The organism is Pleurocapsa minor HA4230-MV1 (assembly GCA_019359095.1).
Lineage (GTDB): Bacteria > Cyanobacteriota > Cyanobacteriia > Cyanobacteriales > Xenococcaceae > Waterburya > Waterburya minor.
Map to the genome: position 1 here is coordinate 1 of JAHHHZ010000022.1, position 57671 is coordinate 57671.

54 protein-coding genes and 1 pseudogene (1 of these 55 running past the window's edge) are annotated in these 57671 nt (G+C 39.8%); 34 read left to right on the forward strand and 21 right to left on the reverse strand.

The window, feature by feature from the left end:
* Positions 1 to 115 precede the first annotated feature (115 nt).
* Together KME09_13770 and KME09_13775 are read left to right on the forward strand one after the other, a co-directional pair.
* Positions 116 to 337, forward strand: a complete 222-nt coding sequence (locus tag KME09_13770; protein MBW4534999.1) for a BrnT family toxin — start codon at positions 116 to 118, stop codon at positions 335 to 337.
* Between the two features lie 3 nt (positions 338 to 340).
* Positions 341 to 598 (forward strand): BrnA antitoxin family protein, encoded by a 258-nt coding sequence (locus KME09_13775; GenBank protein MBW4535000.1) that lies wholly within the window; start codon positions 341 to 343, stop codon positions 596 to 598.
* Between the two features lie 59 nt (positions 599 to 657).
* Here KME09_13775 and KME09_13780 read toward each other — a convergent pair whose 3' ends face one another.
* Together KME09_13780 and bchL are read right to left on the reverse strand one after the other, a co-directional pair.
* Positions 658 to 2061, reverse strand: coding sequence for a ferredoxin:protochlorophyllide reductase (ATP-dependent) subunit N (locus KME09_13780; protein ID MBW4535001.1), 1404 nt, complete (start codon positions 2059 to 2061; stop codon positions 658 to 660).
* A gap of 158 nt (positions 2062 to 2219) precedes the next feature.
* Entirely contained in the window at positions 2220 to 3092 is an 873-nt protein-coding gene (gene bchL / locus KME09_13785; GenBank protein MBW4535002.1) for a ferredoxin:protochlorophyllide reductase (ATP-dependent) iron-sulfur ATP-binding protein, read from the reverse strand.
* A gap of 833 nt (positions 3093 to 3925) precedes the next feature.
* Between bchL and KME09_13790 the strand changes: the two genes are divergently transcribed.
* A complete protein-coding gene (locus KME09_13790; protein MBW4535003.1) occupies positions 3926 to 4093 on the forward strand; it encodes a hypothetical protein in 168 nt (55 codons plus the stop codon).
* Positions 4094 to 5347, forward strand: a complete 1254-nt coding sequence (locus tag KME09_13795; GenBank protein ID MBW4535004.1) for an NAD(P)/FAD-dependent oxidoreductase — start codon at positions 4094 to 4096, stop codon at positions 5345 to 5347. It begins immediately after the preceding gene.
* A gap of 106 nt (positions 5348 to 5453) precedes the next feature.
* On the opposite strand, the gene KME09_13800 is transcribed toward KME09_13795, so the two are convergent.
* The 4 genes from KME09_13800 to KME09_13815 all read right to left on the reverse strand — a co-directional run bounded on the left by KME09_13800 (position 5454) and on the right by KME09_13815 (position 6726).
* Positions 5454 to 5723 (reverse strand): type II toxin-antitoxin system YafQ family toxin, encoded by a 270-nt coding sequence (locus KME09_13800; protein MBW4535005.1) that lies wholly within the window; start codon positions 5721 to 5723, stop codon positions 5454 to 5456.
* Complete coding sequence (locus KME09_13805; GenBank protein ID MBW4535006.1) at positions 5723 to 5929, reverse strand: hypothetical protein; 207 nt, start codon at positions 5927 to 5929, stop codon at positions 5723 to 5725. Before KME09_13805 ends, KME09_13800 begins: the two co-directional genes overlap by 1 nt.
* Before the next feature lie 186 nt (positions 5930 to 6115).
* Positions 6116 to 6406, reverse strand: coding sequence for a DUF3288 family protein (locus KME09_13810; GenBank protein ID MBW4535007.1), 291 nt, complete (start codon positions 6404 to 6406; stop codon positions 6116 to 6118).
* A gap of 29 nt (positions 6407 to 6435) precedes the next feature.
* The gene (locus tag KME09_13815) at positions 6436 to 6726 is read right to left on the reverse strand and encodes a hypothetical protein (protein ID MBW4535008.1); all 291 of its coding nucleotides are present in this window, start codon (positions 6724 to 6726) and stop codon (positions 6436 to 6438) included.
* 127 nt (positions 6727 to 6853) lie between these two features.
* On the opposite strand from KME09_13815, the gene KME09_13820 reads away from it, so the two are divergent.
* The 6 genes from KME09_13820 (at position 6854) to KME09_13845 (ending at position 13342) form a co-directional block, all read left to right on the forward strand.
* On the forward strand, positions 6854 to 8956 hold the full coding sequence (locus KME09_13820) for a right-handed parallel beta-helix repeat-containing protein (GenBank protein MBW4535009.1): 2103 nt from the start codon (positions 6854 to 6856) through the stop codon (positions 8954 to 8956).
* Between the two features lie 289 nt (positions 8957 to 9245).
* Entirely contained in the window at positions 9246 to 9638 is a 393-nt protein-coding gene (locus KME09_13825; GenBank protein MBW4535010.1) for a hypothetical protein, read from the forward strand.
* Positions 9639 to 9682: 44 nt separating this feature from the next.
* Positions 9683 to 10111, forward strand: coding sequence for a hypothetical protein (locus KME09_13830; GenBank protein MBW4535011.1), 429 nt, complete (start codon positions 9683 to 9685; stop codon positions 10109 to 10111).
* 231 nt (positions 10112 to 10342) lie between these two features.
* The gene (locus KME09_13835) at positions 10343 to 10720 is read left to right on the forward strand and encodes a DoxX family protein (GenBank protein ID MBW4535012.1); all 378 of its coding nucleotides are present in this window, start codon (positions 10343 to 10345) and stop codon (positions 10718 to 10720) included.
* A 44-nt stretch (positions 10721 to 10764) separates the two neighbouring features.
* On the forward strand, positions 10765 to 11997 hold the full coding sequence (locus KME09_13840) for an NAD(P)/FAD-dependent oxidoreductase (GenBank protein MBW4535013.1): 1233 nt from the start codon (positions 10765 to 10767) through the stop codon (positions 11995 to 11997).
* A gap of 214 nt (positions 11998 to 12211) precedes the next feature.
* On the forward strand, positions 12212 to 13342 hold the full coding sequence (locus KME09_13845) for a geranylgeranyl reductase family protein (GenBank protein MBW4535014.1): 1131 nt from the start codon (positions 12212 to 12214) through the stop codon (positions 13340 to 13342).
* Between the two features lie 167 nt (positions 13343 to 13509).
* Here the strand turns inward: KME09_13845 and KME09_13850 are convergent, their stop codons facing one another.
* Both KME09_13850 and lpxD read right to left on the reverse strand, forming a co-directional pair.
* Positions 13510 to 14376 carry a shikimate dehydrogenase gene (locus tag KME09_13850; protein MBW4535015.1) on the reverse strand — a complete coding sequence of 289 codons (867 nt, stop codon included), beginning with the start codon at positions 14374 to 14376 and terminating at the stop codon, positions 13510 to 13512.
* A gap of 222 nt (positions 14377 to 14598) precedes the next feature.
* Complete coding sequence (lpxD, locus tag KME09_13855; protein ID MBW4535016.1) at positions 14599 to 15633, reverse strand: UDP-3-O-(3-hydroxymyristoyl)glucosamine N-acyltransferase; 1035 nt, start codon at positions 15631 to 15633, stop codon at positions 14599 to 14601.
* Positions 15634 to 15872: 239 nt separating this feature from the next.
* Between lpxD and KME09_13860 the strand changes: the two genes are divergently transcribed.
* From KME09_13860 to KME09_13870, 3 genes are all read left to right on the forward strand, one after another.
* Entirely contained in the window at positions 15873 to 16520 is a 648-nt protein-coding gene (locus KME09_13860; GenBank protein MBW4535017.1) for a DUF1232 domain-containing protein, read from the forward strand.
* Positions 16521 to 16648: 128 nt separating this feature from the next.
* Positions 16649 to 17554, forward strand: a complete 906-nt coding sequence (locus KME09_13865) for a pentapeptide repeat-containing protein (protein MBW4535018.1) — start codon at positions 16649 to 16651, stop codon at positions 17552 to 17554.
* 105 nt (positions 17555 to 17659) lie between these two features.
* Positions 17660 to 18961, forward strand: a complete 1302-nt coding sequence (locus KME09_13870; GenBank protein MBW4535019.1) for a Glu/Leu/Phe/Val dehydrogenase — start codon at positions 17660 to 17662, stop codon at positions 18959 to 18961.
* 6 nt (positions 18962 to 18967) lie between these two features.
* On the opposite strand, the gene KME09_13875 is transcribed toward KME09_13870, so the two are convergent.
* Complete coding sequence (locus tag KME09_13875) at positions 18968 to 20614, reverse strand: mechanosensitive ion channel family protein (protein ID MBW4535020.1); 1647 nt, start codon at positions 20612 to 20614, stop codon at positions 18968 to 18970.
* 285 nt (positions 20615 to 20899) lie between these two features.
* On the opposite strand from KME09_13875, the gene KME09_13880 reads away from it, so the two are divergent.
* The 6 genes from KME09_13880 to KME09_13905 all read left to right on the forward strand — a co-directional run bounded on the left by KME09_13880 (position 20900) and on the right by KME09_13905 (position 24427).
* The gene (locus KME09_13880; protein ID MBW4535021.1) at positions 20900 to 21610 is read left to right on the forward strand and encodes an SEC59/DGK1/VTE5 family protein; all 711 of its coding nucleotides are present in this window, start codon (positions 20900 to 20902) and stop codon (positions 21608 to 21610) included.
* A 48-nt stretch (positions 21611 to 21658) separates the two neighbouring features.
* Positions 21659 to 21895: a DUF3285 domain-containing protein gene (locus KME09_13885; GenBank protein ID MBW4535022.1), complete on the forward strand. Its 237-nt coding sequence runs from the start codon at positions 21659 to 21661 to the stop codon at positions 21893 to 21895.
* Between the two features lie 7 nt (positions 21896 to 21902).
* Complete coding sequence (ybeY, locus tag KME09_13890) at positions 21903 to 22427, forward strand: rRNA maturation RNase YbeY (protein ID MBW4535023.1); 525 nt, start codon at positions 21903 to 21905, stop codon at positions 22425 to 22427.
* Between the two features lie 107 nt (positions 22428 to 22534).
* On the forward strand, positions 22535 to 23041 hold the full coding sequence (locus KME09_13895; protein MBW4535024.1) for a diacylglycerol kinase family protein: 507 nt from the start codon (positions 22535 to 22537) through the stop codon (positions 23039 to 23041).
* Positions 23042 to 23054: 13 nt separating this feature from the next.
* The gene (locus KME09_13900; GenBank protein MBW4535025.1) at positions 23055 to 23657 is read left to right on the forward strand and encodes an aminodeoxychorismate/anthranilate synthase component II; all 603 of its coding nucleotides are present in this window, start codon (positions 23055 to 23057) and stop codon (positions 23655 to 23657) included.
* A complete protein-coding gene (locus KME09_13905; GenBank protein MBW4535026.1) occupies positions 23654 to 24427 on the forward strand; it encodes an MBL fold metallo-hydrolase in 774 nt (257 codons plus the stop codon). The genes KME09_13900 and KME09_13905 overlap by 4 nt, the downstream gene beginning before the upstream one ends.
* A gap of 64 nt (positions 24428 to 24491) precedes the next feature.
* On the opposite strand, the gene KME09_13910 is transcribed toward KME09_13905, so the two are convergent.
* Entirely contained in the window at positions 24492 to 24743 is a 252-nt protein-coding gene (locus tag KME09_13910; protein ID MBW4535027.1) for a hypothetical protein, read from the reverse strand.
* A gap of 157 nt (positions 24744 to 24900) precedes the next feature.
* Complete coding sequence (locus tag KME09_13915) at positions 24901 to 25491, reverse strand: hypothetical protein (GenBank protein MBW4535028.1); 591 nt, start codon at positions 25489 to 25491, stop codon at positions 24901 to 24903.
* Between the two features lie 77 nt (positions 25492 to 25568).
* Between KME09_13915 and KME09_13920 the strand changes: the two genes are divergently transcribed.
* Complete coding sequence (locus tag KME09_13920) at positions 25569 to 27377, forward strand: ABC transporter ATP-binding protein/permease (GenBank protein ID MBW4535029.1); 1809 nt, start codon at positions 25569 to 25571, stop codon at positions 27375 to 27377.
* A 40-nt stretch (positions 27378 to 27417) separates the two neighbouring features.
* On the opposite strand, the gene holA is transcribed toward KME09_13920, so the two are convergent.
* Positions 27418 to 28398 carry a DNA polymerase III subunit delta gene (holA, locus tag KME09_13925; GenBank protein ID MBW4535030.1) on the reverse strand — a complete coding sequence of 327 codons (981 nt, stop codon included), beginning with the start codon at positions 28396 to 28398 and terminating at the stop codon, positions 27418 to 27420.
* Positions 28399 to 28535: 137 nt separating this feature from the next.
* Here holA and KME09_13930 point away from each other — a divergent pair, with 137 nt between their 5' ends.
* Together KME09_13930 and KME09_13935 are read left to right on the forward strand one after the other, a co-directional pair.
* A complete protein-coding gene (locus KME09_13930; protein ID MBW4535031.1) occupies positions 28536 to 29549 on the forward strand; it encodes a diguanylate cyclase in 1014 nt (337 codons plus the stop codon).
* 343 nt (positions 29550 to 29892) lie between these two features.
* A complete protein-coding gene (locus tag KME09_13935; protein MBW4535032.1) occupies positions 29893 to 31461 on the forward strand; it encodes a pentapeptide repeat-containing protein in 1569 nt (522 codons plus the stop codon).
* A 23-nt stretch (positions 31462 to 31484) separates the two neighbouring features.
* On the opposite strand, the gene KME09_13940 is transcribed toward KME09_13935, so the two are convergent.
* The 3 genes from KME09_13940 to KME09_13950 all read right to left on the reverse strand — a co-directional run bounded on the left by KME09_13940 (position 31485) and on the right by KME09_13950 (position 34473).
* Positions 31485 to 32252, reverse strand: a complete 768-nt coding sequence (locus KME09_13940; protein ID MBW4535033.1) for an AhpC/TSA family protein — start codon at positions 32250 to 32252, stop codon at positions 31485 to 31487.
* A gap of 210 nt (positions 32253 to 32462) precedes the next feature.
* On the reverse strand, positions 32463 to 32921 hold the full coding sequence (locus KME09_13945; GenBank protein ID MBW4535034.1) for an ankyrin repeat domain-containing protein: 459 nt from the start codon (positions 32919 to 32921) through the stop codon (positions 32463 to 32465).
* Positions 32922 to 33009: 88 nt separating this feature from the next.
* Positions 33010 to 34473 carry a catalase gene (locus KME09_13950; GenBank protein ID MBW4535035.1) on the reverse strand — a complete coding sequence of 488 codons (1464 nt, stop codon included), beginning with the start codon at positions 34471 to 34473 and terminating at the stop codon, positions 33010 to 33012.
* Between the two features lie 610 nt (positions 34474 to 35083).
* Between KME09_13950 and KME09_13955 the strand changes: the two genes are divergently transcribed.
* A complete protein-coding gene (locus KME09_13955) occupies positions 35084 to 36439 on the forward strand; it encodes an FAD-dependent oxidoreductase (GenBank protein MBW4535036.1) in 1356 nt (451 codons plus the stop codon).
* 18 nt (positions 36440 to 36457) lie between these two features.
* Here KME09_13955 and KME09_13960 read toward each other — a convergent pair whose 3' ends face one another.
* Both KME09_13960 and KME09_13965 read right to left on the reverse strand, forming a co-directional pair.
* Positions 36458 to 38164 (reverse strand): ABC transporter ATP-binding protein/permease, encoded by a 1707-nt coding sequence (locus KME09_13960; GenBank protein MBW4535037.1) that lies wholly within the window; start codon positions 38162 to 38164, stop codon positions 36458 to 36460.
* A 60-nt stretch (positions 38165 to 38224) separates the two neighbouring features.
* The gene (locus KME09_13965; protein ID MBW4535038.1) at positions 38225 to 38716 is read right to left on the reverse strand and encodes a low molecular weight phosphotyrosine protein phosphatase; all 492 of its coding nucleotides are present in this window, start codon (positions 38714 to 38716) and stop codon (positions 38225 to 38227) included.
* 391 nt (positions 38717 to 39107) lie between these two features.
* On the opposite strand from KME09_13965, the gene KME09_13970 reads away from it, so the two are divergent.
* From KME09_13970 to KME09_13985, 4 genes are all read left to right on the forward strand, one after another.
* Complete coding sequence (locus KME09_13970) at positions 39108 to 40550, forward strand: SGNH/GDSL hydrolase family protein (GenBank protein MBW4535039.1); 1443 nt, start codon at positions 39108 to 39110, stop codon at positions 40548 to 40550.
* A 178-nt stretch (positions 40551 to 40728) separates the two neighbouring features.
* The gene (locus KME09_13975; GenBank protein ID MBW4535040.1) at positions 40729 to 43140 is read left to right on the forward strand and encodes a dynamin family protein; all 2412 of its coding nucleotides are present in this window, start codon (positions 40729 to 40731) and stop codon (positions 43138 to 43140) included.
* A 13-nt stretch (positions 43141 to 43153) separates the two neighbouring features.
* Positions 43154 to 44041 (forward strand): hypothetical protein, encoded by an 888-nt coding sequence (locus KME09_13980; GenBank protein ID MBW4535041.1) that lies wholly within the window; start codon positions 43154 to 43156, stop codon positions 44039 to 44041.
* Positions 44042 to 44056: 15 nt separating this feature from the next.
* Positions 44057 to 45289, forward strand: coding sequence for a hypothetical protein (locus KME09_13985; protein MBW4535042.1), 1233 nt, complete (start codon positions 44057 to 44059; stop codon positions 45287 to 45289).
* A 180-nt stretch (positions 45290 to 45469) separates the two neighbouring features.
* Here KME09_13985 and KME09_13990 read toward each other — a convergent pair.
* Positions 45470 to 46401, reverse strand: a pseudogene (locus tag KME09_13990) (cation diffusion facilitator family transporter).
* Positions 46402 to 46695: 294 nt separating this feature from the next.
* Between KME09_13990 and KME09_13995 the strand changes: the two are divergent.
* On the forward strand, positions 46696 to 46926 hold the full coding sequence (locus KME09_13995) for a photosystem I reaction center subunit IV (protein ID MBW4535043.1): 231 nt from the start codon (positions 46696 to 46698) through the stop codon (positions 46924 to 46926).
* 202 nt (positions 46927 to 47128) lie between these two features.
* Here the strand turns inward: KME09_13995 and KME09_14000 are convergent, their stop codons facing one another.
* On the reverse strand, positions 47129 to 48166 hold the full coding sequence (locus KME09_14000; protein ID MBW4535044.1) for a folate-binding protein: 1038 nt from the start codon (positions 48164 to 48166) through the stop codon (positions 47129 to 47131).
* A 475-nt stretch (positions 48167 to 48641) separates the two neighbouring features.
* On the opposite strand from KME09_14000, the gene ribA reads away from it, so the two are divergent.
* On the forward strand, positions 48642 to 50321 hold the full coding sequence (gene ribA / locus KME09_14005; protein ID MBW4535045.1) for a bifunctional 3,4-dihydroxy-2-butanone-4-phosphate synthase RibB/GTP cyclohydrolase II RibA: 1680 nt from the start codon (positions 48642 to 48644) through the stop codon (positions 50319 to 50321).
* A 518-nt stretch (positions 50322 to 50839) separates the two neighbouring features.
* Positions 50840 to 51742 (forward strand): ACP S-malonyltransferase, encoded by a 903-nt coding sequence (gene fabD, locus KME09_14010; GenBank protein MBW4535046.1) that lies wholly within the window; start codon positions 50840 to 50842, stop codon positions 51740 to 51742.
* Between the two features lie 134 nt (positions 51743 to 51876).
* On the opposite strand, the gene folP is transcribed toward fabD, so the two are convergent.
* Positions 51877 to 52713, reverse strand: a complete 837-nt coding sequence (gene folP / locus KME09_14015; protein ID MBW4535047.1) for a dihydropteroate synthase — start codon at positions 52711 to 52713, stop codon at positions 51877 to 51879.
* Between the two features lie 196 nt (positions 52714 to 52909).
* Here folP and KME09_14020 point away from each other — a divergent pair, with 196 nt between their 5' ends.
* A complete protein-coding gene (locus KME09_14020) occupies positions 52910 to 54496 on the forward strand; it encodes an FAD-dependent oxidoreductase (protein MBW4535048.1) in 1587 nt (528 codons plus the stop codon).
* 51 nt (positions 54497 to 54547) lie between these two features.
* Complete coding sequence (locus tag KME09_14025; protein ID MBW4535049.1) at positions 54548 to 56062, forward strand: GMC family oxidoreductase; 1515 nt, start codon at positions 54548 to 54550, stop codon at positions 56060 to 56062.
* Between the two features lie 106 nt (positions 56063 to 56168).
* Here KME09_14025 and KME09_14030 read toward each other — a convergent pair whose 3' ends face one another.
* A complete protein-coding gene (locus KME09_14030) occupies positions 56169 to 56726 on the reverse strand; it encodes a sugar O-acetyltransferase (GenBank protein ID MBW4535050.1) in 558 nt (185 codons plus the stop codon).
* 35 nt (positions 56727 to 56761) lie between these two features.
* Between KME09_14030 and KME09_14035 the strand changes: the two genes are divergently transcribed.
* Complete coding sequence (locus KME09_14035; GenBank protein ID MBW4535051.1) at positions 56762 to 57316, forward strand: DUF1349 domain-containing protein; 555 nt, start codon at positions 56762 to 56764, stop codon at positions 57314 to 57316.
* A gap of 129 nt (positions 57317 to 57445) precedes the next feature.
* Positions 57446 to 57671: the start of a glycogen synthase GlgA gene (glgA, locus tag KME09_14040; protein MBW4535052.1), read on the forward strand. 1199 nt of this gene lie beyond the right edge of the window; the window shows 226 of its 1425 coding nt (coding positions 1–226); it begins with the start codon at positions 57446 to 57448; its stop codon lies beyond the right edge, outside the window.

Consider the following 57671-nt stretch of genomic DNA (forward strand, 5'->3'; position numbering starts at 1 on the left):
TTTGGTGACAACTGATTGAGTTTTTCTAGTTCGTTTAACTTAGGTTCTTGGTTCATCTTACCGTTACATTACCCAGTTTTCTTAACGAGTGCAACCTTATCTCTCTTTTTAATACCTGAATCCTTACGATTTTGCTGATGCTGTATCAGTCTTTTCTGACGAATTAGCAATCACTATTTTTGATGATCGCTTTGAGGAAGAAAGATTTATTACCATTGGAATAGATCTTTTTAATAGGATTTTAGTTGTGGTTTACACTATGCGAGATGATGAAATTCGTCTAGTTTCTGCCCGTAAAGCCAGTAAAAACGAGCGATTACAATATGAGGAAGGATAAAAGATGAACTCTGAATATGATTTTAGCCAAGGTTCGCGGGGCGCTGTTGAACCAATTCCACCAGGCAAAAGCCGTATTACAATTCGCCTAGATGATGATGTTTTGGCTTGGTTTCGGGCGGAAGTCCACGAAAAAGGCGGTGGCAGTTACCAAGCATTAATGAACGAGGCACTGCGACAACATATCCAACAAAAACGTGAACCGTTAGAAGATACATTACGGCGAGTTTTGCGAGAAGAACTAAAGCAAGTAGAAAAATAGTTAAAAGGGTCTAGCATTGCTAAACCCTTGGATGAAATATTTGATTTGAGATTATATTTTTAAACTTTTGCTTCTTCTTTCACCAACTTATCCCAACCCAATTCCTTCAAATTATTATTTCTCCGCATCGGACGAGTTGCCAACTCTAAAATATCCCGTGCATTAGTAAAGCCGTGAATTTGAGCAAAGGTAAATTCAACTGACCACTTGGTATTAATTCCTCTGGCTTCTAGTGGGTTAGCATGTGCCATCCCCGTAATTACTAAGTCGGGTTTGAGGTCATAAATGCGCTGAATTTGGTTATAGTTATCAGGCTTTTCGACGATGGTGGGTAAAGGAACACCCATATCATTACAGGTTTTTTCTAGTAATTCTAGTTCTGCTTTTTGATAACGTTTATCCATGTAAGGAATACCAATTTCAGAACAGGTCATCCCACAACGGATCAAGAAACGCGCCAAAGAAACTTCTAAAAGATTATCCCCCATAAAGAAGACAGACTTACCACGAATTAGCTGGATGTAGTCTTCTAGACCTTCCCAAATCTTAGCTTCTCTTTCTTCTAGTCCTTGAGGTTCAATATTTAATACCGAGCAGATCTTTTCAATCCAGGCTCTTGTACCATCTGGGCCAATAGGGAAAGGTGCGCCGATTAGCTTAGTTTTACGACGACGCATGAGGGTAGTAGCAGTGCGACTAAGGAAAGGATTAACTCCTGATACATAGTAACCTTCCTCAATTACAGGTAGTTCTGTAAAGCGTTTGGAGGGTAGCCAACCTGATACCTTAACTCCTTGTTTTTTGAGTTCTAAGGTAAGATTCGTCACTACAGGATCGGGTAATGAACCAAATAATACTAGAGGCTGGTGGTCTTTGTACTCTGATTCTTGTTGCGTGACATCTTCTTTTTTGCGTCCAAAGTTTAGTAGGCTAGAAACCGCATTGCGTTCTTTTTTCTCGGCTTCTAACTTAGGTGGTTTAGTCGGACATTTATGCGCCATTGAAGCAAGGACAGTATCCTCCCCTTGGGTAAAGGCGTAGTCTAAACCATTAGCACGAGCCGTAACAATGGGAATACCAATTTCTGCTTCCAATCTTGGTGCTAAACCTTCCAAGTCCATTTTAATAATCTCGGTGGTACAAGTACCAATCCAGACAATTACAGAAGGATTGCGATCGCGTTTTATTTGTAAACACAATCTCTTTAATTCTTCATAGTCATTTAATTTAGCAGAAATATCTCCCTCTTCTAATTCTGCCATCGCATAACGAGGTTCAGCGAAAATCATCACCCCCATTGCATTTTGGAGGAAGTAGCCACAGGTTTTAGTGCCAATTACGAGAAAGAAACTATCTTCAATCTTTTGATATAGCCAAGCTACACAGCTAATCGGGCAAAAGGTATGATAATTACCTGTTTCACACTCAAAATTTAGTGCTGAAGGTTCTTGAGCAACGGTCATATTTTATATATCCTTTGATAACTAAATTAATTCTTTTAAAAAAGCTATCAGCCATCAGCTATCAGCTATTAGCCAAAATATTTTCTACTGTTAGCGTAAAAATACAGCACAAATCTATAAAAGCTAAAAGCTAAGAGCTAAGAGCTAAAAGCTTTTATTCAAACCATCATCATGTCTAATTCTTCTTCTTTATCTGGTTTACCCGCTTTATCTGCGGGAGGATTTAAGTAGTAATCAGACAACAAGGAGAATAAATCTCTGTCCTGTGCTTCATTGGGGACAACTCCTTCTGGTGCCGCTAAGATCTGATCGGCGATGTTGAGATAGTAGTCACAAACAAAGTTGAGAGAAGGATCGCTTTCTGCCATTTCAAACAGAGTTTTGCCTTTAACGCGAGAAACACGAATATCTTCAATCAAGGGCAAGATCTCTAAAACAGGCATTGGTACATGCTCGATATACTTGTCAATCAAGTCACGTTTGGAAGTACGATTACCAATTAAACCTGCTAGACGAAGGGAATGAGTACGAGCTTTCTCTCTAACAGAAGCTGCAATCCGATTCGCTGCAAACAGAGCATCAAAACCGTTGTCGGTAACAATCATGCAGTAGTCGGCATAATTTAGCGGTGCAGCAAAACCACCACATACTACGTCACCGAGAACATCAAACAAGATGACATCGTATTCATCAAAAGCATTTAATTCTTTAAGTAGCTTGACGGTTTCGCCCACAACGTAGCCACCACAACCAGCACCCGCAGGAGGGCCACCTGCTTCTACACAGCTAACTCCACCATAGCCTTCGTAGATTACATCTTCGGGCCAAATATCTTCGTAGTGAAAGTCTTTTTCCTGAAGTGTATCGATAATTGTGGGAATGAGAAATCCTGTCAGGGTAAAAGTACTATCGTGTTTAGGATCGCAACCAATTTGTAAAACTTTTTTGCCTCTTTTTGCCAAAGCTGCGGAAATGTTGCAGCTAGTTGTGGACTTACCGATTCCACCTTTGCCATAAACTGCTAATCTAATCTGCCCCACGTTATTTTCCTCTGCGTTTGTATATGAGAATTTATTTGAGATTAATAATGGCGACGCTGATTGTAGTTTTTTACTTTGCGTCTATATTGGCAATTATCAAGCAATTGATGGCGAAAACAAAGTTGTTTCGTCTTATAAAGTAGGCAATATTCCAAGTATTATCTGGTTAAAAGCTGTTGAAGCTTATATATTTTCTTTTAAGCTCAAAAATATCAATTTTACCCATAATAATATATTTTAGGTATTTTAAATATATAAATGTGGACAAAACACAAAAATTGTTTTGCGCCAATAGATTAAGAAAATCTTAGTCAAATTGATGATTCATCAGGGTTTATGCGTTAATGCTGTTTAAAGCTATCTTTGACAAGAGGTTGCAAGCTCAAGTCAAAGCACAAAGCGAGTAGAAAGACTCCTGGCGATCGCAAAATTGCTTAAATACATCCCTAGATAGGTTTGTCGTTCTTGTCATCAATCGTCAGGATCTAACATCAAGACTTTTGTTTAGTAAAGAAGAGTTAATTTTTTGTCTAGACGTTGAAAATGTCAACATTTATAAAGCTATAGAGCATCAAAACTATTTATGTATCAAGCTCGTAGTCGAAAAGGAGCGAGTTCAAAAATCCATTTGCGACTTAATATTTCAAATGGCATAACATTTATAGCCGTACAAAATTAGTTTAGGACAATTAGGGTTATCGGCTCGTAGGTAGTAGGTAGTAGGTAGTAGATTTTAGTTAAAAAACGTCCTAACATTGTCTAGTATTGCTATAACAAGTAGATCGAGTAGATATTATCAGTTAAAGCAAAAAAATATAGCATCTATGTTACTCAATATATTTATTATTTCCCTCTTAGGTTTTGTGACTCTATATGTCCTGCGGGGGATCGGTATGATTACTTTTATCTCGGGAGGAGTAATTACAATATTATTAATGACTACGGTGATCTCAGGTTTAACCTGGGGGATTTTAAAAACCAGAAGATATTAGATATTTAGCGAAAAAAAATTGAACGTAATTGTTATTGGTGGGGGTGCTGCGGGGTTTTTCGGCGCGATCGCTTGTGCTGAAGCCAATCCTCAACTTAAAGTCACCTTAATTGAAGCTGGAAATAAACCTCTAGCTAAAGTGCGCATCTCTGGGGGTGGCAGGTGCAACGTAACCCATCACTGTTTTGAACCTGCTCGTTTAGTAGCCAACTATCCCCGTGGTGGTAAAGCTTTGCGCGGTGCATTTTCCCGCTTTCAGCCACAAGATACGGTGCAGTGGTATGAATCCCGTGGGGTTAAGCTCAAAACCGAAGCCGATGGCAGAATGTTCCCCATTACCGATAGCTCAGAGACGATTATCAATTGCTTAATGCGAGCAGCCGATCGAGCAGGAGTGGAGCTATGTACAGGGGTAGGAGTAAAGACGGTTAAACATTACCAGGATGAGGGCCAGCAAAACTATTTCCAGGTTGAATTAAAAAATGAGCGAGTAATGAAATGCGATCGCCTGTTAATTGCTACAGGCAGCAATCCATTAGGCTACCGTTGGGCAAAAAACTTAGGACACAAAATAGAGCCTGCTGTACCTTCTTTGTTCACCTTTAATGTTCGAGATTCACGTTTAGAGGGTTTAGCTGGGGTTAGTGTAAGTAATGCCCAAGTTAAGCTTGGAACAGGTAAAAATAAGCTCGAACAAACAGGCGCGTTGCTAATTACCCATTGGGGTGTAAGTGGCCCAGCGATTCTCAAATTATCAGCCTGGGGCGCAAGATCTTTATTTGATTTTAAGTATAATTCTCCATTACAAATTAATTGGCTACCTGAATCTAACCAGGAAGACTTAAGCCAGCTACTAACCGCCTTAAAACAAACCAATCCCCAGAAAAAAATCGTCAACTATTGTCCTGTGGAATTGCCCAAGCGACTTTGGCAGAGCCTAATTAAATATGTAGAGATTAACCCGAATAAAGTGTGGTCGGAAATTAGTAAAAAAGAGCTAAATAAATTAGTGGCAGAAATTGTGCAGGGACAATACGAAATTAAAGGAAAAGGCGTGTTTAAAGACGAATTTGTCACCTGTGGCGGAGTAAGCCTCAAAGAAGTCAACTTTAAAACCATGGAAAGCAAAAAATGTCCTGGACTCTACTTTGCAGGAGAAATACTCGATATCGATGGAGTAACAGGAGGATTTAACTTTCAAAGCGCCTGGACAACATCTTGGCTGGCGGGTCAAGCGATCGCCTTTTCAAATTAAATTTGTGTGTTCTATATAGCTTATGCGATCGCGTTTTTGGACTGCTTTAACAATCTCATATTATTTAGGTTGAATAGATTGCAATATCTGGCGATCAACATATTAACTAATACACTTCATCGTGATTACCAATATCAATAAAAACGGCATTTCCATCATCTGTAAAGTAAAATAGAACTCGCTCGTCGTACTCTAAGCTGAAGCTCCATAAATCTTTCAGTTTTCCCGATAATTTATGAGTTCTGAGGCTTGGGTCAAAAGGATTATTGGTAAATACTTCTACTTTTGTCCAAAATCTAGATTCTAACTTTGTATTACCTTTAATTCTTTTTTTGAATACTCGAAGAAAAGATGAACTAAAGCTAATTTTAATCATTAATCTTCAATTAGTTGTTTTAATTCATCAAGATTTGAGGAGAAGTTTAATTCACCTTTTTGCTCTTCACTGATGCTTTTTTGATAATTGTTATATATTTCTTCTCGTCGTTCTTCACGCAGGTATTGAGCCAATAAAGTTTGGATTTCCTGCTTTTCATCAAATGAAAGGTTTTTAATTGTTTCAACTACATCGCTAAAGCTCATAATTTGATGTTTAAATCTTTGATTTTGCTAAATTATAGCTTTGTTGTGGTATGCGTGGATTTTGGTTATTGAGACAACAGCGAGCGCAATTTTAACTCCTTTACAAAACTCAGGCGATCGCCTTGAATAATTACTGATTACTATTCACTGCTCACTGCTCATTGTTCATTGCTCATTGCTCATTGTTCAAGTCCAATCCTGGGTTTCTCCTGTTGCGGTGCGCCGATATACCGTTCCCTCGGCATGAATGGCACGGGTTTTTTGGTAAAGCTCTTCTTCAGTTAATTGCCAGTTATGCAAGGCTACTACTAAATCTCGCTGAATATCCCGTGCGCCAGGAAAATCACGATAGCGAATAATCAGACGCGCCAATTCTACTAATTCGCGATCGCCAGGATTTGATGATGCTTTCAACAAATGATCGACTGTCAGCCGATCCTTCTGATTTTGAGGATGCTGCTGATCGATGTTTTCCATCGCTATATAATGTTAGCTATCTTGTCTGCTTACTTAGATGAGCGTTTGCTGGGAGTCAAAAGGGGTAATGGTTGGCGGGTTGAACCTGGAGGAAGATAATATCTGACGGGTTCAGTGGCGATCGCTTTTGGTTTCTTTTCTCCTTGTCGCCAACGCATCACAGCGCCTAATAGGGCAATTAATAGACCAATAGATAATAAACTTTCACGTCCTCCCAGTCCACCAATGAGGGCGTCGGTTGCTCCTAAAATAAGAATAAAGCCAGAGACAGGTTCTTTGCGATACACTGATCTCAAAAATCTGGCGAATAAGAGATTCACTATTTTTTGCTTACTTACAACTAAATGATGTCCAATAGGTTATCTCACAGATTAGCATAATTGCCAGATTATTATAATCCTGCTTTAGTTTTAAGAGGGCAAACCCAGATTAAAGAGTAAAATTTCGATGAATCGTCGTACTTTTTTAAATTGGCTCGGATTAGGCTGCTTAGTTAGTGTTTCGCCGACAATAATTGCCTTAATTATGACAAATACAAAAAATAGTCTCGCCACTAATCAAAATCCAGCAATTGTTTTTTATGTCTCTCCTGACGGTAACGATGCCTGGAGTGGAAAACAACCAGCTGATCAAGCAGGAGATGGAGCATTTGCCACCATTGCTAGGGCGCGGGATGCGATTCGAGAACTAAAACAGCAACAGGGTGGTATTCTCAAACAACCAGTAACGGTTTTCTTGCGCGGGGGAACATATTTTTTGCCAGACACCCTCAGTTTTACAGCAGAAGATTCTGGGAGCAAAGATTTTCTGATTACCTATAAAGCTTATCAACAAGAGAAACCCATTATCAGTGGCGGACGTATTATTAAAGATTGGAAAGAAGTCACTCTCAATAGCAAAACTGTCTGGACGACTAATATTGCCACAGTAAAGTCAAAAACATGGTCGTTTCATCAACTTTGGGTGAATGGCGATCGCGCTCAACGTTGTCGCTATCCAACCACGGGGTATCTAAAAGTAGATCAAGCACCAGATGTTACTCCAGATACGCCTTGGCAGGAAGGGCAAACTAGGTTTAAATTTCGAGCGGGAGATTTACAACCATGGCAGGAAGTAGAGTCAGGAGAGGCAATTGTCATGACTCGTTGGTTAGAGTCTCGCTTGCCCATCGAGGCGATCGACCCAGCTAGTCGCATCATCTCTTTTGACTATCCCAGCGCCTATCGGATCGATCCAGGCGATTCTGATTCTTCAGGCGCAGGGATTTATTATCTAGAAAACATTCGCGAATTTCTCACCGAGCCTGGCGAATGGTATTTAGAGCAAAAATCAGGTCAAATCTACTATCTTCCTTTACCTGGAGAGGATATTTCTCAAGCAGAGATAATTGCGCCTGTTCTAGCTAAACTCGTCGATCTCTCGGGTGATAAGCAAGCAAAACAATTTGTGGAATATCTCTGGTTTGAAAACTTGACCTTTGCTCATGGGGAATGGTACTACTCCCAAGATCAGCGACGAAGTTTGGGACAAGCTGCTGTCAAGGGGCTTTCTGGAGCTATTTATGCCAAGCAGGTTCGTTTTTGCACTTGGAAACAATGCGCGATCGCTCATATCAGCAACTATGCGATCGATTTTGCAGATGTCTGTCTCAATAATAAAATCCTGGAATGTCAATTTTTCGACTTGGGCGCGGGAGCAATCAAAATTACTAATTATGGCAATCATCAAATTATCGGTTGTCATATCTACAATGGCGGACTAATTTTTCACGCTGCTGTGGCAATTTGGATCGGCAGTGCAGCAAATAATCTCGTCGCCCATAATCACATTCATCATTTTCACTACTCTGGTATTTCGGTGGGTTGGACTTGGGGTAGTGCCAATAATCCCACAGCTAACAATTTAATTGAATTCAATCACATTCACGATCTGGGTAAGCTTGCCGATGGTGAGCCTCTACTCAACGATAATGGAGGCATCTATACCTTGGGAGTTCAACCAGGAACAAAAATTCGTTCTAATCTGATCCACGATATTCAAGCTCACAACTTTGGTGGTTGGGGAATCTATCTCGATGAAGGGAGTTCGCAAATTACGGTCGAAAATAACCTGGTTTACCGCACTAGAACTGGAGGATTCCACTTACACATGGGCAAAGATAATATCGTGCGCAATAACATTTTTGCTTTCGGTCAATTATCTCAGCTTGAGCGTACTTTAAAAGAAAATTCTTGGGATGATGAAGGGTATGAAAGTTTTACCTTAGAAAATAATATTATTTATTGGCAGGAGGGCAATCTGCTGGCAGGTAAATGGGCAGATGGACATTATGTCTCTAATCGTAATCTTTATTGGTATGATAGCGATCGCCCAATTCGTTTCGGCGGATTATCTTGGGAGCAGTGGCAACGAAGAGGCAGAGATACTGATTCCATAGTTGCCGATCCACTGTTTATTGCCCCAGAACGAGGAGATTTTCGACTCCAACCCAATTCTCCCGCCCTGAAAATGGGTTTTAAACCTTTGATAATAAGTACGGAAAACAGTTGAATTAAAACTCGCGCCCTAAAGGACTAGCTTCGCGTCGCAAAGACGCAGAGGCGTTTATCCCGCTTAGTTTGGGGCAAAGATTTTATTAGAAGTACTCAAGCGGACTTTATATGAGACAGCAATGTTAAAAATATTTTTTATTTTGCTCGATCGATAGTTTCTGAAGGACTTGAATTATTGAGCCTCGGCAGATATTAAAGCGGGAATTCCACACTTTAGACCGTAATTTATCAATTTTTCAGATGATATACACTATGAGTAGACCCTAGTGAAATCGGAATTAAGACCAATGGCCAATTTTGAAGATATTGCCAAAAAAGCTTTTTATATGGGGGTTGGTTTTGCCTCCTATGCCCAGGAAAAAGCCAGCGACACACTTAAGGATTTAAGAGTTCAAGCCCAAAAGCTAGCAGAAGAAATGGCTGAACGGGGTGAGATGAGTACAGAAGAGGCACGTAAGTTTGTAGACGATATGATGGAACAGGCACAGCAGCAAACTGTACCAAGTCCGAAGAATTCAAGCGAAAGAGAGCCTCGTCGGATCGAAATTGTGGATGAAGTATCTACTTCACAACCAAATGAAACGGCAAAATCTTCTCGCTCAAATCCTAATGGAGATGATCTACGTCAGCAGGTGCAGTTTCTGCAAGAAGAGTTACGTCGGCTCAAAAAAGACATGTAAGATAACTATTTAGACTAAATGACATCTGTTAACAGGGTTAATTTATGAATAATTGGCAAGACGAATGGTGGAAACAGATTGAAAAAACCGCAGCAGACATGGAAAAGTTTTTTGCTGAAGCGGGAGAGACTACCGAGTTGTTGGTAGACGAAATGACTGAAAATGTTGGTTCTTTTTTAGCACAGTTTTCGGCAGACTGGGCCGAAGAAGTTGAAGACTTTATTCACAACTTTGTGGATGTAATTGTTACCACCAGCGATGAAATAGATGCCGCTCTCTCGAATGAGTGGGACAATTTTGTGGATGAGGATTTTACCAGTGTTAGCTATCATGCTCCATCTGCTAAAAATAATCCTGCTTGCGTTAATTGTGCTAACTATCATGGACAAAGTTACAATGGCAATCTTTTAGTTTGTGCCATGCATCCCAATGGTTATGACGATAGCACTTGTCCCGATTGGACGCAAGAATAAACAATGAGTCCTAAAGGATTCACTAAAGTACTAGCTTCGCGTCGCCCTAAAGGGTACACCTTCGGATAAGCTTCGCGTCACAATGAATAGTAATTCAGTAATCATTTAAAGCGATCGCACTTAACCAACTAGCAAAATTGATTGCTGTAATCTTTTTTGCATTCCTGTTTACCAATCAAGCATGAGTGATTACTATAGTTATTTTATTTGATTTCTGAAGGAATTATTCTGATGGAATATATAGCTTTAGCAGCTCGGATCTGCCTCTGTCTAATTTTTTTTAAAGCGGGAATTAGCCACATCACAGGTTTTAGTGGGTTAGTAGAAACGATCAGCAGTCAGGGATTACCTTTAGCTAGCCTATTAGCAGCAGGAACAGTATTTTTCCAACTATTAGGCTCGGTTTCTTTACTATTAGGTTACAAGACTAATATTGGTGCAATTTTACTGATCATTTTCTTGATACCTGCTACTTTACTATTTCATAATCCGATCGCCGATCCCAGTCAAATCAACGACTTTCTTAAAAACATTGGTTTGATTGGTGGATTATTAATGGTTATCTATGCAGGTGCAGGAGCATTGAGTGTAGATGGTCAAAAAAAGTAACAGCGATTGCTAAAGCATCAAAAAAATTACCCAAAGTTGTAGTAATTGGGGCAGGTTTTGCAGGCTTGAGCGCCATCAAACACTTATCTGATGCTGAAGCAGAAATACTATTAATCGATCGCCATAATTATCATACTTTTATTCCTCTGCTCTATCAGGTAGCCACAGGTTTTATTGAACCCGAACTGATCGCCTATCCTCTACGTACTGCATTACGCAAGATTGATAATGCCGATTTTTTACTGGCACAAGTCCAACAGGTTGATTTGGAAGGTAAAAAAATTATTACAGATCGGCAAACGATCGCCTACGATTATTTGGCGATCGCTACAGGGAGTCAGGCTAACTTTTTGCAAGTGGCTGGCGCACCACAGCATACTTTCCCCTTGAGAACTTTAGCCAATGCCGTTGCTCTACGTAACCAGATCCTGAACTGTTTTGAACAGGCTGTAATAGCAAACGATCTTTCTCAACAAGCGCAATTAATGACCTTCGTTATTGTGGGTGGGGGTGCTACAGGAGTAGAAATGGCGGGTGCGTTGCAAGAATTAATCCAAAATTGCTTGACGAAAGATTATCCTCAATTAGACAAACGCCAAGCAAAAGTAATCCTCTTACAGTCTGGAGACACTTTACTTAGTACCTATCCAGAACCCTTGTCTAAATATACTTTACGTCAATTACGCGATCGCCAGATCAAAGTACATTTCCAGAGTCGAGTCAAAGCAGCTACCGCCAAAGCAGTTATTTTAGAAGATGATACGAGTATTGCTACCTCGACGATTATCTGGACAGCAGGATTAGAAGCTAATTTTCCTCAACCTCAATCAAATCTAATTACGGCTAGTAAAAATAAGCTGGAAGTTTTGCCCACTCTTCAACTACCAAATCATCCTGATGTCTATGTTGCAGGAGATGCTGCCTATGTCGAACAAAATGGTGAACCTTTAGCGGGAATTGCTCCAGAGGCTCTACAGCTAGGAGGTGCAATTGCCAAAAACATCAAGCGACAATTAAAAGGGAAAACTCCCCAAGCTTTTAACTACTTTAACAAAGGTCAAGCAGCGATTATTGCTCGTAATACAGGAGTAGCTTATTTATTGGGTAAAATTCCCCTGAGTGGCTTCCTAGCTTGGCTGTTGTGGCTTGGCATTCACGTTTACTACTTGCCAGGATTATCCAACCGCGGCAAACTTCTGGGTGCTTGGTTAAAAGATTATCTCTGGCGCGATCGCTCTATTAAACAGATTTTTACCTTTAATTATCTTAAAAAATAACTTCTGGGTAGTTGGTCAATTAATTTTTTAAGTTTAAATCTCGCGCCCTAAAGCATACCGCAAGGGTACTAACTCCGTGTCGCCCTTATGCGAAGCGGTACCCTTTAGGGTTAGGGAATCCTTTAGGACTCATTGAACAAAGTTGACTGATTTGTTTTGCTTGCTTTAATCTGTTAAAGGTTTGACAACAATCTTGAGACAGGTATTACTTGGTATGTTTAACTGTATTATTGTAGGTGCTGGCCCTGCTGGTAGTAGTGCTGCTTATCATTTGGCAAAGCAAGGTCACTCGGTTTTGGTATTAGAAAAAGCAAATTTTCCCCGTGATAAATCTTGCGGTGGTGGGGTTTCTCCTGCGATCGCTCAATGGTTTGATTTTGATTTTTCTCCTGTAGTGCAGAATCAGGTTTCTCAAGTTAAATATACTTTTAAAATGGGCGATCCTGCGGAAGTGGAGTTACAGGGAGTGACTCCAATGTGGATGGTGCAGCGGGGTCAGTTTGATAACTTTTTAATGGAACAGGCAACAGGAAAAGGTGCGGAGTTTAAAAGCGGTGTAGAAGTTACGGGGGTAAGCCTACAGGGTGAAACTTGGCAGGTGCAAACTAATCATGGAATATTTGAGGGGAAGTATTTAATTGCAGCAGATGGAGCTAATAGTAACGTCGCCAGATTTTTAGGTATGGATGCCACGCCAACTGTTGCAGCAGCAAGTTTACAAGTACCTGGAGATGTTAGCGATCGCCATAAGATGACAGCGTTTTTTGACTTTGGCTCGTTGAAAAATGGTTTTATGTGGTGTTTTCCTAAAGCAGACGGTTATTCTTTTAGTGCTGCTTATGTGCGTGACTCTAAAGGTAAGCCTGATGAATTGAAAAAACAGCTAACTAAATACGCAGAATTGTTTAATCTAGATGCTAGTCGTGGAGAATATAAAGAGCATCCTTTAAACTTATGGCAGAAAGACCGTGCTTTACACAGCGATCGCGCTTTATTAGTCGGCGAAGCAGCAGGAATGGTCGATCCTTTAATTGGAGAAGGAATTCGTCCCGCTATGTTTACCGGAGTTAAAGCGGCAGATGCGATTATGGCTGCGCTACAAGGTGATGTTAATGCTCTAGCAAGCTATACAGAGTCCGTCAATCAAGAATGGGGTGCGAACTTGGCTAAAGCCGACTTTCTGGCTGGATTGTTCTTTAAAGCGCCTAAAATCGCCTATAAAATGGGAGTTAAACGCCCTGCTGCGGGTCAGTTGATGGGAAAAATTCTCTGTGGCGAATTGAGTTATTCACAAGTGGCAGAAAAAGCGACACAGAAGTTGAAGTTTATCCCTGGAATAGGCTAATTAGATGAAATCTACAAATGTTTGCTACAAATGGAAAACTTGGGGACTTGGGGACTTGCCCTAAAGGACTAGCTTCGCGTCGGGGACTTAGGGACTTGGGGATTATATATCTGTATCATTCTTATTTGTATTTCATATTAATTACCAAACAGCTTAGTTATATTAGGTTAGAGTCCTAAATACTCTTTTAAAGAATCACGCATCACATCGACGGGGACTGGTTGCTGAAGCCAGATTTGCAGAGCAGCTACTCCCTGTTGCAGGAGCATTTCCAAGCCATCGATCGCCGTTGCACCTTGAGCCTGAGCTAACTTAAGAAACTGGGTTGGATTGGGGGTATAAATAAGATCGTAGGCGATCGCATTTGGTTTGAGTTTTTGCATTAAGTTCTCCTCGACAGGAGAAGCATCGACATGAGGGGACATGCCTACGGGGGTGGTATTAACCAGTAAGTCAGCAGCAGGAATCAGGCTACTTAAGTTATTCCAGTGATGAATTTTGAGTAACGAGATGATCTTAGGTGCGTGATGCCAGCTTTGGTAAAATCGCGCTAATCGATCGGGGTTGCGTCCAACAACATGAATTTCTGGACAGCCTAAGTTAGTCAAGCCTGCAATTACAGCTCTAGCTGCACCGCCGTTACCGAGAATTACAGGAGTTGTTTTGCTCCAGTCACGAATTGCTTTTAAGGGTGCTATAAAACCCTCCGCATCTGTGTTTGTGCCTTTCCAACCTGATGCAGTACGCCAGACTGTATTTACCGCGCCAATATTAGCTGCATCATCAGAGATTTCTGTCAGCAACGGGATGATTGCTTGTTTGTGGGGAATGGTAATGCTAAATCCGACTAAATCGAAGGCGCTAAAACCTGCCAGTGCTGTGGCTAAATCTCCTGGTTTTACAGGGAAAGGGACGTAGATATAGTCTAGTCCTAAATTGGCGATCGCTGCATTATGCATTACAGGAGACAGGGAATGTTCCACAGGATCGCCAATAATACCCAGCAGTTTAGTTTTGCCTGTAATTTGCTGCATGATGCTGACCTTTGATTCAATGGTAGAGAGCTTATATAGCCGTACAAAGTTAGATTATGACATTAATAGTAATCGGCTCGTAAGTAGGAAGTAAGAAATAGGAAATAGGAAATAGGAAATAGGAAATAGTATTTCAAAGATGTCCTAACGTTTTTACGTAGAGCTATATCTTATTAAACCCTAATTCAACAACTGCTTCTAACTCTAAACTCTTAAAGCCTACTATTGCTTTTTTAATTCTTGATACATTTTATACATTTCAGGTAATCGCTTATACATGACAAATAGTTTACGATACAGCCGACTAGGGATATGAGGCATACCTGAAACCATCTCTCCCGCTGCTACATTGCCAGTAATACCTGTCTGTCCTGTGGCAATTACGCGATCGCCTACTGTTACCTGATTGGCAACACCAACTTGTCCTCCAAGCATGACTCCATTGCCAATAATTGCTCCCCCAGCTAATCCTACTTGAGAAGCCATGGCACAATTCTGTCCGATCTGACAGCCATGACCAATCTGCACTAAATTATCAAGTTTAGTATTGCGTCCAATGCGAGTTTCTCCCACCGCAGGGCGATCTACGGCACTGTTACAGCCAATTTCTACACCATCTTCTAATACGGTAGAGCCTGACTGTTCCATTTTGTACCAGCCTGTTGCGGTTGGCACAAAGCCAAAGCCTTCTGAGCCGATTACCGCGCCACTATGGATGACACAGCCAGCGCCGATTTGAGTCCGTTCATGAATGGTACAGTTGGCATGGAGAATAGTATCGTTACCAATAGTCACATCAGGATAAATAACTACGTTAGGATGAATTATCACGCGATCGCCAATCGTTACACCCTTCTGAATGACTACATTTGCGCCAATATAAACATCTTGCCCCACAGTAGTATCAAGCTCAATAACTGCACTAGAATGAATGCCTGGCGTTGGTTTGAAAGGCTGATAAAAAAGAGCGATCGCCTGGGCAAATAATAATCTGGGGTCAGAAGTAGCAATCCAAGCAATATTTCTGTCTGAGGCTTGGATTTGTAGAGTTTCATCTAAAGGCAAGATTAGAGCGATCGCTTGCGTCGTCGCCACCATGGCTGCAAACTTTCCGCCTTCAACGTAGCTTAATGAGCTACCATCTGCCCGATCAATTGCAGCTACTCCTTGTAATTCAGGATTCAAATTTTGCTGTTGATCGAAGCTGTTATGATTAGCTGCTGTACCAAGTTTGCTGACAAGTTCTTGAAACTTCATGGCAGGGGATGATTTAGATGAACAAAGGCAAGAATTATTCTAAGCCATTATCAATGAGCAGTAATTACTAATTACTAAGATGCAAAATCTAGGCGACGCTAAAAATTCTTTGATGCCAAGAAGCGATCGCTATTAATTTTTTAAAGCCTTTTTTTAATCCGCAAAAGTAACTAGTTAATCTTTTCTTTGAATAGGGAATTCTCAGTTATAAGAAAAAATTTTAACTGAAAGTTTGATTTATGACACAAGAACAAATATCTCAATATTCCTATACGCTTGAAACTAGCCCTAAATTTCCAGCTACTTTGTTTAGGTTTCAAGAATATAACATGACAAAAATCATAGCTTTGGGTTTGTTGTTATTTACTTCTATATATACCTGTTTTAGTTGTCTTGCATTTTTAAAAAGCAACTATACGGATCGTTTAGCACCAATTCAATTACGTGAATGGTATTCTCCTATTTCTGCTTTTTTTGAGGCTTTTTATGCAATTTTTTCCAATCTATTTAGTATTTTTCACTTTGCTTTACTCTTAACTCCATTAGGAGTATCCATGCTGATAGCCTGGTTAGTTTTCGAGCCGAGAGAAGTAAGCAAATTCGTTCTCGGACTTATTCTAATTATTTTGGGAATTTTAGGAATTTTAAATCCAGCAGATGCAATTCCCGATTTTCTACCATTAATAGGAAATTTCGATGATGCCTTTAGCGGAGGAGGAATAGGTATAGGATCATGGCTCTTATCTATAGCAGCAAAACGCAAGGAAAATGATGACAAAATCACTAAGCAGCTAAAAGAGGGCAAAATCGATCAAACAGAAGGGCTTAACTTACTATTAGCCGATAAAGGAATTTCAATCAAAGAATTAAAAGCAGCTAGCCAGTAACAACAACTAATCATAAATTTTCTAACTATATAATGTATGACTTAGGAGATAAGATGCAGTCCTCAATTATCAGATTTATATTACTTTTACTTGCAGTACCGATAATTTTATTAGGCTTGACAAATCCAGTGTATGCTTTTGTAAAAGATGATGTTTATAACCTTATCGAAACACAAAAATGTGTTGGCTGCGACCTTTCTTCCTATCAAAAACTCAGTACTGAAAAAATAGGTTTAAATGATGCTAATCTTCAAAACTCCCATTGTGAAAGAACTAATTTTAGTGGGCTAGATCTTAATGGAGTTAATTTAAGTAATGCTAAATTAATTGAGGCTAATCTTTCCAAAGTAACAGCCTATGGTATTAACCTCAAACAAGCTCAATTGAATAATGCAGATCTTAGTGGTGCTAATCTTAATCAAGGAAACTTAACTAATGCCGATCTATCTCATGCCGATCTTAGGAAGGCTAAACTCTATCAAGCTAAGCTTAACAATGCTAATCTCAATGGAGCTAATCTAGGTCAGGCTTATTTAAGAGAGGCAAATCTGTATAATGCCAATTTAATCTCCGCTAACTTAAGTGGTGCCTTTCTCAATAGCGAAAACGATCGCCAAAAAACCGATCTCCGCCACGCAAATCTTCAAGAAGCTATCTTCACAGAAGCTAATTTAACCAATACAGATTTAAGTAAATCTATTCTAATTCATGCCAATCTAAGCAAAGCTAATTTAAGTTTAGCTAAATTGAATGATACTGATTTAGATAGGGCTGATTTGAGTAATAGTATTTTAAAACAAGCTGATTTAAGAAAAGCTATTTTGAGCAACGTCGTCTTAGTTAATGCCGATCTGAGTAATGCAGATTTAAGAGAGGCAAACTTAATAGGGGCTAATATCGAAGGTGCAAATTTTAGCAATACTAATTTGGCAGGGGCGATTTTACCAGATGGTTCGACTTATAAATCTGATTCAGATGATGTTAACTGGATAGAAGAAATTAAGGAAAAATTTCAACAACAGATACTACACTAATATTATTTATTGTTGAGAAACAAGAAGAAACAACGCTGACTTTTATCGTGACTCAGGCTTACTGGTAAGTTGGGAAAAGATTACCGATCGTGATAAAAAATAGTGATGCAAAATTCAGGTGACGCTAAAAATTCTTTACTATCTGATGCCAGTAAAAGATTAGAACAAGCCTTAAAACATGTAGATATTTCCGAAGATGCGATCGCTCGTCTCCAGCATCCTAAGACTAGCCTGAGTGTTTCGATTCCTGTCAGGATGGATGATGGTAGTTTAAAAGTATTCTCTGGTTATCGGGTGCGTTATGACGACACTAGAGGCGCGGGGAAAGGCGGAGTACGTTATCATCCTGGGGTTAGTTTAGATGAGGTACAGTCTTTAGCTTTCTGGATGACCTTTAAATGTGCCTTATTAGATTTACCCTTTGGTGGTGCTAAAGGGGGTATTACTGTCAATCCGAAAGAATTATCCAAAGCCGAGTTGGAAAGGCTGAGTCGGGGCTATATTGATGCGATCGCCGATGCAATTGGTATCGATGTTGATATTCTAGCTCCTGATGTTTATACTAATGCGGTAATCATGGGTTGGATGATGGATCAATACAGCATCATCCAGCGTAAGTTATGTCGTGGAGTAGTTACAGGAAAACCACTGACCCTAGGAGGTAGTAGGGGTAGAGATACAGCCACAGCGATGGGAGCTTTTACGGTAATTCAGGCTATGCTACCGAAGTTTAATTTAATTCCCACCCAGACTACTGTAGCCATTCAAGGTTTTGGTAATGCAGGGGCAACTTTAGCAGGCTTGCTGGCTGAGGCGGGATATAAAATAGTTGCCGTTAGTGACTCCAAGGGTGGGATTTATGCACCCCAAGGTTTAGATATTGCCAGCGTTAGCGAGCATAAAAATCAGAGTCGAGAGATGAAAGCGGTATACTGCCAAGATACGGTATGCAGCATTGTCGAACATCAGGCGATTTCTAATCAAGAGTTGCTGGCTTTGGATGTGGATATCTTGATTCCTGCTGCGTTAGAAAATCAAATAACTCAAGCTAATGCCCAGGATATTCAAGCTAAGTATATCTTTGAGGTGGCAAATGGCCCGATTAATTTTGCTGCGGATCGAATATTAGCCCAACAGGGAATTTATGTTTTTCCTGATATTTTAGTTAATGCGGGTGGTGTTACTGTTAGTTATTTTGAATGGGTACAAAACCGCAATGGTTGGTATTGGACATTGTCAGAGGTTAATCAACGTCTTCAAAGCAAAATGCAACTCGAAGCAGAACAAGTTTGGCAGATTAGTCAAGATTCCCAGATCGATCTGCGCACTGCTGCTTATGTTCAAGCTCTCAAAAGATTAGGTAAGGCTTTAGATGCCAAGGGCAACAGAAATTATTTTGTCAGTTGAATTTGGTTAATTTTGATCGATATTATTAATCTTATTCAATACTTTTTGCTGATCGAATAAGATTTGCTGCTGGGGAACGGGAATGGGAATACCCGCCTGATCGAAAGCAATTTTAATTCGGCGGCGAAATTCTCTGGCGACATCCCATTGCTGTAGAGGTTCGGTTATAATCCAAACTCGAATCAAAATTCCCCGCTCACTAAATTGATCGACACCTAAAACAGTAGGAAACTCCCAGATGCGATCGCGCCATTGACAATCTTCAGCTATAGCTTGAGCTACTTGATGGATTACTTCCAAAGCGCGATCGATATCAGTTTGATATGCCACAGGAATAACTAAATCGGCTCTAGACCACTGACTAGAACGGTTTGACACAATCTCAACCGCACTATTAGGGATGGTAATCAATCGCCCTTCCGCGTCTCTTAACTGGGTAATGCGAAGATTAATATTTTCTACCAAGCCACCAACCGCACCAATATCAACCACGTCGCCCACCGCATAGCGATCGTCCCAAATAATTATAAAGCCGTTGATTGCATCTTTGATCAGGTTTTGGGAAGCTAAGGATAAAGCTAAACCAAAAATACCTGCACCAGTTAACAACGGTGCGAGGTTCACCCCATTGATCCAAAAAGCTGTCAGCACACCAATTCCCACCCAAATAATAGTTACGGCGCTACGCAAAATTCTCGTGGTGGTGTTAATGCGTAACTTCCCTCGCTGATTAACTTTTAGATCCCTAGACTGAGTATCGATCGCTGCTGCACTGAGTTTGGCAATCAGAAAATAGGTCAAACGAATTACGAAATAGGTCAATAATCCTACCAGAGTAATTCGCAAGGGAATTCTTAAAGCAGCAATCAGCAAAAAAGGAATGATGCGCGTCTGGGGGTAAAGATTTAAAATTCCTAAAGCTCCACCACTCCACAAGAAGACCTGAACTAATTGCATCAAGCGATATTGAATTTCAGTTAGATTCCATTTTTGACGTTGATCTAACTGATCTGAAATCGGTAAATTTTTTAATTTTGCCGTGGGGGCAAGTTTTCTAGCGGATCTGCGTAAAACTCTAACTTTTCGATCTAGAGGAAAATTAATTAGCCAGACACAAAGCAAAATACAGAGTCCGATCACTATCTGTCGGCGTATATGTTGTGGCGATCGCTCTTTTCTGGCTGTCTCCAAACCCTGCTCAATAGCAAATTCCAGCTGTCGCGTCCGCACAGGAACACCAACATCATTAGCCTCGGCATCAATAGTCGTCACGGTAAATAAACGCTCAGAGCGATCGCCAATAGTAATATATAAGTCCTGTAAATTACCGTTTGCTTTGACAGTAACATCGCTCTGGCTATTTGGCACGGCTAAATAGTCTGCACTTACTTGGGCAAAACGCTTTTGAATCTCGCCAATCCGATCGGATAATAATTCAGGATCGGTAGCAGACAACTTAAATAAACAGCGTCCGTCTAAACGAATACAGGCAGAATTAAGTGAGTTGTCCTGCACTTGGCGGAGCAAGCGGGAATAGATTGCTATATCTTGGATAAAGGGTAACTGTGCTAACTGTACTGCGTTAACGGGTAAAACCCAGGCGGTAATTCCTATAATTACAATCAAGATGGTGCAGAGTTTTTTCCTAAGCATATAACTGACAAAGTTTTGGTGGTAATTAGCGAAATCCACCGCTAATCATAGTTTTGGAAAGTTAAATTCTTTGGGAGAAATTTTTTAGTCTAAATCTGGCTCTTTGATACTATTGGTCAGACTATTAAATTTTAGGCTATGGCAATACTAGACAATGTTAGGACGTTTTTTAACTAAAATCTACTACCTACTACCTACTACCTACGAGCCGATCACCTTAATTGTCCTAAGCTAATTTTGTACGGCTATATATAGCCTCACTATTTTTTCTTGACTCTATAATTTATGAGCAATCCAGAATCGCTTTGGTTACATCATACTTTGGTTAATCTTGCCGTTCCTTTGGGGGCTGTCTTTATATATCTAGCAATTCTCGTACTTGTAGCTGAGGGATTGAGTCGTTGGCTAACAAACGATCCTGAATTGACTCGTAAGGTGGTTCATATCGGCAGTGGCAATGTCATACTGCTGGCTTGGTGGCTAGATATTTCCCGTACAGTGATTGTTAGTGCAGCTTTCATCGCTGCGGCGATCGCTATTTTGTCTTATTTAACGCCGATTCTTCCCAGTATTGAAAGTGTCGGCAGAAAAAGTTTTGGCACCCTGTTTTACGCTATCAGCATGGGAATACTCGCTGCCTATTTTTGGCTCGATACCCCTCAGTATGCAGTAATCGGCATCTTGGTTATGGCATGGGGCGACGGCATGGCAGCAATTATTGGACAACGTTTTGGTAAACACAAGTATCAAGTAGGAACAATTAGCAAAAGTTGGGAAGGTTCTTACGCCATGGCAGGTGCAGCTTTAATCGTTACAGTCGCAGTTCTTTTGTTAGTTGAAGGTAATAGCTGGCAAACATGGACAATTGCAGTAGTGGTTGCCTTGGTCGCCACTGTTGCCGAAGCTTTTTCTAAGCTAGGTATAGATAATCTTACAGTTCCTTTAGCTAGCGGATTTCTGTGTTTTTTAGGTGTTCAGGTATTATCATTAAGTTAAATCTGAAACAAATCTTAAACTATCTAAAATCACTTTGAATTTTAAATAATGACAGAATCTACTTCTGAACCAAGGGAGCAAATTAAACAAGTCGCTGTTACGCCCGATAACGTAGCTGAATCAGACACGCTAGCACCTGTGGCGACCAAGCCAAAAGACAGCTATGTCAAATTAGCGATGAGAAATATGGTTCGCAAAGGCAGACAATCTTTGTGGCACTTTTTCTTAACTACAGCGGGTTTAGTCGGTCTTTTGATCGGTCTAGCATATTTAACCAAACCATAAACTAAATATGAATGTAGCTGTTAGACAATCTATAAATAGCGATATTTATGTAGAAAATGACTACGAAGGAAATTTACCCCAGGAAGCCCTAAATCAGGTTAATTTGGTGGATTGGGTAGGTTGGTTTCAGCATTGGCTGAGTTTTCTCAACCCAATGGTCGATCTGCCTCAAGATTGCGAACTAAGTTTAAGATTAACAGGCGATCGCCAGATTCAAGAATATAACTGTCAATATCGTCACCTAGACGAGCCTACAGACGTTTTAGCATTTGCTAGTACCGAGACAGATCTGGTTCTTCCTGCCGAGTTTACAGAACCTTTATATTTAGGAGACATAATAATATCTTTAGATACGGCGATGAGGCAAGCGAAGGAGCAAAAACACTCTTTAACTGTGGAATTAGCTTGGTTATCTAGCCATGGCTTATTACATCTTCTCGGCTGGGATCACCCTGATGACAAGAGTTTACAGCAAATGTTAGCTCAACAACAAGAATTAATCTATTCTTTGAATACTGTCAAATCCGATTAATTACTCAGTTTTAGACTGTCTAATCTGAACATTTCAATTTATAACCCTTGAGCTAAGATTGCGTTATAAATTAAGTGCATATACGGATTAAAATTTTATCTGTCGCCATGATTGAATCGAGCAAAAGAGCCAATCCAACGCGGTTTTTATTAAATATAACTATGAAATCTTCTACTATTGCTCCTGCTGCCCCAGAATCTAAATCTAATCAGAAAATAATTCGAGACTTAGCCTGGCAAGTAGCCCCTAACTTATTTTTAAGCTTTAAATACGCTTGGGCGGGGGTGACATATGCCTTCGCTACCCAGAGAAATTTTCGGATTCATACTTTTGTCGGTATTTTTGCTGTCAGTATGGGAGCTTTTTTACAGGTAACGGCTGTAGAAATGGCAATTATCGCCATGACCTGTGCTGTGGTGATGGTTTTAGAATTAATTAATACAGCAATTGAAGCGGTGGTCGATTTGACGGTTAAGCAAAGCTATCACGAATTAGCTAAGATCGCCAAGGACTGTGCTGCTGGGGCAGTTTTGATTAGTGCGCTTGCTGCGGTAATTGTCGCAACCTGCATCTTGCTACCGCCATTGTTTCAGCGTATTATGCTGATGATGTAATGGAGATCTAAACTTGATCATTGTTATTGATAACTACGATAGCTTTACCTATAATTTAGTGCAGTATTTGGGTGAATTAGCTCAAGAATTGCCAGTAGCGTCGGATATTCGCGTTTATCGTAATGATGCGATCGACCTTGAGACGATCGCTCAATTAAAGCCTGATGGTATTTTAATTTCCCCAGGGCCAGGTCGCCCAGAAGATGCGGGGATCTCGCTTCAGTTAATTGCCCAACTCGGTTCAGAAATTCCTATTTTGGGAGTTTGTTTGGGTCATCAAAGTATTGGTCAAGTTTTTGGCGGAAAAATCGTTTCTGCACCAGTACTGATGCATGGTAAAACTTCCCCGATCTATCATCAAAACCTGGGAGTATTTGCGGGAATAGATTCACCTTTCACCGCCACCAGATATCACAGCTTAGTCATTGATTCTGAGACTATTCCCAATACTTTAGAGATTACCGCCTGGGTAGAAGATGGAACAATTATGGGGGTGCGTCACCGAGACTATCATCATCTCCAAGGAGTGCAGTTTCACCCCGAAAGCATTCTGACGGATCATGGAAAATCATTATTACGTAATTTTTTACAGTCTTTGGGTCAAGTAAAGATATGAAACGGCGAGAGTTAATCCGTTATGGTGGGATGAGTATGGCAACGGCGATCGCTTCAGGTTTGCTGACTTACTCCCCAGCTACAGCTCAAGATACAGATGGAGTCACGATTCAATATTTAGGACATACCTGTTTTCTCTTTACAGGCAGTGGTTTAAAAATATTAGTAAATCCTTATCAAGCTGTTGGTTGTGCTGCTGGCTATACCCTACCCGACTTGCAGCCAGATGTAGTTTTGGTTAGTAGCTTTCTCATCGATGAAGGAGCAATAGACTTAGTTAAGGGAAATCCTGAAGTTATTACTCAACGTGGCGTGCATAATTTTGGTGGCATTAAGTTCCAGGGATTTTCCCTCCCCCACGATCGCGAATCAGGTAGAAGATTTGGTCAGAACATAGCCTGGCGTTGGACTCAAGGAGGAGTCAATATTCTACATTTAGGTGGTGCTGCTGGTGCTTTAACCACAGAAGATAAGATTCTTCTCAATGGGGCGGATATTATGTTAACTCCCGTAGGTGGTGGCGTGAAAGCTTATAATCCTCAAGAAGCAAGAAAGGCCGTGAAAATTCTCAATCCCAGAATGGTCATTCCCACCCACTATCGCACTGCCGTGTCTAGTAAAGAAAGCTGTGATTTAGCTCCCGTAGATGAATTTTTAGCCTTAGCAGCAGATTTGGAAGTTGCCCAAGTAGGAAGCGATCGCTTTCAGGTCAAGAAATCATACTTAAAAAACGGTCAAACTTTAGTTAGAGTCTTAGACTACAGCTCATGAGCTTGATTGGATTTCCTAAGTAATTAAAGACCGAAGCAAGAAAACTAGAGCAACATCACACCGATCAACCTTCGGCTTTTGCTGCATCATAGTTATCATAAATACTCATTTCAGGGCTATTCCAATCGTCTGAGAAAGTCGCTAGATTAGCACGTAGAGCTTTAGTTTGCTCTATGTCAATTCCTTGAGATGCTAAGTCAATATCATTCGACGGTACAAAGGTCACAATGACACAAGTTCCCTCAGACACGTTATGAGGGGTTTCTGTAAGTTCTACACGACCATTGCGGTAAACCCCTTCAACACTTATGAGCATTTTTTTCTCTAAAACTTAGGCTTAACGAGATTATAGCTTGAACAAAAATCCACTTTTGAATTTCTTGGCACATGAGACCAAAAACCAATTTTATACCGCTGTAATGAAAAATATAAAACTGTAGAGGTTAAGCAATAGCCAACCTCCAATTAAATAATTAATTTTTCTCGGCTTGAGGTTCTGCACCTTGACTTAGCTGCCAGGCGATCGCATTTAAAACCAAACTGCCGTTACCCGAACAGGTTGCTTGAAACTCTTCTTGTTCTGCGACGATTGAACCTAACCTTTCGATAGTTTTACCGTATTTTTTGTCTTTGGCGAGTTCTTTTTCCTCTGTAGTTAGAGGGCGCGAGCGCTCTAGGACAACCTGAATAATCGGTATATACTGTTCTGCCTGTTCTGATGCTTCTTGAACCTCTAGCTGTAGCTTGGTTAATTGGATGATTTCTTGAGCGCCCTGGACAATGGGCAACAATTCCTGACTATCTGACACGGTTTTGCTAGATTTTACTTGAGGACTATCGGTTGGGACATAAAAAATATGGTCTGGAGTCAAACCGTCGGGAAAACGTTCAACATCGATTTCTTCTTTCTCCCACATCTCCTGGACAATATCTAAGGCTTTAGCTCGATTTTTTTGCGTATCTCCTGTTCCCGATACTTCGATTAAAATGCCTTCTTGTTCTGTTACTGGCTTAGAAAGATCGCTAACTGCCACAAAATGAGAAACTGCTGAGGTTTTTGCCATCTTAAGTAAAAATCCGAAAATTCTAATATTATTGTACTACTTTAAATTAAATAAACTAAAAAAGGCTGAAACATAATTTGACTTCTAGAAGACGATTTCAAGACATCCTGGTTAATATTTTCCTGCTGCTGCGTTTAGTCTGGCAAGCGACACCTCTTTATTTATTTCTCTCTTTGGTAATTCAAGGATTCCAGTCTTTGATTCCAGCTTTGATGTTGCTGATCAATAAGGCGATTATCGATTTAGTAATTGCTAACTGGGGTAATGCTAATTTTGTCTGGCGACCATTAATTGTGTTAGTGGCGCTGCGGTTTGGGGTTAGTTTTGTCCAGGCAGTATTGACTCAAACTAGTCTTTATGTGGGTCAGATTTTTAACGATCGCCTCAATCTTCATACCAAATTTGTTCTCCTGGAAAAGTCTGCTCAACTAGATCTGGGACATTTTGAATCTCCCGAGTTTTACGATACTCTAGCTCGCGCTCAAGATAGCGGTAGTAATCATCCTGTGCGGGTAATTCAAACGCTGACAGGTTTATTTGGTCAGGGAGTTACTTTAGTTAGTTTGTTAGGTTTGCTGTTGCAGTTTAATGTAGCTATTGTCCCGCTGTTATTTTTTACGGCTTTACCTTCTTTTTGGACGAGCATTGTTTACTCTGGTAGACGGTTTTGGATGACTCGCATGGAGACGGAAAGCGGACGTGTCTCGAACTATATTCAGCAGGTGTTAACTAATCCTGAATTTGCTAAGGAAGTACGGTTATTTAACTTAGGTCAACACTTATTAGGACAGTGGCAGGATATTCGCCTCGATTTTAACCAGAAGTCAGCAGCGATCGCCTCAGAGTATACTAAAATGCGCGGTATAGCAGGAGTGTTAGTTGATAGTGGTTTTTATCTTGCCTATATCTGGACGTTAATTAAAACGATCGCGGGTCAAATTTCGGTGGGGGACTTTACGATGTATACGGGAGCATTTAGTCAAGCACAACAAGTACTGCCTGCAATCCTGGAAAATATTGCCCGTGTCTACGAATCTAATTTATACGTTGCGCAATATTTTGATTTTCTCAACTTACAACCCCAGGTAATTAATGCCGATCGTCCTCAATCGTTTCCTCAACCAATTAAGCAAGGGTTATCTCTGAAAAATGTCAGTTTTACCTATTCAGGTGCGAGCAAGCCTACTTTAAGTAATTTAAATCTGGAGATTAAACCAGGAGAAAGCATTGCCCTAGTCGGTTTAAACGGTGCGGGAAAAACAACTCTGTTGAAGCTAATTACTCGATTATACGATGTTGATTCAGGTGCGATCGCGATCGACGGTATTCCCATATCAGAAATTAAACTTTCAGAGTTACATCAAAACATTGGCGTTTTAAATCAAGACTTTGCCCGTTATCAGCTAAGTGTCAAGGATAATATCGGCTTTGGTAATTTACCTCAAAGAGAAAATCAGTCTCGGATCGAGCAAGCAGCGATCGATTCAGGAGCAGATCGTGTAATCGATACTTTAAAAGAAGGCTATCAAACCCGTCTGGGCAAAATGTTCAAAGGAGGAGTCGATCTTTCAGGGGGACAGTGGCAAAAAATCGGTATGGCAAGAGCCTTTATGAGCGATGCACCGATCTTAATTTTAGATGAGCCGACTGCTGCTCTGGATGCGATCGCTGAATATGAATTATTTGAAAAGTTTCGTACTCTAACCCAAGGCAAGATGACCTTTTTTGTCAGCCATCGTTTCTCCACAGTACAGTTAGCGGATCGAATTGTGGTTTTAGAAAATAGCCAGATTGTCGAAGTTGGCTCTCACCCAGAATTAATGAGCCAAAATGGTCTGTATGCTGAAATGTTTTTGAAGCAGGCATCTAGCTACAATTTGTCTTAGATTTAGATCTACGTATTGATAGCTAAAAGCTAATTCACATTCAACGTATTAGACATAGCTCAATTATTTTAGTCTGCAAAACCGTCAAGGCTACTCCTCCAGACTTCAGGCTATATTCCAATTCTAATAAGATCGGCAAAGTAGCTAAAAGCCGTTGAGAATTGGTATTTTTTAGCTCTTGATTAATAAAATAAAGACGCTGAGGATTATTAATTCCTGCTGCGGTGGCGATCGCTTTGTCATCTCTCCTGACTGACTGCTGCATCAGTTTTATGATTGTCCAGGTACGAAACTGTCCTACTAAAGTGGCAACAATTTTTAACGCAGGTTCATTGCGGTTGATTAAATCAGTAACTAACCCTAAAGCTTCATCGGTTTTGCCATCCCTAATCGCTGCTGCTAGCTGAAGACTATTTTGCGTGTTACATAGTACCAATTGAGCCACAGCTTTTTGATCTAGAGGCTGCTGATTATCTCCCCAATAGATCTTTAATTTTTCTAATTCATTCCATAGCTGACGAGTATTATTCCCCACAGATTCCGTTAGCAGTTCAATCGCTCCTGGTGTTAACTTCAGCTTCTTTGCCTGGGCGACTTGCCTCACTTGAGCAGCAATTAAATCAGTTTTCCAGGGCGGAATCAGGCTAAAGTCCTTAACTACGGCATACTTGTTTAAAAGCTTAGTTGTATTTAATCTACCGTCGGGTTTTTTACTCGTAGTCAATAAAAGATGAGAACTCTGGGGAATTACCTTCAAAGTACGCTCTAATTCATTTAGAATATCGGCATTAGGTTTTTGTTGACATAGATTGGTGTCCACTAACCAGACTAGGCGATCGCCTAGACCAAATACAGGAGTCATTACCTGATTTAACCCCTCGATCGTCATTTCAGGGCGATCGCCTGGTAACTGATGATAATTAAACTGTAGCCAGTTGGGATCTAATACTTCATGTTGTAACTTTTCTACGGCTTGGGCGATCGCAAAATCATCCTCACCCCAGTATAAATATACGGGCATAATTTCTGGTTACTGAATACTAAAGAACGCCAAATTATTGTTGATTATAAATTCAAAATAAAAATCACTCCATCGGTATTGGTATTTGATTTAAGATCTAAATAATAAATTGGCACATGTAAGTGTTTCAGCTGAAGATGACGACAAAAGAAAAATCCTTCAAACCAGGAAGCATCTTGGTGGTTGAAGATCGCCCCCAGAATATCGAATTGCTGACGGTCATTTTAAATCTTCAAGGATATAAAGTAGAACAGGCCAATCAAGGAAGTTTAGCGATCAGATCGGCTATGGCTCGACCTCCAGACATTATCTTACTAGATATTAGTCAGCCAGAAATGGATAGTTTTGCAGTTTGCCGTCATCTCAAAGCCGATCCTCATACCCAAGATATCCCCATTATTTTTATTAGTGCTGCCAACGAAGCCGAGCCTAAGATTAAAGCTTTCGAGTCTGGTGCTAGCGATTACATTACTAAACCGTTTCAGATTGAAGAAGTAATTGCGCGGATTAACAATCAACTACAAATAAGCCGTTTAAAAATCGAATTAAAAGCCAAAAACGCCCATTTAGAACGAGAACTTTTAAAGCGCCAATTAGCAGCCAAAAAACTATTAAGTCTTAATCAGCAATTAGGTAAATTAGCGGCGATCGATAGTCTTACCCAAATTGCTAACCGTCGTATATTTGATGAATTTCTGACGAGAGAATGGCAAAGAGGGCAAAGAGAACAGCGTTATCTATCTTTAATTCTTTGTGATATTGATTACTTTAAACTTTATAACGATAACCTAGGACATCACTCAGGAGACTTGTGCTTAAGACGAGTTGCTCAAGCAATAACCAAAGCCGTTAAGCGACCTGCCGATCTCGTAGCGCGCTATGGTGGAGAAGAATTTGCGATTATTTTGCCACAAACCTCGGCTCAAAATGCTTTACGGGTGGCAGAAACAATTCGACTCAAGGTTAAGCAGCTTTATTTACCTCATCCCGAATCAACAGTAAGTAATTACGTTTCTATCAGTTTGGGTGTGACCTGTTTAATCCCCCAGCCAAGATATACTAAAAAGCAACTATTAGTTACGGCGGATAAGGCTCTTTATCAAGCAAAAAAACAGGGTCGCGATCGCTCGATCTTAATTACTGATTACTAATTACTGATTACTGACGTTGTCCTTTAGGATAAGCTTCGCAAATGCGACACGAAGTTAGTCCTTTAGGGCTTTAGCATACACCTTCGGATATACCCTTGTGGTATTGGTGATCAAAATTATTTAAGCCCAAATGCTTGTGATTATTAGGTTCTAGGCAAATATCCACAGTAAAATAGCTCTCAAACTAACTAATAAATTGCTTTACTCAACTGATTTAGAAAAATGTAGGATATGCTGGGGAAAAAATAGCGGGAAAGCATGAGTTTTAAACCTAAAATTCAGCTAGTTCGCGGATTTAATCCCTAACCTATTTTTATTAGACAGAGCCTCGTAGGTACTTTGAATGAGCTATTGCCTAAATCCATCCTGTCCTAAACCGATCAATAACCCCAAGTCCAAACTATGTGAAGCTTGTGGTGCCAAACTCCTGTTGCATGGTCGTTACCATTTATTAAAAGGTCTGGGCAAAGGTGGTTTTGGGGCTACTTTTTTGGCAGCCGATCTCTCTCTTCCAGGCAAGCCTTTATGCGTAATCAAGCAATTACGACCTAATACCGATAATCCTAATTTTTTGTCCATGGCACGGGAATTGTTTGAGCGTGAAGCCAAAACTCTCGGTATGGTGGGGAATCATCCTCAAATACCCAGACTACTAGATTATTTTGAAGACCGTCAGCAATTTTATCTAATTCAAGAATTTGTCAAGGGTAATAATCTCCAGCAAGAAGTTAAGAAAAATGGAGTCTTAAACGAAGCGCAAACCAGACAGGTACTCAAAGAAGTTGTGACTATCTTACGCGATATTCACATCCAAAAAGTGATTCATCGAGATATCAAGCCTGCAAATATTATTCGTCGCGAAATAGACGACAGGCTAGTTTTAATCGATTTTGGCGTAGTTAAAAATCAGATCGATTCAGTGGCTGCTCATGAAACAGCCTTAACTGCTTTTGCTGTGGGTACGCCTGGATTTGCCCCCCCTGAACAATTGGCAATGCGTCCTGTATACGCTAGTGATGTTTATGCGTTAGGTGTTACCTGCATGTATTTGATGAGTGGTAAAGCACCGAAGAACATGGAATGTGACCCGATTACTGGAGACATTAACTGGTTCAAATATGTAAATGTCAGCGATGGTTTTGCCAAAATCCTGACTAAAATGCTGGAGGTGGCGGTTAAAAGTCGCTATAAGACGGCTCAAGAAGTATTAGATGTCCTAGATTTAGAATATCATGGCGATAAACTAGCTGAAGGTATGCTGGGTCAGTCCACTATAACCGATAGTAACATTAGCACGAATAGAACTAAAATTGGTTCAACTCGTCGTGGTTCTAGTCAGTTAACCGACCGAACTACTAATCGAGCAGGAGGCAAAAGTGCCGCTACTTCTAAATATCGTAGTGCCAGAACAGCTAAGTACAGAACTCGTGTTGGTCAGACGACTTCACTCGATCAAGCTGCCAAAGGGCCTGCCAAACCCATAAAAATTTCAGCAGAAGAAATTTTGAGCGCTTATGATGCAGGTAGAAAAGACTTTGGCTTGAAAGATCTAAGTATGCAGGATTTACAAAAGGCTAACTTGTCTGAATCTAAGTTTTATGACTCTAAGCTAGTTAGAGTTAATTTTCAAGGGGCAGATTTAAATCGGTCTAACTTCAATAATTGCGATTTACGGCTGTCGATGTTCCGTAATGCTGATTTAAATAAGTGTGTGTTTCATTCTTCTAATTTAGAAGGAATTGACCTACGGAGCGCAAATTTAAGCGGTGCGAATTTCAAAAATACAAAGTTAAAAGGCGCAAATCTTTGTGGGACAAATCTGAGTGAAACTAACTTAACTAAAGAACAGCTAGAAGAAACGAAAACTAACTGGATGACCATCATGCCCAGCGGTAAACGTGGTTTTTGGTAACTTGCCGTAATTAGGATCATTCATCAGTCTAGATCTAGGAGAAACGACAAAGGGTTGCTCATATTAGCTGCAAAACCCAGAATATTGCGATCGCGATGTTCATAGAGTAATTTTCCTCCTGCATCAAACAAAAAAGTAGCACCTCGTTGGGTTAAATAACTGGCATCAGGCACATAGGTATTCCAGTTGCTTAATACTTCACTCATATTTCTAAGTCGTAGAGTAGCTAATTCAAAAGGACGCTGAAAACCAGAGCCACCAGCCAGTTTGAACATGGAGCCTTTAATCGCTGGTAATGGTGTATCTTCTACCACTTGCTCGTCAGCAATCAGTTGGGGTGCAGTGCGATCGCCTCGATAACCTCTAAATACTTCAGAAAGCGTCCCAGGACTACCAATACCCGCACACATCAGCATTAAATTCAGTAAAGCGCTATATTTTGCCGATAAAAAGGGAAATTTAACCGTTAATCCCTGATATAAACCTAATTGTCGATGTAACTCAGCAGTGGGATCGACGTATAAACAGTCTGGGGGAAAACCTGTATATTGACAGAACTTGATTCCCGAATTGCGATCGCCAATACCAATTGCTTTGACACTAATTCCTGCTGCTTTAAGCTGCTGCGACTCTCTATCTAGCCACCAGGCATATTCCAGATTATCAAAATCTCCAAGCTGCGACCATAGTAAAACCAGGGTTTTACGATCATTGCTCACAAAAATTGGCTCAAGATTTCCGCTGCTTACCAGCTCTCGTTGAGTTTGCTTGAGGATAGAATAGATAGTCATTCTAAGTACGCTTAATGTGAATTACCTTCGTTCTAATTTACTAGTTTTTAGCTCTTAGCTCTTAGCTCTTAGCTTTTAGCTTTGGAAAACTACTTATGTGAAAAGTTAGTCAGCGTATTTATTCGCTCACAAGTCGAAAACTAAGGTTTTTCTAGCGCGAGCTATCCTAAAAGCCAGTTTTAATAATTTACATTAGACGTTCTAAGTAGTTTACTCTAATAGTGCAGCTAACTGTGGTAGACCCTGAAACTTAGCCTGCATATAGGCGGTATTGCCTCTAACGTCTTGTACCGTTTTGTCTGCGCCTTTTTCTAACAATAACTTGGCGATTTCGGTCTGATTAAAGGTAGCTGCATAGATCAGTGCCGTAGCTCCGTTAAAATTACGTACGTTGACATCTGCTCCATACTCTAACAATAAAGTGGCGATCGCTTTATAGCCTTTAAAGCAAACCCCCATCAAAGCCGTATTGCCAGCAGGATCTTGAGCATCTACTTCTGCCCCGCGATCGAGAAAGTATTGCGTAATATCGTACTGTTCATTGTAACTTGCTAGTATAAGTGGCGGATAGCCTTTAGGGTCTTTAACCTCTAATATCTTGGGTTCTGCCTCAACTATCGGCTTTAATTGCGCCATTTCTCCCCAACGAATTAAGTCAAAAAAATCCATACCAACTTTTCCAAAATTCTTAATTTAGTTTTTATTGTCCAGAGAATGGCAAATGTGTCATTCCCTGGGATAACTATTTCAATTCAACTTATACCGCAGTCTTTTGCTTGCTTGCTATTCCTAAAGCTACTCTTACCCCATCACCGTAGGCAGGATCTACTCGATCAAAGTGCGCTAGCTGTCGCTCAATAATTTCTGTGGGTACGCCAGCCATTGAATTAGCTATATTGCTAAACAAGCGTTGTTTTTGCCCATCATCAAACATATTAAACAGATCGCGGGGTTGAGTATATATGTCTGTCTCTTCCTCATACTCATACCGCGCAATATCGCCAGATATTTTCAGTGGTGGTTCTTCCACACTAGGATCGGCAACTGGTCCACCAAAAGAGTTTGGTTCGTAATAAGCATCGGTGTTTCGATTAACGTAATATTGCATTAGACCGTCTTTGTGGTAGTGTGCCACCTCTGATTTTGGTCGATTAATCGGCAAGGACTCATAATGTGCGCCTAAACGATAACGATGGGCATCGGCATAGGAAAAGATCCGCGCTTGAAGCATCTTATCTGGAGAAAAGCCAATACCTGGGACAACATTGGATGGCGAATAGGCAGCATTTTCAATATCTGTGAAGTAATTATCTGGATTTCGATTCAACTCTATTTCCCCCACGTCAATCAATGGATAATCAGCATGAGGCCAAACTTTAGTTAGATCAAACGGATTGTAGGGAGTCTTTTCAGCATCTGCTTCGGGCATAATCTGAATTTTAAATTTCCATTTAGGAAACTCGCCTCTATCGATCGCACCAAACAACTCTTCTTGGTAGCTTTCTCTAGATTCACCGATGACTTTTTTCGCCTCTTCATTGGTATAAAACTTGTGTCCCTGCTGGGTTTTAAAGTGGAACTTCACCCAATATCTTTCACCATCGTTATTCCAAAAGCTGAAGGTATGAGAGCCATAACCGTTCATATACATAGGTGCAGTTGGCAAACCTCGGTCAGACATCAAAATTGTTACTTGATGCAGACTTTCGGGCATCAATGACCAAAAATCCCAGGCGGCAGTATTAGATCTTAGGTTGGTTTTGGGATGTCTTTTCTGAGTTCTGATAAAGTCAGGAAATTTATAGCCATCTCTAACAAAGAACACGGGGGTATTGTTGCCCACCATATCCCAGTTTCCTTCTTCGGTATAAAACTTGATTGAGAATCCTCTGACATCTCGTTCGGCATCCGCAGAACCATGCTCCCCAGCTACAGTGGAGAATCTGGTCAGAATAGGAGTTTGTTTACCTACTTCAGAAAATAATTTAGCGCGGGTGTACTTAGTGATGTCATGAGTAACTGTAAAAGTACCATGAGCGCCCCAACCTTTGGCATGGACTACTCGCTCTGGTATTCTCTCCCGATTTTGATGGGCTATTTTCTCAAATAGTTTATAGTCTTGAAGGACAACAGGGCCCCTTTTTCCAGCCGTAAGAGAATTGTCGTTATTGCCTACAGGCGCACCAGCAGAAGTAGTTAGTCTTGGTTTTTGCTCTGACATAAAATTTAAATACTTGTGAATGAGTTTACAAACATTTATTTCATCGCTTGATAAATATCATAATCGTTATGACTACGAGTTAGTTGAATATTGCGAAAATTTAAGATTTTGTTAGATGAAAGCTTAAAAATATGACCTAGAAGTTGTCGGTTTTGGCTGAAATTATATTTTGTTCTTCACCACAATCATCTAAGTAGGTGGGTGTAATTAAATTGGAAATGAGGTTAGGGAGTAACAAGTAACAAGTAACAAGTAACAAGTAACAAGTAACAAGTAACGAGTAACGAGTAACGAGTAATATGCGGAGCGGTATGCTAAAGCATTTGCCCTAAAGGATTCCCTTTGGTCACGAAGCTTATGCTAAAGCATTTGCCCTAAAGGATTCCCTTTGGTCACGAAGCTTATCCTTTAGGACTAGCTACGCGTCGTCCTTTAAGACGAGTAACAAATAGCTCTAAGGGTAGGGGTTTGATCAATTATTTTGCCTACCTACTTAGGAGTGCTATAGAATATGATTATGGTGAATGCAGTTTATATTCTGGCTTAAATGTTCAGTTCTTTTCAAGACAACTAATAACCATCTATAATCTCTCTCAAACTTGAAACTATCATGAGTAACAATAGCTACGAAGTTGTCATTATTGGTGGTGGAGTTTGCGGTACGGCATTACTTTATGTTTTAAGCAACTATACCAACGTTAAGCGAGTCGCTCTGATTGAGAAAGAAGCAGATGTAGCTTTAGTTAATTCCTTTACTAACAGCAATAGCCAGACTCTTCATTTTGGTGATATTGAAACTAACTACACTTTAGCTAAAGCAGAGAAAGTAAACGCAGGAGCTAGTTTAGTCAAAAATTATTTGTTGACCAAAGATCCAGAACAGGAAATCTACACCAAATATCACAAGATGGTTTTGGGCGTGGGTGCAGAACAAACAGAGCAATTAAAAGCTAGATATCAACAGTTTAAGTCTCTTTTTCCTGATTTAAGGTTGTTAGATCGAACAGAAATTGCAGCCAAAGAACCAAAAGTATTACTCGATCGCCCAGAAGATCGAGAGATCGTGGCTTTATATACCGATGAAGGTTATACCGTAGATTTTAATCGTCTGGCAAAGTCATTTATAGTTAATTCTGGGCAAAATACCGAGGCGAAAATAGATTTACTATTTAATACCAAAGTAAAGCGAATTACTAAACAGCCAGAGGGGTATCAAATCAAAACATCAGACCAAACCATTACTAGTAAGGCGATCGTGGTGGCAGCAGGAGCGCACAGTTTACTCTTTGCTAAATCCCTCGGTTACGGTCTAGATTATGCTTTACTGAGCGTAGCGGGAAGCTTCTATTTTGCGCCTCAGTTCCTCAATGGTAAGGTATATACCGTACAGCAGGAAAAATTACCTTTCGCTGCCATTCATGGCGATCCTGAAGTCCACGATCGCGCGATCGCTCGTTTTGGGCCAACTGCCAAGGTTCTACCGATGTTAGAACGTCATCACTATGGCAGCATAATTGAATATTTCCAAACTGCGGGTTTGAGCTTTAAGGCAGTTCTGAGCTTTACCAAAATCTTGTCTGACCCGATTATTTTTAAATATATTGCCCTCAACTTCATTTATGACTTTCCCATTATTGGTAAAAGACTGTTTATCAAAGAAGTAAGCAAAATTATCCCTTCAATTAAATTAAAAGATCTTACCTATGCTAAGGGTTACGGTGGAGTTCGTCCCCAGGTTGTGAACCTTAATACCCAAGCATTAGAGATGGGAGAAGCTAAAATAACTGGCGAGCGGATCATTTTTAATATTACCCCTTCTCCTGGTGCTTCTACCTGCCTCCAGAATGCTTTAGAAGATACCACTCGATTGATCGATTTTTTGGGAGAAGGCTATCAGTTTAAGCGTCAACAATTTCTTGATGATTTATCAACCAACAGCGAACAATTAGTCGATCTTAATTCCTAATTTTCTCCTGCCTTGCCCCTATTTTATTTTGCTTGCCTGTAACTGCCACTTTTCTCCTGACTGCATTTCTAATACCCAACGATGATATTGAATTAAACTAGGACGATGTCCCACGCTAATAAAAGTAGTATTGGTATCTAGCAAATATTGGTAGAGAAGTGCCTCATTCTTAATGTCTAAGGCACTGGTGGCTTCGTCTAAAACAACATAGCGTGGTTGGTTAATTAAAATTCTGGCGAAGGCTAATCTTTGCTGTTCTCCCAGAGATAAAATTTCATCCCAGTCTTTTTCGATGTAAAAACCGCCTGAGCGTTCGGCTAAGTCTGCTAAATTAACTTTTTCTAGGGCATGGTTCAGCTTATCTTCGGAAATTTCTAAATTATCGTGAGGATAGATTAACTGGCTGTGCAACGTACCCAGGATCATGTAGGGCTTTTGAGGCAAAAAAAGCATTTGTGATAGGTTAGGGCGATAGATAGCACCGCTACCAGAGTCCCATAATCCAGCGATCGCTCTGAGTAAAGAACTCTTACCACAGCCACTAGTACCAGTGATCAGTAATCCTTCTCCAGTGGGTAAGTTGACGGATAAATCCCTGATTAGAGTTCTTTGGTAGTTAGGAGTTTGTAGCGTTAGATTTTTGATTGCTAGGTTATTTTGCTTGATGGTATTAATGGTAGGACGAGCTAAAATATCTCGATCGACAACAGCTTGAGGATGGTCTAGATAAACTTTGAGACTAGATAAACGCTCAACACTAGCAGCAAATGCTGTCAACGATTGGAATTGCTCAACAATAAAATTTAGTGAATGAAAAATAACGGCAAATGCGCCAGCAGCTTCAGTAACTTTGCCTACTTCTAAATTACCAGATATCACTTGGGGAGCAATGATTAGGGCGGGGAGAATATAAGGGAAAAAATTATAGGCATGACTAAATAAGCCTAAATATATTTCTTTCCACAGCACTAATAAATTAAAGTTTTGAAAAACTTCTTCAAACTTACGTTTAAGACTTTGATTTTCTTGATCTTCTCCTTGGTAAAAAGCGATCGATTCAGAGTTTTCTCTAATTCTCACTAAGCCAAAGCGAAAATTAGCTTCTTTCTTAATTTGGTTAAAGTTAATTTTGACCAGTTTTCTGCCAAATACACCAACAACGATTACTGAGCCAAATAGAGCATAAACAAGTAAGATATAAACTAGACTTGAGGAAATTTGCCACAGAGCAAAGCTAAAAGCAATAACCTGAAAAACCGAACTAACTATCGCCAGTAAAAAACCGAGAGAATCAACGGTAAAACCTTTAATATCCTCAGCAATTCTTTGGTCTGGGTTGTCAAGATCGGTATTAAAGTTTCCCAGTTTATAAAAAGCACGTTGACTAAAATAACGATTTAAAAATGAGTTAGTTAACCATTTACGCCAATAGTTACCTAATATGCCCTGTACATAACCAAAACCAGCATATAAAGGAACATAAATTACGAGAATAATAAAAAAAGTTTTAATAGTTGCTTGAAATCGCTCAATTTCTCGGGCAGAAAGAGAAGAGATAATGTTGCCCTGTTGCTGATTTAACAGAACACTAAGTTGGGTATAAGCAACTAAGAGAAGAAAGAGAAGAAACAACAGAGTCAAGGCACCTTTTTTTTCATTTCCCAGCCAATATAGCTTTGCCAGCGACCAAAATTGCTTAAATATTTTAAAATTGAATCGATTCATGAGGTTGTTTTGTCTAACAGAAATGCTTTTAAAAAATCAATAGGTGTAATAGGTGTTTAACTAAATCTTGGCTTGATACTCTGCGGAATCAACCACATAATTTAATAGGCCAGCACAGGCATCGTAAAGGAGATCGATTACATAGTCAAAACCATCTGCACCACCATAATAGGGATCTGGTATCTCCTTATCGGCTTTTTTTGTAGCGAAATCGCAGATCATGTGGATCTTGTCTTCGTACTTACCTTCGCGATCTAGATATAAAATGTCTTGATAGTTTTCTCGATCCATTGCCAAGATTAAATCAAAGCTTTGTAAGTCGGCTGGTTTTAATTGTCTAGATTGTCCGATTAATTCAAGCCCTCTTTTCTTCGCAGCCGTACTCATACGTCGATCTGGTGCAGCACCAACATGATATCCAGATGTTCCTGCCGAATCGCAAATAATTTTTGTTGATAAACCAGCTTCTGAGATCAGGTGGTTCATAATATTTTCTGCTGATGGTGAGCGACAAATATTACCCAAACAGACGAACAACAATTTATAGGTCATAAATAATAAAAGACAACCGACTTAATAATCTGGTTGCTGATGATACGTTTCATAATCTCTGCTTTGGTAAATGTACCACAGAGTTATATCTAAAGACTGACAGAACAAACTTAACAGTTTAAATAGCAATTTTTGACGACTAATGGGGAAAGATAAATCCAGTTAAGTTGAGCATCAGCAGCCGATCTAGCTAAAAAATAATGGGCGATCGAGCAAATTTTAGTTAAAGATTTCCAGTTATTTAGATACCTGTGATAGAACATTAGGATTAAAGATATGCTGCCAGGTGGCGACTGAAAATAAATTTTATTTGTATCAAATTACTCGACGCTGAAATATTCAAGGCGATCGCTCTCATCTATCTATAATTAATTAGCAGGAAAGTAGTTGCATGTTTAAGTCTAAAGTCAAACAACGTCCCATGTTTACACCTCGCCGACGAGCGCGCCGACGTTTTTCTTTGTTGGGAGCGATTATTACTGTCGGGCTATTTCTTGTATCTTTAGAGCTATTAACGCGGATTTTTTTCGATCTGGCTGGTAATCAAACCGAGTTTGCTCAAATAGACAAATCAAATCCAATTGATGCCTATAAGTTAGATTTCAAATCAGGAGATCCCAACAATCAGGCTAAAACATCAGACTTTTTGTTAGCTAAAAGCAATATGTCTTTAGGATATAGTTTGGTAGAAAATCAACAGCATAAATTCTGGCAGATTAACGCCCAAGGTTTTCGCGATCGCGATCCTCTTCCTCTAGTTAAACCCCAAAATGAAATCAGAATTTTCTTATTGGGTAATTCAACTGCTTTTGGTTACGGTAGTTCTAGTAACTCTAAGACAATTAGCGATCGGTTGCAAACTCGTCTGCAACAACGTCTAGAGCAACAGCAGGCTACTCCTGAAATTTATCAATCAGATTTGCCACTGACTGACAAAGGCAAACAACCAAAAAACTTGGCAAATCCACCTAAAACTAAACAACAAGAGAATTTAGCCAAGCCACCCAAAATCAAACCTGGCAAGTACCGTATTATTAATGCTGCTGTTCCTGGTTATGCTTCAGGTAATGAGTTGGCACAGATTGCTTTACAGGTGCTGAAATACCAGCCTGATTTAATTATCATGCTAAACGGCTATCAAGACTTAATGTTGCCAAGCGATCGCAAAGCGACTCAAATTCCTGTGGCTCAAGTTGCTCAAAACGAGCAACCTAATAGCTTAGGTACTTATCTAGATCGACTGATTGAACCCCTGCTCAAAGAAAGTTATTTGGCGAAGGTAACTGCTAAATACTGGGACAAATCACAACCCGAAGATGTTAAAGCAGATTTTCTCCTAGATGAGCAAACTTCTAACCTAGTTAGGCATTTACCCCAAAACAAACCAGAACTGGAAAAAAGAATAGCTCGCTATGTGGAACATCAAAAACAAATTCTTAATTTGAGTACCGCAGCACAAGTACCTTTATTAATTGCCATCCAGCCAGAAATTACAGGACGAAATCCCAGTAAACTAGATTCTACTGAAGGAGAAATCATCACCGAACTAGGTAGAACCTATATTGAGAAAGTTAGATCGGACTATCCCGCCTTTACTAATGCTGCTTTCAAGCTGGCACAATCCTATCCCAATAATATTAAGGTACTGAATTTATACAAATTGACCGATAAATATCCTTCCCCTAGTTTTATCGATTCAATTCATCTTAGTGAAGTAGCTAACGAGAAGTTGGCAGAACAGCTTTACTATGGCATTGCTAGTATACCGAAAATGCAGCAAACACCTCCGCCAGCAAAAGCGTTACAGCCTGTATCTGCTCAAGATAGTCAGTAAAGTAGCAGCGCGTTGCACAGAAGAGGTAGTAAGCTCACCCACGGCTAAAAGCGCGCGATGCTCTCGCCAACCGCTAAACCTTGGTGTTTCAGTAGCCCCAAATCTATCGGACAAGCCAATAAATCCGAACCTCGGAGAAGGCTTACAACCCCTCCAATAATTCTCACTCCGTAAATTTATGACAACAGAAATTAATGCTCTATTTGAGCAAGTTAGCGATCGCTTGAAACAATTAGGTAATGGTGTTGCTGACTTGGCTCAAAACCACGCAGATATTTTAGATAGTCTAACTATCCAAGATTCTTTACTAAAGTTTCGACAGGCTTATGAAGAATCAGTAGGTAGGTTAGCCAATCCTAATTTCACTATTGCTACTATTGGCACGACTTCTTCGGGCAAATCAACGATTGTTAATGCGTTAATTGGGCGTAAAATTGCTCCTATCGAAGCAGGAGAAATGAGTGGGGGCATATTAACTATTAAGCATTCCAAGGAGTTTAAATTATTAATCGAAGAGACAGAGGGAGCGCAATGGTTAACGGGAGAGTGGAAAGACATAAGTGAAAGAGAAATATACGCCCGCATCCGCAACGGGGTGATGTTTCCCTATCATCAAGCTCGACAACAACAAGAATTGATTGCACCACAAGTTACGGCTTATGTTCCGATTCTAGCAGCCGAAGATTCTAGTTTATTAGGCTTGCCCGAAGGGATAGGTATTGAATTTATCGATCTACCAGGATTAAAGTCAATTCAAGATCGCGATAATCTTAAAGTGATTCAACAACAGGTTCATAAAGCCTTTAGCTTGGTTGCACTTGATTATTTACAAGTAGACGATCTCCATCGTAAGCGTTTGTTAGAAGAATTAAAAAAGGTTGTCGAGTATTTACAAGGACGTACTGACTCGATGATTTTTATTCTTAACCGAGTAGATCAAAGGGGACAAGACGATATTACGATCGCCGAAAGAATTGAACAATTGCAGTTAGAAATACAGGCAACTCTAAATTTAGAGCGGTTACCCGATATTATTCCTTTAAGTGGTAGATTTATTTACTATGCTCAGTGTGCTTGGGGAACAGTACCTCTTAATAATAATTCTGCTGTAGATGCTGCTACACGTCGACAATACTTGAGCGGAATGTTAAAAGACTGTTCTAGTTTAATTCGCTCTCATGTTTCCGAAGATAAAACCCTCAAAAAGTGGTTTAGGGATATAGAAGATCGGGTGGATGATAGCGATACTATAGATGACGAAAGTATGCGAAAAATACTCCGTCATGTCAATAGTTGGAGTGGAGGTGATCGCCTGTGGCAATGTATGCGCGATCGCGTTCGAGAATCTTTTTCGGAATTGGTTGTTTTACCTGCTTTAATCGATGTCCTTGAAAACTACAAGCATTTAGTTAATACCATTAATGTAGAAGTCAATATTAAAAAGATTGGCAAGAAAGAAGAACTAGAAAACAAACAGCAGAATATTATCGATGGTAGCGAAAGATTAATTAGAGAGGTTGAAAATATCCGCGATCGGTTTCAGCATGAAATAAAAACAATAATCGATCTCTTAAAACAAGATAGTCAAACCGCTCGCAATACTCTAGAACAAAAAGGTATGAAAGGCTTTGATTCTTTTTACGATGCTGTTCGACAAGTTGAAGAAGATTTAGTAGTAGAACTTATTTCTCCTGTAAGAAATGCTTTTGAACAAGATCAAGGAACTTATGAATTAGAAGAAGAATTAACTAAAGTTGTTACTCCTCCAAAAGCCAGAGCGATTGCTAAAGCTTACGATTTAGTAAACCGCAAATTAAATAAATTTAAGTCAGATGATTCTGGTTATTTTATTAGACAAGTTCGCCACGACAATCAAGAAAAAATTCGTAGTATGGAACACGCTGAAAAAGCAGTTCGTTCTCTTTATTATACGATGCGTAAAGCTATTTCTAGTAGGGCAGAATTTACTTTGCAAGGACAAACTAAACAATTCGAGATAGGATTACTATCTTTATTTAATCAATTAATTGAAGAACTAAAAAATGTTTGTGAACAAGCACTTCCTGATCTCGATCTAGATAAAGTAATTATCTCTGATTTTCATAATCATCTTACTCAGAACCCGCCTCAACTACCAGAAGAACTGTTTAGCTTCTCGGATACTATTAAACAAAGTACTACTAGTAAGCGAGAAGTAGTAGGTAACAAAAAAGAAACCCAACACTATACAGAAGGTAGTTGTTTTAAACAGGAAAAAACCCGAACTGTTACTAAAAATATCTATGACGATATTGAATATCGAGAATTAAAGCTGCCAGACTATAAAAATATGGCGAGACAGTGGGCGAATGGAATTACTGAAGAAAAACAAAAACTTTGGGATATTCTTGATGATTGGATTAGTAAGTATCTAGAGCGAGTCACTAAAGAATTCAACTTGGCTATTGATAAGGCAATTAAATCTACAGAAAAGGCTTTCGACAAACAATTACAAGATATTGAAAGAGATGCGGTTAAGCAGGAAGAATCTTGGCAACAATTTGAACAAGAACTAAATTCTGTTACTGAAATTTATCAACAACTTAGATAAAAACTATTTCGATATGAACTCTGGTTATCGCTTAACTCCTTTTCATTTTCTGGAAAAATTTGATTTTATTTTAGAGCAACTTTCTGAAAATCGAAAAAATTCAAATTTAGATGCAGCTATTATTGCTTGGTGTAATGAATTATCCTTAGATGAAATTTTTCCAAAAGTATCTCAAGAAATTATTGCAAATCAAAATTTATGGATACAACAAAATAAAATTTTGAAAAATACATTGAAATTATATCGCCAACTTTTAGTAATAACAGATAAAAAAATAACTGGAGGAATAGGTAACTCATTTAACACACTTGACAATATTTCTAGCAAGGATTTTTATCATAATATTCAGGAGGTAAAACAAAAAATGAATACTAAATCAATAATTATTGTTGCTTTTGTTCTTACAGGTGTAGGCTTATTACTTTATCTTTTAAATAAGAAAGGTAGTAATTCTAATCTTCAATCCAAAAATCAAACCACTAATTATTCTAATTATATTCTTCCAATTGAAGAAAAATATATTTTGGCTTTGCTGATAAAAAGTGATCGCTATCAAGATTTGATTCATTCATTGAAGAATAACAGTCGCTTACAACCAGAAGATAGCTCTAAACTATATGGTGCAACTCAAGGTTTATGGATTGAAACAACGAGCAAATTTGAGCAGTCACAAATTAAACAAGAATTAATCAATTGTAAGACAGTTGGCACAACATCTGAATACGACGTTCATTTTGTCACCATAGAATTAGATGAAGATGATTCTAGATTCTATCCTAATGTTAATCCAATGGATCGTAGAGATGCCTTTATCGACTTAGGAAAGCGATCTCCTCAAGTCACAGTCTCTCGCAGATTATCGTGTAAAGCTTATGAAAATACAGAGTTTTACAGTCGCTAATTTGAGATAACACTGATGATAATTAATCCTACTTTTTTAATTCAAGATCCTGCCATAATTCAAGGTTTAATTAATGGTACTTTAACGCGATACGGTGGTGTCATCAGGGAAGCAGCAACGGGTCAAATTGTTCGTCATTTAGTAGAATCTCCAGGACTTACAGGCAATTTAATGACTGTTGTTGCTAATCCCATTTTAGGAAGTGCCAATTTAGCTACTAATGCAATCGGTCATGGTATTAGTATTAATAAACTTAACCAAATTCAACGAGTACTGCCCTCAATTTTACAAATGTCTCAAATAGCAGCAGGGGCTAGCGTACTAAATATTGGCATTAGTGCGGTAGGATTTGCTTATATGGGTTATAAACTACACAAAATCCAAAGTTCTTTGGGTCAAATTCAGCAGTCAATGGAAGCTGGATTTAAAAATATTGACCAACGTTTGGATGCTTTATCTGGACAATTAGCATATTTACATTTACTGGTACAAGAAAATCGACAAGGACAAGTTCAACTTGCAGATGCTATAAGCCAACTCCATCGCACGATACTATTTAAGGAAATCGCCGAATTACGTGCTGAATTGATTGAGAAAAGTCGTTTCCCCGATACTTCTGTTAAGTCAGCCTTAAAAGTTGCTTCTAAAGTACGCATGATAATGTCCGACCAAGTATGGCAAATCGTCCCCGAATTAGAACCTCAAAAGATGTTATTAGCTGATGTTGCTACTCAAGGGTGGGCAGTAGCTACAGCAACAGAAGCACATTTATTACTAGAAGTGGGGATGTTTGAGGAAGCACAAGAATTACTAAGTTTAGAAGTTCCAAAATTCAAACAAAATGCCGAACAATGGGCAAATAATTTATTAAGTACAGAACGTCTCGAACTAAATACAGCCTATCGATTTACAGCCCCAGTATTTAAGCAGCATATTAGTCAAGAAAGAGTAAATAGAATCGTCAATGTTTCTTCAAGTGATCGTAAATTACCTTTAGACAAAAAACAAGAAAAGCAAGATGATATCGCCGTTGAATTTCAAATGTCTTATGCTTCTCAATTTGACGGCAGTTGGATTTATCAACAAGTAGCAGTAGCTGAATATCTTGATACTTTTAGTGAATTATCTGCTAGGTTAGAAACCTTACAAGATTTTACGACTCTGTGCCAAAAAAATAGAGTTAAAAGTAGTCTTGAGCTATTACCTAAGGCACAAAACGATAATAGTTGGTACATACTACCAAGTTAAAAATATTTTCGGTATAAACTAAAGTACCTTTTAAAAGCCCCGTTGCCGAGTCGAAATTCCGTGACTCGGCTAAAAGCACGTTGGCTTCCTTTCTCCCGTCTATCTCAGTGAGTGGCGAGTAGTAATATTTAAAATTTTAAGTTTATTGCTCACTGTGACGCGAGCTTGCGAGCTAATCCTTTAGGACTCACTGGTAATTGCTTTTTTCCTAGCAGAGATAGATTTGGCTTCGATAAAAATATTTTGAATCTCCAAGTGCTGAATTCTAATGGAACTTTCTAAACGTTCAACGGCGATTTCTAATTCGTCGGTTTCGAGATCATCGACAAAGTTAATTTCTAGGTTGAGTAAAATCTCTTGAGGGCCAAAATGGAGGGTGAGAACCTTAATTACATTTTCTACTGCGGGGTCATCATTGATAATCTTTTTAATACTAGCTATAGTTTCGGCGGTGGCTCCTTCCCCAATTAATAAACCTTTACTTTCTATCGCCAGTAAAGATGCTACTCTGCACAAAATTACGCCAATGACAATTGAGGCTACTCCATCCAAATAAATATTACCTAACAAATGCCCACTCAATACCCCTACAAAGGCGACAAACAGACCAATTAAGGCTGCGGTATCTTCAAACAAGATGGCAAATACTGTCGGATCTTTACTAGCACGAATTGCTTGCCAAAAGTTATCTTCACGTTTACTGGCCAAAAATTCCTGTAGCGCCACATTCCAAGAATAACCTTCAAAAATCACAGCTAACCCCAACACCCCGTAATTCCAGCGCGGATCCGTTAAAGGCTGAGGATGTCTAATATGTCCAATTCCTTCATAGATCGACATTCCGCCACCAATGGCGAAGATAAACAGAGCCACAATTAAAGTCCAGAAATAAAGCTCTTGACCATAGCCAAAAGGATGGCTGTCATCTGCTGGTTGTTTACTCAAGCTCCTAATAACAGTAGCAATTGATTTCCCGTATCAACTACAGAATGAATTCCTTCGGAGAGCATAGCCGAACTTCCAGTAATTGAAGCGGCAATAAATTTAATTATGGCGATCGCAAAATTGGCAGCCATCGCTGCATAGATGGTCTTTTTAGCTGAACCAGACATTATTACTCTAAAAGTATTGTTTAAAATTATGAGGTAGAAAAACTGCAATCAGATTAAGCTTTACTAGTACGTAAGTGTAAAGTGACAATATGTAATATATTTAAAGCAGATGAACTACGTAAATTGTTATGTATCGTAAGATTATATAGCTCGGTAGGTTTGATAAACTTGACGTTGAAGTTCAATGGCTCTTATTTTATGTAGTCATAAAACCAAAAAAATTAAGAAAGTTGCCTTTGGTATTTTTCTTGATTAAAACAACATTAAAATTCATTTTCAGGAGACTAATCAATTATGGTTCAACGAGGTTCTCAGGTCAGAATTCTTCGTCCAGAATCCTATTGGTATAACGAAGTTGGCTCAGTTGCATCGGTAGACCCAAGCGGTATTCGCTACCCTGTAGTCGTGCGCTTTAACAAAGTTAATTATGCGGGCGTAAACACAAATAATTATGCAGAAGCAGAATTAAAAGAAGTAAGCCCACCTGCCAAAAAAGCAGCTAAAGCCCCAGCTAAAGATAAATAGCTCAAACAAGGTTAGTTTTAGTTTTAAATTAGCTAGCTTTTCATGATCCCTCGGTAGCCAAGTTTTACTGGGGGTTTTTAGTCAATGAGCAATGAACAATGCAACAGTAAGCAATCAGTTGTAGGGTGGGCATCGTCAATCAAAATAACAAAGACTGGCTACTTTAGATAATGCCCACCAGTTTTGTCAATAATCAGTAAGATTATTGTTGATGACATAAAAAAGGAACAGAAATGAGTTCTCCCCTCGCTTCGCCAACTTTGACCTGTAGACCTTCTCCGCCAGCTTTCGTGCGGATATAGCCTAAGCCAAAAGAGCCAGTGGGAGTGTCAGTATAGCTAGTTAAGATGCCAATTTTACTATCTTCTAGAGTAATTGGTGTTTGGGGTTCAACAGGCTGGTTTAATTTAATGCCCCACAACTTCTGTTTGACTCCCTTATAAGTATTTAAACGGGCAATAGTTTCCTGTCCAATATAGCAGCCCTTTTCAAAAGATATAGTCTGCCAAAGTCCTGCCTCCAGTGGATTATAGTCTTCTGTTAATTCTCGATCTGGAGTTGGTCTACCCTGTTGGATCCGCAGATTTTCCCACAGGCGATCGCCAAAAGGAACAGCTCCTTCGGCATTGAGTTTCGACCAAACTGCTCCAGCAGCATTGCGATCCATGATTAGAGTATATCCAGGAGTTACTAAACCACTTCCTTGGGCAACTCTTAGCGCAACACCAGCAATATTCACAAGCTGGTTATCTGCTACATCCGTTAGGGAAATAGTCTCAGAAGTTAAGTTTGATAATAAAGTTTGGCTTTGTTGACCTAGAAGGCTAAATATAGCTGTATTTTCTGAAATGTCAGTTAATTCAACTCGATCAAAGGGAAAAATAAAGCGATCGAGCCAAGCCAGAAGCTGCTGACGACGATGGGGGGAAACTAAGACTAAAACAGCATCTTCGGTAACATATGCCGTAGCCAAATCTAAAGTTCTGGCAGTAGAAGTTACAAATACCGTATCACAACCTTGTCCTGGCTTGAGTTTTTCAAAGTCATTAGTGCTTTGATTGTGGAGATAGCGCAGTCGATCTGACCCAGTAATTTGCAGTAAACCCCAATGAGAGCGATCGCTAATTGCCACACCACGATCTATTGCAGCTAAAGCTTGGTCATCATGACCAAAACCCAGAACAACCCCCTGGTTATCAAAAATTGCGCCCGCTGATGCTTGTATTTGTTTTAATTCCATTACGCTCATGATTGATTTCGCTCTCATTGTGATGAGACTATTTACTATTTATTATCTTGCGATAATTACCAATAATTTTGCTGATGACCGTAAAATCTGACTAGTCTGACAAGATTTGCTTATTGATTCCCTTCACAATCTGACTGAGTAGGATTAATTAGATTAAAAAAGTTACAATTATTTAACAAAGGCTATTTAGTTTTTAGCTCAATGGGTCTAAGTAGACGCGGACAATTCTTTAATATCTCAAAGAGATCGAAAGTCTGTAATAAAAACTGGTCTAAATTTATTTTTAATTGGCTAAAAGCTAAAAGCTAAAAGCTAAAAGCTAAAAGCTAAAAGCTAAAAGCTAAAAGCTAAAAGCTAAAAGCTAAAAGCTAAAAGCTAAAAGCTAAAAGCTAAAAGCTAACCGCTGCGCGGTCTTAATCACCGTAGCTAATTTTCAATTACTCTAACCTCTAACTAAATTTTTGTAGTGGATACCTCTCAAACCAATTCCGTCACTTTCGACTCTATAGATTCAGCTTTGGCTGAGATCAAAGCAGGGCGTTCAATAGTTGTCGTCGACGATGAAAACCGAGAAAACGAGGGAGATTTGATCTGTGCGGCTCAGTTTGCCACCCCCAGTATGATTAATTTTATGGCAGTGGAGGCAAGGGGGTTAATTTGTTTAGCGATGACAGGCGATCGCCTTGACGATCTCGATCTGCCCTTAATGGTTAGCAAGAATACCGATAGTAATCAAACTGCTTTTACCGTGAGCATTGATGCATCCCCCAAGTTGGGTGTCACCACGGGAATCTCCGCCGACGATCGCGCCCGCACTATTCAAGTGGCAATTAATCCCGCTAGTATTCCTGAAGATTTGGTTCGCCCTGGACATATTTTTCCGCTGCGCGCTAGGAATGGTGGAGTGTTGAAACGAGCGGGACATACGGAAGCAGGAGTCGATTTAGCTCGATTAGCAGGGCTATATCCTGCGGGGGTGATTTGTGAAATTCAAAACCCTAATGGTTCAATGGCACGTCTACCTCAGTTGGTTGAGTATGCCAAAGAACATGACCTTAAATTAATTAGCATTGCCGATCTTATTAGCTACCGCCTCAAGCACGATCGCTTTGTCTATCGAGAAACTGTATGTCAGTTTCCCAGTCAATTTGGTGACTTTAAAATTTATGCCTATCGTAATGCTTTAGATAATACAGAGCATCTGGCGATCGTTAAGGGAGATCCTAGCGAGCTAGCTACTAAACCAGCAATGGTTAGGATGCATTCAGAGTGCCTCACAGGAGACGCTTTAGGTTCAATGCGCTGTGACTGTCGAATGCAGCTACAGGCAGCTTTAAAGATGATTGAAGCTCATGGTTTGGGAGTGGTGGTATATCTGCGTCAAGAGGGTAGAGGGATTGGTCTAGTTAATAAGCTCAAAGCCTATACCTTGCAGGATATGGGTTTAGACACCGTAGAAGCCAACGAACGCTTAGGATTCCCTGCCGATCTGCGGGATTATGGGATGGGCGCGCAAATTTTAAATGACTTAAGCATCAAACAGATCCGCCTGATTACCAATAATCCGCGCAAAATTGCTGGTTTGAAAGGCTATGGGTTAGAAATAGTCGATCGCCTCCCTCTGTTAATTGAAGCCACTGATTACAATTCTCAATATTTGGCAACTAAAGCCAAAAAACTAGGTCACTTATTACTCCAAACATATTTAGCTACCGTCGCGGTTTCTTGGTCAGAGGGAACAATCTCCCCTGAAGCTCAGTATGAAAAGCTCGATAAAATTCGCTATCTAGCTAAGGAACAGGATTTCTTAGTCCAGGAAGAAGCTAGACCCATTGCGATCGCTTTATTTAGTGATGCTAATTTGATCTTTCATTTGGGTTTCGATCAGCCAAATTTAGCTGACGCTAGTTGGTATCAAGACTGTAATCATCCTTATCTAGCAGGGGTGTTAAAAATACTCGACCAGCTAACTACCTGGCAAGATATTAGCCGTTTAGAGTTTTTAATCGCTCCTGGAGACGATCCTATGTCTAGTTTACAAATCAAGTTAGATCGTCAGCATCACCATTTAACTCAAAAGCCGTCTCAGTTGTGCAAGGCGATCGAAAATCAAATGATTTATAGTTTTAGCCACGAGCATAAGTGATTTGGCAGTTAATATTTCTGATTGAATCAACATCAGCTATAAATTATTTACTGACGTTACGCAGGGAAGAATTAGTAATTACAATTATGTAGGGAGACAGGGAGATCTTACAAGGGTAGGTTTTTTACAATCAGGAAATCTACAACTGACAATCTGTTTCCAATCTTTGAGATGTTGATTTGATTTTATCTCTCAAGCATTTTATTTAGTTTCTTATTTTACTTTTATCTCTTTTTTGAGCCTTTACTCACACCTTGGTAAAAAACCTACCCTTGTGAGGAATCATCAAGTCCCCCATTACTCCTCTACCAGTAAAGCTTTGAACTTGCTTGTTACCCCGTTAGGCGATCGCTCAAAGAAAAACCATCTCAATCAAGAGTTTTTTCGGCTATTAGCTATTAGACAAATATGTCACCAGAATGAGATAATTTCTAGCATACTGTTTATTAAGAAAGCCTTAAGACAAAAGATTTTTTAATATCGGCAATATTGAGGGTGAGCAAAACACAATTTTATCAATGACGAAAACAGCGTGGGTCTTCCCTGGGCAAGGTTCTCAGGCAATAGGAATGGGAGTGGAGCTACAGGATCTTCCTGTTGCCAAAGCAAAATTTGAACTAGCAGAAAAGATATTAGGTTGGTCTGTTTTAGATATTTGCCAGGGAGACGAAACAACTTTAGCCTGTACTCTTTATACTCAGCCTTGTTTATATGTTGTTGAATCTATTTTAGTCGATCTTTTGCAGGAAAAAGTTGAGCTACCACAGTTAGTTGCAGGTCATAGTTTAGGCGAATATGTGGCTTTATATGCAGCAGGAGTCTTCGATTTTGAATCTGGATTAAGGCTAGTTAAGAAAAGAGCTGAATTAATGGATAGTGCCGATGGCGGTAAGATGGCAGCATTAATGAAGTTCGATCGCGCTCAATTAACTACAGCTTTAAACAATACTCCTGACGTAGTTCTGGCTAATGATAATAGCGAAGCTCAAGTAGTTATCTCTGGTACTCCTGAAGGGGTAGAAAATGTCTTGAGTCAAGTCAAAGCCAAAAGAGCGATCGCTTTGAATGTATCTGGTGCTTTTCACTCTCCTTTGATGCAGGATGCGGCTGAACAATTCATGACAGTCTTAGAATCGGTCGAATTTAAGCCAGCAAAAATTCCCGTGCTTTCTAATGTTGAACCTAGTCCGACAACCGATAGCCAAGTATTAAAAACCAGGCTAACTCAACAAATGACTAGTTCTGTTCGTTGGCGCGAAACTATGCTCCAATTCTCCCAAGCTGGGGTAACTGAAATTAGCGAAATTGGGCCAGGAAAAGTCTTGTGTGGCTTAATTAAAAGGACTTGCCCAGAAATTGTCTTAGAAGCGATCGCGACAGCAGAACAGTTAGAGGCCAAAACACCTGCTTTAGTTTCTTAAACAAGACCCTGTATTCTATTGTTTAGGGATTTGGGGATTTGCCCTAAAGGACTCCTAAAGGATACCGCTTCGCATATAGCTTCGCGTCGGGGATTTAGGGATTTGGAGCAATAATTATATTATCTTCCTATTTCCTATTTTCTTTCGATCGCGTCTGCTACCCGACAGACATCATACATTTGCTGCACATCGTGAACTCGTAGAATATCTGCACCTCTGGCGATCGCTCCATAACAAGCAGCAGCCGTCCCCCAGATTCTCTCTTTGGGGTCGTTTTGATGCAGAATCGGCCGCAGAAAACTTTTGCGTGATACCCCCACCAACATGGGTAAAGAAAAGGCTTTTAATTCATTTAAACGCTGGAGCAATTCAAGACTTTGTTCGGCTTGCTTGGCAAAGCCAATCCCAGGATCGATGATGATTTTAGAGCGAGAAATACCAGAGGCGATCGCTTTATTCACCTGAGTAGTCAAAAATTCGGCTACTTCTGAGACTACATCTTGATAGTCAGTCAAAGACTGCATCGTTTGCGGATTACCTCGAATATGCATCAAAATAATTGGCACATTTAACTGAGCTACGGTGGTAAACATTTGAGCGTCAAAAGTCCCGCCAGAAATATCGTTGACAATATCTGCACCAGAAGAGATCGCTTGCTGTGCCACTTGAGCTTTGGTTGTATCGATCGAGATCGGAATTGAACTAATTTGCCGTAGCTGCTCAATTACAGGAATAACTCGTCGTAACTCTTGTTCTATTGACACTGATTCGGCATGAGGACGAGTCGATTCTCCACCAATATCAATAATGTCTACGCCGTGAGCAATCATGTCTCTGGCTTGATTTAAGGCAGTTTCAACACTGTCGAATTGACCACCATCACTAAAACTATCGGGAGTTACGTTGAGAATTCCCATCAAGTAAGTTTTTTCTCCCCAGTTAAAAGTGCGATCGCGAATTTTCCAAGCCATATTTAAGAAATAGGAAGTAGGAAATAGGAAATAGGAAATAAGAAAGATAATGGGTAATTAAACTAGATCTAAAACCTTAGTCGGATACCAAAAGAAAGATATTTATCGACAATAACCAATAAAGTATTGATTATTTTACTGTAACCAACATCCTCAGTTGCAATCAATATTTAGTATTTTATATTTAATCATCATAATGAAAGAAATAGCCGTAGCCAGAATCAGCGATCTGCAAAATGGGCAAATGCAGCAGATTGAAGTAGAAAACTCGCAAATATTATTATCTAAAATCAACGATCAATATTATGCTACTAGCGCATTCTGTACCCACTATGGCGCACCTTTAGCTAAGGGAGTATTATCTGGCGAAAGAATAGTTTGTCCTTGGCATAATGCTTGTTTTAATGCGATCGCAGGACAGCAGTTAGAACCTCCTGGCTTAGATTCTTTGACTCATTTTGCGGTGAGAGTTGAGGGAGAGCAAGTATTGGTCAAACTACCTGACGAAATACCCCAGAAACGTACTCTGTCAATGGCAAGACATGAACCAAGTGTAGATTCTCGTACTTTTGCCGTTTTAGGTGCAGGAGCAGCAGGTATGGCAGCGGTAGAGATGCTGCGTCAACAGGGTTTTCAAGGCAAAGTGGTTTTAATCAGTGCTGAATCAAAGTTACCCTATGACCGTACTAAGTTAAGTAAAAACTATCTTCAAGGCAATGCTAAGGCAGATAGCTTACCTGTACGAGACTGCCAATTTTATGATGACCACAACATTGAATTACGTTTTGGTCAAGCGGTAACTGAAGTTGATGCTTTAAATAAAAAAATTACTTTTGCCGATCATTCTGAACTCGAATTTGATTCACTACTATTGGCAACTGGTGGTTTGGCGCGAAAACTAGATATTCCTGGCTCTGATTTGGCTAATATTTTTACTATCCGTCAGCCTGAAGATGTTGATTCGATCTTGGCTGTAGTAAAAAATGCTCAACAAGCGGTGGTAATTGGCTCTAGCTTTATCGGTATGGAAGCAGCAGCTAGTCTGACTCAGCAAGGATTAGATGTTATGGTAATTTCTCCCAGCAAAGTTCCTTTCCAGAAAATTTTAGGTGAGCAACTCGGCAAAATGTTTCAGCAGGTTCACGAATCTCAGGGAGTTAAGTTTCAGTTTGAAACTAAAGCGATTGAGTTAATTGGCAATGAGCAAGTTGAGTCTGTGGTTCTAGATAATGGAACGCAAGTAGCTGCCGATCTGGTTATTGTCGGTATTGGTGTTGAACCAAATACTAGCTATCTTACAGGAGTCAAACTACACGAAAAAGATCACAGTATTCCTGTTAACAATTATCTGCAAACTGAAATAAACGATATTTATGCTGCGGGGGATATTGCTCGGTTTCCTTATGCGCCGATGAATAAATCGACACGTATTGAACATTGGCGTTTAGCAGCACAGCAAGGCAGAATTGCTGCGGCTAATATGCTTAACAGTAATCAACGGCAAGAGGTGGAGCAAATCGTACCATTCTTTTGGTCAGGTCAATACGATCTTAAACTGCGTTATGTCGGTCATGTAGAGGAGTGGGATGAGATTAAAATAGACGGAGACTTAGAATCAGCATTTCTGGCTTACTACCTTAAAGATGAACAAATTATGGCAGTGGCAGGAATGAATCGCGATCGCGAATTGGCAGCAATTTCCGAATTAATGCGTCTCCAAAAAATGCCCCAGGCAACGGCTATCAAAGATACAGAAATTAATTGGCTCGACATGATTCGATAAAAAAAGTAATAATACTTAATAATTAAGCAATCAAGTAATCAGTAATCATTAATGAATCACTACGACATAATAATCATCGGTGCAGGTGCAGGTGGCGGAACTGTGGCATATTCCCTCGCACCTACAGGTAAACGTATTTTAATTATCGAACGTGGTGGATATCTCCCTAAAGAAGATGATAATTGGAATCCAGAAGCAATTTTTCAGGGTAGAAAATATCAGGTAGAGGAGCAATGGCTAGACCATCAAAACAATAGTTTTAGACCCCAAGCTTTCTATAACGTCGGGGGAAATACCAAAGTCTATGGTGCAGCCTTGCAAAGAATGCGTGAACAAGATTTTGGGGAAGTACAACATCATGGGGGAGTTTCCCCAGCCTGGGAACTGACTTATCAGGACATGGAGTCTTATTACACTCGCGCTGAAAGTATTTTTAAAGTTCACGGAACAAAAGGCGAAGATATTACCGAACCACCAATGTCGGCAGAATATCCTTTTCCTGCGCTACCTCACGAACCACGAATGCAGGAGGTAGCCGATGAATTAGGCAAGTTGGGTCTACATCCTCATCACTTAACCCTAGCAGTCGATCGCAATGTTGATGATCCCGATAATAGTCCCTGTATTCGCTGTAGCACTTGCGATCCCTATCCTTGTAAAATCGATGCTAAATTAGATGCGCAAATTGCCTGTGTCGATCCTGCTACGGCATACGATAATGTAGAAATTATGATCGATACCTTGGTAACTAAGTTAATCACTGACGCTAGTGGTCAGAAGATTACCACAGTTGAGGTTGAGGTAAATGGTAATCAAGAACAATATAGCGCCGATACTTTCATTGTTTCTTGTGGTTCGATTAATTCCGCCGCTTTACTATTGAGATCGAAAAACGAACATCACCCCGATGGCTTAGGTAATTCTTCAGGAATGCTGGGTCGCAACTTGATGTTACATAACCATTCTTCCATAGTAGCGATCGCCGAAAAACCCAATCCAGTCAAATTTCAAAAAACTCTCGGCTTTAACGACTTCTATTTTGGCAGTCCCGATCATGACTATCCCCTCGGACAAATTCAAATGACGGGTAAGTCTAAATGGAATCGTCTGGCACTCTTTGCCCCTGGTTCTATCCCTCAACCTACTTTAGAATATATGGCAGACCACGCTGTAGACTGGTGGCTGACCAGCGAAGATTTACCCGACCCCAATAACCGCGTAACTGTAACTGAGGAAGGCAAAATTAAAGTCGATTTCACCCGCAATAATCTTAAAGCTCATGAAGATTTTGTCGATATGTGGCAAAGCTATCTCCGTAAGGTAGATTTCTTCCTCTTTATGGTGAACACAGTTCCTCTATCGGCGGTGTGGCATCAGGTCGGTACTTGCAAATTTGGTTCAGACCCCAAAACTAGCGTCCTTAACCTCAATTGCCGTACTCATGATCTTGATAATCTCTATGTGGTTGATGGCAGCTTCTTCCCATCTATGGGTGCAGTAAATCCCACCTTGACCATTGTGGCAAATGCTTTACGAGTAGCGGATCATCTCAAAGATAGTCTATAGTAGCCTATCAATTTTGAATTGAGGAATTGAGGTGAAAAAATAGGTAGTAGGTAGTAGGTAGTAGGTAGTCCTAAAGGATAAGCTTCGCAAATAGGTAGTAGGCAAACTAAACGCTCTTAATAACTCGACAAGGATTGCCAACTGCAACAACATTGTGGGGTATATTTTTAGTAACTACGCTACCTGCACCAATAGTAGTATTTGAGCCGATAGAAACCCCAGGACAGACAATTACCCCACCACCAAGCCAAACATTGTCACCAATCGTAACTGGCGCTGCTAGCTCTTTACCAGATAGTCTTAAATTAGGATCGGTAGGGTGATAGGCAGTGTAGATTTGAACTTTGGGTGCAAGTAAAACGTTATTGCCCAAATGTACTTCGTTACAATCAAGAATCGTACAGTCAAAATTAATTAATAAGTTGTCCCCAGCAAAAATATGGCAACCATAATCACAGTAAAACGGCGGTCTAATCGCCAAGTTAGTCCCGATTTTGCCAAATAGCTGAGAAATTATCTGCTGGTGTTGTAAGGGATCGGGAGGAGAAAAGTTAAAGCGATGAAGTAGTTGGCTTGCTCTTAACTGCATCCGAGTCAATTCTTCATCCGTTGCTAAATACAACTCGTTACTTAGCATTTTCTCTCTTTCAGTTTTCTCTGGCATATCCATGTATAAAACTCTTTAGCATTAATTAAATTATGCAATGGCTCAACGAACCCTCGAATTGGAAAATTAAAGACAGAATAATTGAAGTTACCTCAACTCAAAATACAGATTTTTGGCGTAAAACCCACTATGGATTTATTAGAGATACTGGACATTTTTATTATCAACAGTTCACAGGAAATTTTATCGCAGAAGTAAAAGTTAGTGGCAAGTATCAAGATCTCTACGATCAGGCAGGATTAATGGTACGTCTGGATGAAAATAATTGGCTTAAATGCGGCATTGAATTAGTCGAGGGAGTACAGCAGATCAGCGCAGTAGTAACCCGTGACTATTCTGATTGGTCTGTTGTCCCAATGCCACATAATCCTGCTTCAATTTGGCTTAGGGTAACTCGTCGAGATTCAGCCATAGAAATACATTACTCTCTAGACGCTCAGCAATATACGATGCTGAGAATGGCTTATTTGACTTTAGCTGCGACGGTGGATGTAGGAATTATGTGTGCTTCACCAGAGGGAAAAGGTTTTACAACTGTCTTTGAACAATTCAAGATTCAATCTGAGTTTGCAGTTAAAAATGATTAAAAATAGAACATAAATACTAAAATTTGTAGCGATTAAACATCTTTTATCCAAATCCTCATCTTACCTGTCCCCTCAGACCTATATAATCACACAGGAAGCCATAGGCAAGATAAGCACCCATAGTAATCAATGCGGATTTTATTTGTATCAGCAGAAGTAGCGCCGATCGCCAAAGTAGGTGGATTAGGGGATGTCGTCGGTGCATTACCCAAAATCCTCAGAAAGCTAGGTCATGATGTCCGTATTTTTATGCCTTATTACGGTGGTTTATCAAAGAAGCTTGATATTCCCTCCGAGCCGATGTGGAAAGGTGCTGCGATGTTTAATCCCTTTGCGGTATATGAAACCTTACTGC

Coding starts and splice junctions, on each gene's coding strand:
- KME09_14035 (MBW4535051.1), top strand. CDS start 56,762: ATGCAATGGCTCAACGAACCCTCGAATTGGAAAATTAAAGACAGAATA.
- KME09_13910 (MBW4535027.1), bottom strand. CDS start 24,743: ATGCTCATAAGTGTTGAAGGGGTTTACCGCAATGGTCGTGTAGAACTT.
- KME09_13825 (MBW4535010.1), top strand. CDS start 9,246: ATGGCCAATTTTGAAGATATTGCCAAAAAAGCTTTTTATATGGGGGTT.
- KME09_13790 (MBW4535003.1), top strand. CDS start 3,926: ATGTTACTCAATATATTTATTATTTCCCTCTTAGGTTTTGTGACTCTA.
- KME09_13945 (MBW4535034.1), bottom strand. CDS start 32,921: ATGGATTTTTTTGACTTAATTCGTTGGGGAGAAATGGCGCAATTAAAG.
- KME09_13885 (MBW4535022.1), top strand. CDS start 21,659: ATGACAGAATCTACTTCTGAACCAAGGGAGCAAATTAAACAAGTCGCT.
- KME09_13965 (MBW4535038.1), bottom strand. CDS start 38,716: ATGACCTATAAATTGTTGTTCGTCTGTTTGGGTAATATTTGTCGCTCA.
- KME09_13835 (MBW4535012.1), top strand. CDS start 10,343: ATGGAATATATAGCTTTAGCAGCTCGGATCTGCCTCTGTCTAATTTTT.
- lpxD (MBW4535016.1), bottom strand. CDS start 15,633: ATGAAGTTTCAAGAACTTGTCAGCAAACTTGGTACAGCAGCTAATCAT.
- KME09_14025 (MBW4535049.1), top strand. CDS start 54,548: ATGAATCACTACGACATAATAATCATCGGTGCAGGTGCAGGTGGCGGA.
- KME09_13930 (MBW4535031.1), top strand. CDS start 28,536: ATGACGACAAAAGAAAAATCCTTCAAACCAGGAAGCATCTTGGTGGTT.
- KME09_13970 (MBW4535039.1), top strand. CDS start 39,108: ATGTTTAAGTCTAAAGTCAAACAACGTCCCATGTTTACACCTCGCCGA.
- KME09_13950 (MBW4535035.1), bottom strand. CDS start 34,473: ATGTCAGAGCAAAAACCAAGACTAACTACTTCTGCTGGTGCGCCTGTA.
- KME09_13940 (MBW4535033.1), bottom strand. CDS start 32,252: ATGACTATCTATTCTATCCTCAAGCAAACTCAACGAGAGCTGGTAAGC.
- KME09_13870 (MBW4535019.1), top strand. CDS start 17,660: ATGCAAAATTCAGGTGACGCTAAAAATTCTTTACTATCTGATGCCAGT.
- KME09_13810 (MBW4535007.1), bottom strand. CDS start 6,406: ATGGAAAACATCGATCAGCAGCATCCTCAAAATCAGAAGGATCGGCTG.
- KME09_13995 (MBW4535043.1), top strand. CDS start 46,696: ATGGTTCAACGAGGTTCTCAGGTCAGAATTCTTCGTCCAGAATCCTAT.
- KME09_13915 (MBW4535028.1), bottom strand. CDS start 25,491: ATGGCAAAAACCTCAGCAGTTTCTCATTTTGTGGCAGTTAGCGATCTT.
- KME09_13985 (MBW4535042.1), top strand. CDS start 44,057: ATGATAATTAATCCTACTTTTTTAATTCAAGATCCTGCCATAATTCAA.
- KME09_13805 (MBW4535006.1), bottom strand. CDS start 5,929: ATGAGCTTTAGCGATGTAGTTGAAACAATTAAAAACCTTTCATTTGAT.
- KME09_13960 (MBW4535037.1), bottom strand. CDS start 38,164: ATGAATCGATTCAATTTTAAAATATTTAAGCAATTTTGGTCGCTGGCA.
- KME09_13875 (MBW4535020.1), bottom strand. CDS start 20,614: ATGCTTAGGAAAAAACTCTGCACCATCTTGATTGTAATTATAGGAATT.
- KME09_13830 (MBW4535011.1), top strand. CDS start 9,683: ATGAATAATTGGCAAGACGAATGGTGGAAACAGATTGAAAAAACCGCA.
- holA (MBW4535030.1), bottom strand. CDS start 28,398: ATGCCCGTATATTTATACTGGGGTGAGGATGATTTTGCGATCGCCCAA.
- KME09_13775 (MBW4535000.1), top strand. CDS start 341: ATGAACTCTGAATATGATTTTAGCCAAGGTTCGCGGGGCGCTGTTGAA.
- KME09_13850 (MBW4535015.1), bottom strand. CDS start 14,376: ATGCAGCAAATTACAGGCAAAACTAAACTGCTGGGTATTATTGGCGAT.
- KME09_14020 (MBW4535048.1), top strand. CDS start 52,910: ATGAAAGAAATAGCCGTAGCCAGAATCAGCGATCTGCAAAATGGGCAA.
- KME09_13820 (MBW4535009.1), top strand. CDS start 6,854: ATGAATCGTCGTACTTTTTTAAATTGGCTCGGATTAGGCTGCTTAGTT.
- KME09_13800 (MBW4535005.1), bottom strand. CDS start 5,723: ATGATTAAAATTAGCTTTAGTTCATCTTTTCTTCGAGTATTCAAAAAA.
- KME09_13845 (MBW4535014.1), top strand. CDS start 12,212: ATGTTTAACTGTATTATTGTAGGTGCTGGCCCTGCTGGTAGTAGTGCT.
- KME09_13895 (MBW4535024.1), top strand. CDS start 22,535: ATGATTGAATCGAGCAAAAGAGCCAATCCAACGCGGTTTTTATTAAAT.
- KME09_13935 (MBW4535032.1), top strand. CDS start 29,893: ATGAGCTATTGCCTAAATCCATCCTGTCCTAAACCGATCAATAACCCC.
- KME09_13905 (MBW4535026.1), top strand. CDS start 23,654: ATGAAACGGCGAGAGTTAATCCGTTATGGTGGGATGAGTATGGCAACG.
- KME09_14030 (MBW4535050.1), bottom strand. CDS start 56,726: ATGCCAGAGAAAACTGAAAGAGAGAAAATGCTAAGTAACGAGTTGTAT.
- KME09_13980 (MBW4535041.1), top strand. CDS start 43,154: ATGAACTCTGGTTATCGCTTAACTCCTTTTCATTTTCTGGAAAAATTT.
- KME09_14000 (MBW4535044.1), bottom strand. CDS start 48,166: ATGGAATTAAAACAAATACAAGCATCAGCGGGCGCAATTTTTGATAAC.
- KME09_13780 (MBW4535001.1), bottom strand. CDS start 2,061: ATGACCGTTGCTCAAGAACCTTCAGCACTAAATTTTGAGTGTGAAACA.
- ybeY (MBW4535023.1), top strand. CDS start 21,903: ATGAATGTAGCTGTTAGACAATCTATAAATAGCGATATTTATGTAGAA.
- fabD (MBW4535046.1), top strand. CDS start 50,840: ATGACGAAAACAGCGTGGGTCTTCCCTGGGCAAGGTTCTCAGGCAATA.
- KME09_13955 (MBW4535036.1), top strand. CDS start 35,084: ATGAGTAACAATAGCTACGAAGTTGTCATTATTGGTGGTGGAGTTTGC.
- KME09_13975 (MBW4535040.1), top strand. CDS start 40,729: ATGACAACAGAAATTAATGCTCTATTTGAGCAAGTTAGCGATCGCTTG.
- folP (MBW4535047.1), bottom strand. CDS start 52,713: ATGGCTTGGAAAATTCGCGATCGCACTTTTAACTGGGGAGAAAAAACT.
- KME09_13860 (MBW4535017.1), top strand. CDS start 15,873: ATGACACAAGAACAAATATCTCAATATTCCTATACGCTTGAAACTAGC.
- KME09_13880 (MBW4535021.1), top strand. CDS start 20,900: ATGAGCAATCCAGAATCGCTTTGGTTACATCATACTTTGGTTAATCTT.